This is a genomic window from Methylobacterium tardum (assembly GCF_023546765.1).
GTDB classification, from domain to species: Bacteria; Pseudomonadota; Alphaproteobacteria; order Rhizobiales; family Beijerinckiaceae; genus Methylobacterium; species Methylobacterium tardum.
The window spans coordinates 5,815,343-5,868,865 of sequence record NZ_CP097484.1 but is presented as its reverse complement, the minus strand read 5'-3'; the positions used below and the strand labels follow the sequence as shown (position 1 = coordinate 5,868,865).

Genomic DNA, 53,523 nt, shown 5'->3' with positions numbered 1-53,523 from the left:
GAGTCCCGCGCCGGGCTTCGCGCCGGTGGAGAGCATCGCCGACATCCAGCGCTGCTACGAGTTCCGCCTGACGATCGAGCCGGACGCCGCCGGCCACGCCGCGGCCCGGCGCGACGCGACCGCCCTGGCCCGGATCGAGGCCGCCCTCGACCTTCTCACCGTCGCCACCCGTCAGGAGCAGCATCGGGAGGACGCGGATTTCGCCTTCCACCACGCGGTCGCGACAGCCGCGAACAACCATTATTTCGCGGCCTCCCTGCAGGCGCTGCAATCGCACATCGCGGTCGGCATGAAGATCCACGGACTCGCCCTGCTCGGCCCGAATTCCGGTTTGCGCGGGGTGCTGGAGGAGCACCGCGGGATCTTCGCGGCGATCCGCGACGGCGATGCCGAGGCCGCCCGCGCCCGCATGGACGCCCATATCCGCCGCTCGCGCGACCGCCTGTTCGAGGGGCGGCTCCTCGACCTGTCGATGTCGCCGCCTTGAGTGTCCGGCGCGCCGGCGGCTTCCGACAGATCACCCCGTCATTCCGGAGCCGCGGAGCGGAGCCCGGAATCCAGACCCGCTGTCGGTGCCAGGATTGGCCGCGTCGGCGGGTCTGGATTCCGGGCCCTGCTTCGCAGTCCCGGAAAGACGGCGCGGGTTGATCGCCCCCATTCCAGTGGACACATCGGCACGCCGGGCCCTCCGCGCCCTTCCTTGACCGGCGGCGCGAGTCGGGCGTATCCGGCGGACAGCTTCACAACAAGTCAGGGCTGTGCCCACCGCGAGGATCCTCAGGATGCGTGCCGAAGCCGGCGCTGCTGTCATCGGACCGGCCGGCGATCCGGCCGCCGACTGCAAGGACCGGCACAGGTGCGGCTCCGGCCCCGCCGCCGTGAACGCCTCTCGCGCATCATGACCCGCCTTCGCCTCATCGCCGACGACCTGACCGGCACCCTCGACACGGCGGCCGGCTTCACCGGCCTGTGCGGGCCGATCCCGGTGGCGTGGCCGGAGATCCTGCCCGCCGAGGCGCCCGGCTGCCTGGCGATCGATTCCGGGACCCGCGAGCTGTCGGAGGAGGCTGCCGCCGGGATCGTCGGCGGCCTCGCGCCCCGGCTGCGCGACGCCGACATCGCCTTCAAGAAAGTCGACAGCCTGCTCCGCGGCCCCTGGGCGGCGGAACTCGCCGCCGTGATGCGCCTCGGGGCCTGGGATCGCTGCATCGTCGCGCCGGCCTTCCCCTATCAGGGCCGCCGCACGGAGAATGGGCGCCAGCTCGCCCGGCGGGACGGTGGCTGGGCGCCGGTCTCCGACGACATCGCCGAGGCGCTGCGGGCGGTCGGGCTGCCGGCGCGGCGGGCCTCCGTCGCCGACGGGTCGGTTCCGGGCGTCGCGGTCTACGACGCGGACAGCGACGCCGATCTGGCGCGGGTGGCGGAGCTCGGCCGGGACGGCGCGGTGCTGTGGTGCGGCAGCGGCGGCCTCGCGGCGGCCCTGGCGCGCGGCGTCGCAGCCCCGAGCGACGCGCGTCTCACCGGCCCGGTGCTCGGCCTGTTCGGCTCCGACCGGGCCGAGACCGCCGCGCAGCTCGCGGCCTGCGGCGGGCACCATCTCATCCTGTCACCGGACCACCCGGACCAAGCCGGCGCCGTGCGAACGCGCCTCGACCGGGACGGCGCCGTCCTGGCGAGCCTCGCCCTACCTGACGGCACTGCCCGGGAAGACGCGGCAGCGCGGATCGCCGCCGCCTTCGCGGGCGTGATCGACCGGATGCCGAAGCCCGGAACCCTGCTGGTCGCCGGCGGCGAGACCCTGAAGGCGCTGTGCCTCGCGCTCCGGGTCGAGCGCCTGGACGTCACCGGCCAGATCACCCCGGGGCTGCCGCGCTCGACCCTGCGGGGCGGCCGCTGGGACGGGCTCGCGGTGGTGTCGAAATCGGGCGCCTTCGGAACGGAGGGCGTCTGGCGCGATCTACTTCACGAGAACGGCCTCAGACCGGCCTGACGCCCGACTTGACGACCGACAGGAGCGACCCGTGACGCAACATCTGGCCATCACCATGGGCGACCCGGCCGGCATCGGCCCGGAGATCATCGTCAAGGCCGCGGCCCGCCTGAAGGACCGGATCGCGGCCGGCGACCTGAAGCTGATGGTCATCGGCAGCGCCCCGGCGCTGCGCCGGGCGGAGGCGGCGCTGAACCTCTTGCCGGAGCAGATCCCCGAGGTCGCCGAGGACGGCGACTGGCCGGCCCTGTGCTGCCTCCAGGCGGATGCCGAGGGCGCGCCGATCGAGCCGGGCCGGCTCTCGGCCGATGGCGGGCGCTTCGCCTACAAAGCGATCGAGGCCGGGGTGCGCCTCGCCATGGCCGGCAAGATCGGCGGCATCGTCACGGCGCCGCTGAACAAGGAGGCGCTCAACAAGGCCGGCTACCATTATGCTGGCCATACCGAGATGCTGGCGGAGCTGACCGGCGTGCGCGGCTCGGTAATGATGCTGGCCCACGGCAACATGCGGGTCTCCCACGTCACCACCCACGTGGCGCTGGAGGACGTGCCGAAGCGCCTGACCCCGGAGCGCCTGCGCCTCGTCATCGACCTCACCGACAAGGCCCTGAAGGGGCTCGGCCTCGCCAAGCCCAAGATCGCGGTGGCGGCGCTCAACCCCCATGCCGGCGAGGGCGGCCTGTTCGGGCGCCAGGACATCGATGTCAGCACCCCGGTGATCGAGACGGCCAACACCGACGGGCTCGACATCCACGGGCCGGTGCCGGGCGATACGGTGTTCGTGAAGCTGCGCGCCGGCCAGTACGACGCGGTGATCGCCATGTACCACGATCAGGGGCACATCCCGGTGAAGCTGCTCGGCTTCGAGATCGACCCGGCGACCGGCAAGTGGATGGACCTGTCGGGGGTGAACATCACCCTGGGCCTGCCGATCATCCGCACCTCGGTCGATCACGGCACCGCCTTCGACATCGCCGGCACGGGCGTCGCCAACGAGCGCAGCCTGATCGAGGCGATCGAGTTCGCGGAACGGCTCGCCGCCAACCGGGTGGCGTGAGGCGACGGGCCGTCATCCCGGGGCCGCGAAGCGGAGCCCGGGATCCAGACCCGCCGACGTGGCAAGGTGTGGCACCGGGGGAGGCTCTGGATTCCGGGCTCGCCTTCGGCGCCCCGGGATGACGGCGGGGATCAACGAACAGGCCGCCTGTTTCACGTGAAACAAAACAGGAACGGACCGGTCAGCGCGCTTCCGCCCGGCCATCCTCCTCCACCGCCTCGCACGCGAAGGGCGAGGGCGGCGCCTCGACGCCGCGCCAGCGGGCGTAGCGCCACGGGCGGTACCAGGCCGAACCGTCCGGCAGCCGCTCCGGCACGAGGTCGATGCCATGGGTACCGAGCGGGCCGCAGCGGCAGATCCGCGCGAAGCCCATCCAGCCGCCGGGCCAGAGCCCGTGCCGGATGATCGCCGTGTCGGTGTACTCGGAGCAGCTCGGCCAGTGCCGGCACTGGCGGCCGATCAGCCCGGACAGCGTGAGCTGGTAGCCGCGGATCAGCCCGTGCGCGGCGCGCCGGATCACGCGCTCACGCGGCTTGGCGCTTGGCGGCGATCTGGTCGAGGGCGTCGACCACGGCGTCGAAGGTCAGGAGCGTCGAGGCGTGGCGCGCCTTGAACTCCCGCACCGGCTCCAGCACCGCGAGATCCGCCCAGGCGCCGTCGGGGGCCGGGCCGTTCTCCTTGAGCATCGCCCGCATGGCCGCGCGCACGCCGCGCAGCTCGTCCGCGCTGGCGCCGACCACGTGCCGGCCCATCAGCGACGAGGAGGCCTGACCGAGGGCGCAGGCGCGGACCTCGTGGGCGAAATCCGCCACCCGTCCGTCCTCGCCCAGCACGAGATCGACCGTCACGGTCGAGCCGCACAGGCGGGAATGCGCCGTGGCGCTGGCATCGGGGCTCTCCAGCCGGCCGAGCCGGGGGATGTCGGCGGCGAGTTCCAGGATACGGCGGTTGTAGATGTCGCCGAGCATCGGATCCTCGGCCGGGTGCGCGGAGAGCGGCGCAGAGCCCTCGGGACTCTGCCGCGCGACTCGCGCATTGCCTGCGCATTGCGTGTTGCCCCGCGAACGATGATATAGGCCCCTCACGGCCGCTTCGCGAGGAGGCGCGTCGCCGACCAGGGTCGCGCCCACGGCCGGGGTGAGCCCAGGCTCTCTTCCAACCGGGGCGCCGGCTTGAAACCTTTTTCGAGCCCGGGATCTTCCCTCAAACGCCCGACGCGATCCGACGATGTACGCCAAGCCCGACAGCACCCCGATGAAGTCCCGCATCGCGCGGGCCGGAGATGCCATGGATGCCGCGCTCAAATCCTTGTCCTATCAGGGCGACGGCCAGGGTTTCGACGGGAACGGGATCAACGGGCAAGGTCTGAACGGCATGCGCAATGACAATCGGCCGGCCGATGACGGCCGCTCCGTGGAGATCGCCCCGGAGCCGGCCTCCGCGACCCGCGTGCCCGACGGGATCGAGACCGGCCGCCCGAGCCGTGCCGAGGCCGAGGCCGCCGTGCGCACGCTCCTGCGCTGGGCCGGCGACGACCCGACCCGGGAAGGCCTGCGCGACACGCCGGCCCGGGTGACCAAGGCTTATGAGCAGCTGTTCGGCGGCTACGGCGTCAATGCCGAGGCGCTGCTCGAACGCGTCTTCGAGGAGGTCGAGGGCTACTCGGACATCGTGCTGGTGCGCGACATCCCGTTCCACTCCCACTGCGAGCACCACATGGTGCCGTTCATGGGCCTCGCCCACATTGCCTACTACCCGACCAAGGGCGTGGTCGGCCTGTCGAAGCTCGCCCGGGTGGTCGACACCTTCGCCCGCCGCCTGCAGACGCAGGAGACCATGACGGCGCAGATCGCCGACGTGATCGAGAGCATCCTCAAGCCCCGCGGCGTCGCCGTGATGGTGGAGGCCGAGCATCTCTGCATGGCGATGCGCGGCGTCCAGAAGGCCGGCGTCTCGACGATCACCAGCCAGTTCCGCGGCGTGTTCAAGGACGACGCCAACGAGCAGGTCCGCTTCCTGACCCTGGTGCGCGGAGGCGCCAAGTAACCTCCCGGACGATCCTCGGCGCCATGACCGGCAGCGACAGCGCGTTCGATCCCCCCGGCACCCGCGCCGAGATCGAGGAGGGCACGGCCCTCACCCCCCGCTTCGACCGGGACGGGCTCGTCGCCTGCATCGCGGTCGACGCCGAGGATGGCCGCGTCCTGATGCTCGCCCATATGAACGCCGAGTCGCTGGCGCGCACGCTCGAGACCGGCGAAGCCTGGTACTGGTCGCGCTCCCGGCAGGAACTCTGGCACAAGGGCGCCACCAGCGGGCAGATCCAGCGTGTCGCCGAGATGCGGGTCGATTGCGACCAGGATGCCCTGCTGATCCGCGTCGCGGTCGGCGGCGACGGCGGCTGCTGCCACACCGGCCGGCGGGACTGCTTCTACCGCAGCGTCGAGCGCGCGCCGGACGGCCGCGTCGTCCTGAAGGACGACCGGCGATGAGCCGGCCCCTTGCCACCCGGTGGCAAGGCGAATCGGCCGAGTCGCTGTTCCTCCCCGGCACCGTCGAGCCGGTCCGGCCGCCGCCGAGCGCCGGTCCGCGGATCGGGCTCGCCCTGGGTGGCGGCTCGGCCCGGGGCTGGGCCCATATCGGGGTGATCCGGGCGCTCGAGGAGGCCGGCCTGACGCCGACCGTGGTGGCGGGCTGCTCCATCGGCGCGGTGGTCGGCGCCTGCTACGCGGCCGGGCGGCTCGACCGGCTCGAGGCCTTCGCGCGGGCGCTGACCCGACGCCGGGTGGTCGGGCTGATCGACCCGCGGCTGCCGGGCTCCGGCCTGATCGCCGGCAACCGCCTGCGCCAGCGCCTCGCCGCCGATCTCGGCGAGCGCCGGATCGAGAGCCTGCCGGTCCGCTTCGGCTGCGTCGCCACCGAGTACGGCACCGGCCACGAGGTCAGCCTGACCGAGGGGCCGGCGGTGGATGCGGTGCGCGCCTCCTACGCGATCCCCGGCCTGTTCCCCCCGGTCGCCCATGACGGACGGGTGCTGATGGACGGGACGCTGGTCAACCCGGTGCCGGTGGCTCTGGCCCGGTCGCTCGGGGCGGATCTGGTGATCTGCGTGAACCTCAACGGCGACACCGGCGGCCCGGTCGTGCGCGAGGCACCGGAGCCGGCCCCGCGCCGGGGCTTCCTGCGGGTGGTGCGCGGGCGCCTGCCGGGCTTCGACCGGGCCGAGCCCGAGATCGCCGTGCCGGGCATCGCCCGGGTGGTGCTCGACGCGTTCAACATCACCCAGGACCGGATCTCCCGGGCGCGGCTGGAGCGCGACCCGCCGGACGTGGCCATTGGTCCGGACGTGGCCGGCTTCGGCCTGTTCGACTTCCATCGCGCTGCCGAGGGGATCGCGCTGGGTCACCGGGCCGCCCGGGCGGCGCTGCCGCGGATCCGGGCCGTGCTGGAGGGGGCGGCGGCACGGGCGTGAGCGGCGGACGCTCCATCGTGATCAGGGTCGCAGAGACCGCCTTCTCGACGCGGCACTTCTCCCTTCGCTTCGGGCAATCCATCCTCCGCCAGCGGACAGAGATTTATCTTCGAATACGATCTTTCATCGACTTTTTTGACAATTTATACTGTATTAAAAATAACCGACGACCTCATGATTGCGCATGATTTTGCGACATGCAACCATCGCGCACTGCGTCAGCAAAATGTCCGTAGCTGACGCAGGAAAGTCACCCTCGCGACGCGCCAAGAACCCTTTCGCAACCTGCTTCATGAGTGCCTCGCGGGCCTACGCGGCGGGAGGTATCGGCATGGATCATGATACGATGCGCCGGGCGACGGCCGAGTTCTTCGGCACGTTCTGGCTCACCTTTGGCGGCTGCGGCGCCGCCGTCTTGTCGGCCGCGTTCCCCGAACTCGGGATCGGTTTCCTGGGTGTCGCGCTCGCCTTCGGTCTCACGGTGCTCACGATGGCGTACGCCGTGGGCCACATCTCAGGCGGCCACTTCAATCCTGCCGTGACGCTTGGGCTCTGGTCGGGCCATCGGTGCGCGACGCGGCACGTTCTGCCCTATATCGGCGCCCAGGTGATCGGTGCCATTCTCGCCGCAGGAGTCCTTTACAGTATCGCCTCCGGCAAGGCGGGCTGGATTCCGAACGGCTTCGCGTCCAACGGCTATGGCGAGCTCAGCCCCGGCAAGTACGGACTTGCAGCCTGCCTGATCACTGAGTTTCTGACGACATTCTTCTTCCTGTTCATCATCATCGGCACGACGTCGAAGGGCGCCGCGGTGGGATTTGCCGGGATCCCGATCGGCTTCGCCCTGGTGCTGATCCATCTCGTCTCGATCCCGGTGACCAACACCTCGGTCAATCCGGCGCGCAGCACCGGACCGGCCCTGATCGCGGGCGGCGATTACCTTGGTCAGCTCTGGCTGTTCTGGCTGGCACCGGTCGTGGGCGCGATGGCGGCGGGGGCCTTGGCCCGGTGGCTGTATGAACCCGCGGATATCGCCGAGACGACCGTGGTCGAGAAGCAGGCCGCCGTCTGAGCGCAGCTCTCCTCCGGACGAGGGCGACCCGGATCGGCGCCGTGCATCCCAGCGGCCTCACAACGGCTGCAACAGGTGGTCCCGCGGCCGGCCAGCGGACCTTCGAAGACCCGCCTCGGGCCGTGAGCAGCCCGGGCCGCGAGACGCCGCGCCGGAATTTCAGGGCGCGGCGACCGCGACCGCGCTCACATTCCGCCAGCCCGCCCTCCCTCGGCGACGATGCGGCGCGCGACGCCGCAGACCTCTTCGTGCCCATCCGTCACGAAGCGGACGGTCTATTATTTTGCCGAATACCGTAGCCAAAATTGATCAAAGCCACCCTGGAACAGATTTTTCCACCTACTGATCACAAATCACTCGCGTGCTTCTCTGAAGTTTCGCTGACAAGAGTGGCCCACATTCAGGCGGCCTTCCGCTCGACCGCCTGAAGCATGCGACCCGGCTTCGCGGCACACCCCTCGCGCAAGCCGACGACCGCGACTGGCCGAACGACCCGGCGTCGTGAAGAGTAGAGATGGGGCCGTCCGTGACTGTGAACCGGACCTGATCCCTGCGACGTGACACAGTCGCGTACCCTAATCACTTTCAAATCAACTGATTTCGTCACCGATTTCCGCGATCAAACCCACGAGTCTAACCGATATTAATTGACGCTGACGGATCAGCACTGTACTCGACGCCATACATAACGGAGTAGCGCCCGATAAGGAGTGCATCCGATGGAAACGTTTTGCCGAAATAGGGCGGGATACGCGCCGACTCTGGCAGCACTCGCGTCGATCGCCTGCTTCGCGCCGCCGGCCTCTGCACAGAACTCGGGCGGCAAGCCTCCTGCCGACGCCGCCGCGCCGGGCAGCGCAAGCGATGCGGATCCCGCGCGGGGCAAGACGGCGGATCTGTTCGTGGCCACGCACGATGTATCCGGAAAGCTCGGTACTCCGCTTCCGCTGGATGTCAGGCTTGTCCGCGTGGGTGCGATCTCCATCGAGGCCATCCACCTGCTCGGCCTGCCCCGAGGCGTGACGATCAGCGACTCCACCAACACCTTCTCGCCATCCGACGACAAGCGGGAGGTGGACATCAGCGCGTGGGATCTTCCGAATATTCAGATCACCCAGACCGACGGGCGTGAGAGCAGCTTTCCGCTCGCCGTCGCGGCGATCTGGACGCCGGAGCCCGGTGGGCAGGTCGATGTTGCGACGAGCCTCCTCAACGTCAATTTCCTCCCCAACGATCCTGACCGGCCCGTGACCGCCGGTGACGGGCCGCGCGGCCCTGATTCGCCACCGGCACCCACGCGCGGCGCGCCGTCGGCCACCCCGGTGATTGCCAAGGCCGCGGTGCCCGATGCAGCGGTCGCGACCGCAGGCGTCGGCGTACCGCCGGCCAGCGGCACGCCGGCCGAGACCATTGCGGCGATCGATCGCCCGGCGCCGCCGGCCGTCGCCGAGAGGCGGCCGGCCGCCGAGGGCGCGTCCGGGCGGCTCGCGCATCCCCCGGGAACCACCCAGCCGACGCCGCAGGTCGACCCGCTGGTGGAGCGCGCCAGGGGCCTGATCCGGCGCGGCGACATCAGCGGCGCCCGACTGCTGCTGGAGCGTGCACAGGCGCGCAACGCCGCGGACGCGACCTTCCTCCTGGCCCAGACCTGGGACCCGGCCATGCTGCGGCGCTGGAACGTGCGCGGCCTGCGGGCCGATCCGGATCTCGCCCGAAGCCTGTACGCGAAGGCCGCGGGTCAGACCCCGACGGACGAGCGGCTGCTCGCCGCGACGGGCCGCTGACCCCGCGCCCTGACCACAATCCGACGATCACCGAGGGACACGCACATGCCGAGGCTTGCCCGATACGCTGCCCTTCTCGGGCTCGCCCTGATGGCGTCCGGCCCCGCCGCGGCCGCCCCCGACACCACGCCTCCCGATAGCGGCCCGGCAACGGAGGCCGCCCTCGGCGACCGCATGAACGCCAACACCGTGACGGTGGTGACCGGCACGCCCGGCGGAACCTATTTCCGCGTCGGTGCCGATCTCGCCTTCGTGCTGGACGACGGCGACAAGCTGCGGGTCCTGCCGATCCTCGGCAAGGGGGCGGGTGAGAACGCCTACGACATCCGCTTCCTGAAAGGCGTGGATCTCGGCTTCGTCCGCACCGACACGCTGGAGCAGCTTCGGCAGGACAAGCGGCTCAAGAACATCGAGCGGCACATCCAGTTCATCGCCAAGCTGTTCGATGACGAACTCCACGTCATCGCGCCCAAAGAGGTCCGGACAGTCAGCGATCTGGCCGGCAAGCGGGTCAGCTTCGACGTCAAGGGTAGCGGCACCGATTACAGCGGCAGGGCCATGTTCCGCGAACTCGGTGTGACCGTGGAGGCGATCAACGTCGACCAGCCGACCGCCCTCGAGATGCTGCGCAAGGGCGAGATCGCGGCCGTCGTGTCGGTGGCGGCGAAGCCCGTGGCCTTCATCGCGGGCTTCGATCCGGGGGACCGCTTCCACTTCGTGAAGGCGCCCTACCCGGACACGATGAACGAGGCCTACATCCCCGCGGCCCTGACCCGGGCCGATTACCCGAAGCTCGTGGCCGACGAAGCGGTGGAGACCGTCGCGGTGGGCACGGTCCTCGGCGTCTACAACAGTCCGCGGGGCTCGGCGCGCTACGACAAGCTCGTCCGCTTCGTCGACGCCTTCTTCGGCCAGTTCGACAAGTTCCTGGCCCCGCAGCGGCATCCCAAATGGCGCGAGGTCAACCTCGCGGCCTCGGTGAACGGCTGGACGCGCTTCCGGCCCGCGCAGGACTGGCTCGATCGCCACCGGGAGCAGGAGGCCGCCGACCAGCCGGATCTCGACCGGTTCTTCCAGTCACAGCCCAACCGGAAGGCCGGGAAGGAAGAGATCTACCAAGCCTATCTGAAATGGCGGCAGGGCCAGTGATCGCCGCTCAACAGCCGCGCAGGTGCGCCACCAGGCGCGCCGCGCCCTCCTCCGGCGCCCCTGTGTTGAGGATCCGCATATCCGGCTCGACCTGCCCCTCCCGCGCCAGGCGCGCGGCGAGGTCGCCGTCCTCCGCCCGGCCGCGGGCCGCGAGGCGCTGCGCCAGAATCTTGGGAGGCGCGGTGATCTCGACCACGCTCACAGGCGGGCCAGCCGCCCGGGCCTCGGCCACGATGCGGCGCGAGACGTTGCAGACCACCACGTGCCCGTCCGCCGCGAGCCGGCCCGCCGCCTCCGGCAGGGCGTAGCCGAGGCCGTGGGCGCGCCAGCTCAGGGTGAACCGGCCCGCCGCGCAGCCCTCCGCGAAGGCGGCCTCGTCGATCTGGTCGTTGTCCTCGTCGGCCGAGGGCGGCCGCGTCACGAGGCGGCGCGGGAAGACGTAGCGCGGATCGTCGGCCAGAGCCTCGCGGGCCAGCCGGATCAGCGTGTCCTTGCCGGCCCCGCTCGGGCCGACCACGAGAACGAGGCAGCCCGGCATCAGGCGACCCGCGCCCCGGCGCGCCAGACCGCGCGGACCACCGGCACGCCCTCGGCCCGCTGCACCCGCACGAGATCGGCCCGGAGGCCGGCCTGCAGGGCGCCGCGGTCGGTCAGGCCGGTGGCCCGGGCCGGGTTCGCCGTGACGGTGGCGAGCGCCTCCGGCAGGGTGATGGCGGGGACCTGCTCGGGCAGCAGGAAGGCCGCCATCAGCAGGCTGGCCGGCACGTAATCCGACGACAGGATGTCGAGACGCCCGGCCTCGGCCAGGGCGGCGGCGGCGACGTTGCCCGAATGCGAGCCGCCGCGGATCAGGTTCGGCGCACCCATCATCACGGTGATCCCGTGCCGGTGGGCGGACTCGGCCGCCTCCAGGGTGGTGGGGAACTCGGCGAGCTGCACCCCCTCGCCGACCGCGAGATCGACATCCGCCAGGGTGGTGTCGTCGTGGCTCGCCAGCGGGATCCCCATCTCGCGGGCGAACTGGACGAGCGCCGGGCGGTTCTTGGCGTTCAGCGCCCGGCCGTCGCGGATCTTGCGCTCGGTGTTGGCGCGGATCTCCTCCATGGGCCGCCCGCCGCGAGTGGCGTAGGTGTAGTACTTCTCCATGTCGCGGAACTGCCGCTGGCCCGGGGTGTGATCCATCAGCGAGATCAGGCCCACGGGATAGCGGGCCGTGAAGGTCGCCACCGTGTCGAGCACGTCGGTGGAGGGCAGCTCGCAGCGCAGATGCGTGAAGTGCTCGGCCCGGAACAGGTCGCCGGCCCGGGCGGTGGCGATGGCGCCGGCGAGCTGCTCCAGCTCGGAGCCGAGGCCGCTGCCGTCCGGATCGCTGCCGGCGCGCAGCGAATCGAACACCGTGGTGATGCCCGAGGCGGTGATCTGCGCGTCGTAGGCGAGCACCGCGCCGAGCGGGTGCCAGCGGACCTTGGGGCGCGGCGCGTAGTGGCTCTCCAGATGGTCGGTGTGCAGCTCGATCAGCCCGGGGATCAGGTAATCGCCGGCGCAATCGAGGCCGCGCGCGGGCGCCCGGCCCTCGCCGATCTCGGCGATCGCCCCGTCGGAGACGGCGAGCCAGCCGCGCTGCACCCGGTCGGGCAGGACCAGGGTGGCGTTCTCGAGGATCAGGTCGTCCATCTTTGTTCCTCAGGCTGCCCGGGCTTGCGGCGCGAAGCGGGTGACATCGACCACCCGGGTCGCCACAGCGTCGCGCATCTCGCTGTCGTGGAAGATGCCGAGCACGCCGGCCCCGGCCTGGAGCTTCTCGCGAACGAGGTCGGCGACCACGGCGCGGTTCTGGGCGTCCAGGGAGGCGGTCGGCTCGTCGAGCAGCAGCAGCGGCCGGTCGGCGATCAGGCCCCGGGCGATGTTGACCCGCTGCTGCTCGCCCCCGAGAAGGTCGCGGGCGGCAGGCCCCAGAGCCGCTCGGGCAGGTTCAGCCGGGCGAGCAGGTCCTTGGCGCGGGCCTGCGCCGTCTCGGCGTCGAGCCCGCCCTCGCGGCCGGCGGCCTCGACCACGTCGAGGGCCGAGACCCGCGGGATCACCCGCAGGAACTGCGACACGTAGGCGATCACCCGCGCCCGCAGCGCCAGCACCACCCGCGGATCGGCCCGGACCACGTCGACGCTCGTGTCGCCGTCGCGGACCCGAATGGCACCCGCGTCGCAGCGGTAATTGCCGTAGGCCATCTTGAGGAGCGAGGACTTGCCCGCCCCCGATGGGCCGCCGAGCACCACGCACTCGCCGGGCTCCACGGTGAAGCTGACGTCGCCCACCACCGGCAGCACGATGCCGCCGCGCAGGTGCAGGGTGAAGCTCTTGGCGACGTCCTCGAAGGTCAGAAGCGCGGTCATGCGGCGAGCACCGAAGAGACGAGGAGCTGGGTGTAGGCGTGCTCGGGATCGTCGAGCACCCGGTCGGTCAGGCCGGTCTCGATGACCCGGCCGGCCCGCATCACGGCGATCCGGTGCGAGAGCAGCCGCGCCACCGCGAGGTCGTGGGTCACGATGATCACCGCGAGCCCGAGCTCCGCCGAGAGGCGCCGGATCAGGTCGAGGAGCCGGGCCTGGACCGAGACGTCGAGGCCGGAGGTCGGCTCGTCCATCAGCACGAGGCGCGGCCCCGTGACGAGGTTGCGGGCGATCTGGAGCCGCTGGCGCATGCCGCCGGAGAACTGGCTCGGCGGGTCGTCGACGCGACCGGCCTCGATCTCGACCCGGCCGAGCCAGTCCAGCGCCTGGCCGCGGATCCGGCCGTAATGGCGCTCGCCCATCCCCATCAGCCGCTCGCCGACATTGCCGCCGGCCGAGACCGCCATGCGCAGGCCCTGGCGCGCGTCCTGGCGGACGAAGCCCCAGTCGGTGCGCATCAGCCGGCGCAGCTCGGCGGGCCCGAGATCGGCGAGGCTGCGGGTCCGCCCGTCACGCATCCGGTAGCGGACCTCGCCGGAATCGGGCGCCAGCTCGCCGGCGAGCAGCGACAGGAGCGTCGACTTGCCGGAGCCCGACTCGCCCACGATGGCGAGCACCTCGCCCTCGGTGACGTCGAGATCGATCCCCGCGCAGGCGAGGCGGTTGCCATAGGCCTTGGTCAGGCCGTGGGCGGAGAGGAGTGGCGCGCTCATCGGGCCGCCTCCGCCACGCGGGTCTCGCAGATGTCGGTGTCGGAGCAGATGAACATCCGGCCTCCGGAATCGTCGGTGACCACCTCGTCGAGGTAGTGGCCGCTTGCCCCGCACAGGGCACAGGATTGGGTGAATTCCTGCACGCGGAACGGGTGATCCTCGAAATCGAGGCTGCGCACCCGCGTGTAGGGCGGCACCGCGTAGATCCGCCGCTCGCGGCCCGCGCCGAAGAGCTGGAGCGCCGGGCAATCGTCCATCTTCGGGTTGTCGAATTTCGGCGTCGGCGACGGGTCCATCACGTAGCGGCCGGCGACCTCCACCGGATACGCGTAGGTGGTGGCGATGTGGCCGTGCCGGCTGATGTCCTCGTAGAGCTTCACGTGCATGGCGCCGTACTCGGCCAGCGCGTGGAGCTGGCGCGTCTCGGTCTCGCGCGGTTCGAGGAAGCGCAGGGGCTCGGGGATCGGCACCTGATAGACCAGGGTCTGGCCCTCGGCGAGCGGCGTCTCGGGGATGCGGTGGCGAGTCTGGATGATGGTCGCCTCGGTGGTGCGGGTGGTGGTCGCCACCCCGGAGGTCCGGGCGAAGAAGCGGCGGATCGAGACCGCGTTGGTGGTGTCGTCGGCCCCCTGGTCGATCACCTTGAGCACGTCCGATTGCCCGAGGATCGCGGCCGTGACCTGCACGCCGCCGGTGCCCCAACCGTAGGGCATCGGCATCTCGCGGGAGGCGAAGGGCACCTGGTAGCCCGGCACCGCGATCGCCTTGAGGATGGCCCGGCGGATCATCCGCTTCGTGCCCTCGTCGAGATAGGCGAAGTTGTAGCCCGGTTCGCTCTCCGGGCGCTGTGCGATCGCGGCGCTCATTCCGCGGCCTCCTGCATCTCGACGGACTCGGATGTCTGCTCGAACTCGGCACGCAGGCGCCGGACCAGCTCCAGCTCGGCCTGGAAGTCGACGTAGTGGGGCAGCTTCAGGTGCTCGGCGAAGCCGGTCGCCTGGAGGCTGTCGCAATGCGCCAGGACGAACTCCTGGTCCTGGGCCGGGCTCGCCACCGGCTCGCCGAGCTCCTCGGCGCGGAGCGCCCGGTCGACCAGGGCCATCGCCATGGCCTTGCGCTCGCTCTGCCCGAAGCTCAGCCCGTAGCCGCGGGTGAACTGGGGCGGCGCCGCGCGCGAGCCCTTGAACTGGTTGACCATCTGGCACTCGGTGAGCCGCACCCGGCCGAGCGGCACCGCGAAGCCCAGCTCCTCGGGCACGAACTCGACCGCGACCTCGCCGACCCGGATCTCGCCCACGAACGGGTGGGTGCGGCCGTAGCCGCGCTGGGTCGAGTAGCCGAGGCTCAGGATGAAGCCCTCGTCGCCCCGCGCCAGCGCCTGGAGCCGCAGCGCCCGGTCGGCCGGGTAATCCACCGGCTCGCGGGTGAGGTCACCCGCGGGCGCGCCGTCATCCGGGGGCGAGGGCTCGATCAGGCCGTCCTGCGCCAGCAGGTCGGTGACCCGCGGGCAGGTGCCGGCATCGGCCCGCGGCTCGGCCTCGGCCGCGGGCTCGACATCCGCCTCGGCGGCCAGGGCGAAGTCGATCAGCCGGTGGGTGTAGTCGAAGGTCGGCCCGAGCACCTGGCCGCCCGGAAGATCCTTGAAGGTGGCGGAGATCCGGCGCTCCACCGCCATCGCGCCGGTCTCCAGCGGCACGGAGGCGCCGAACCGGGGCAGCGTCGTCCGGTAGGCGCGGACCAGGAACACCGCCTCGACCACGTCGCCGCGGGCCTGCTTGAGGGCCAGAGCCGCGAGGTCGGGATCGTAGAGCGAGCCCTCGGTCATCACCCGGTCGACCAGCAGCGCCATCTGCGCGCGGATCTGCGCGACGGACAGTTCCGGCACGGCCGGGTCGCCGCGGCGCGCTTCGGCGAGGAGCCGGTGGGCATTGTCGATGGCGGCCTCGCCGCCCTTCACGGCCACGTACATGGCTCAAGCCTCCGTCACGACGGTGGAGCGCGGCAGGCCGGCGACCTGGCCCGGAGCGGTGAGGATCAGGTCGACGCCGAGGGGAAAGTCGGCGCGGTTCTCGGCGAGCTGGCCGACGAAGCCGGCCGGCAGGGGCGTCAGAGCCATGCGGGCGCTCCCCGCGATGCCGGGACCGGTCAGGTGCAGCCCCGCCCCCGACGTGATGGCGTCGAGGGCGAGAATCAGGGTGGTCGAGGTGTCGGGATAGGCCGGCGTACCCGGCGCGAAGCGGCCGAGCGGCGGGCAACGCGCGGGCTCGCGGACCAGCGCGAAGGCGGCCCGGGCCGGGTCGTCGGTGAGCGGCGCTCCGGTGTGGAAGCGCAGATACGCGGCGACCTCCGGCGCGTCGGCGAGGGCGGCGTCGAGCCAGACCGGCGTGTCGGCGTCGGTCAGCGCCAGGGCGACGGCGGCGAGTTCCGGCGTCAGCGGCGCGGGCGGCGTGAGGCCGGCGTCGAGCGGCCGGATTCGGCCGGGCCGGGCGAGCGCGTCCATCACTGCGCGGAACGCCGCCTGCGCATCGTGGACGGGATCGGCGAAGCCGGGTGCGAGCATGCTCAATCCTCCCCGCGGGCGAGGGTCAGGAAGTCGACCCGGGTCGCGGCCGTGCGCCGGGCCGCCTGCGCGCGGGACGCCTCGACCCGCCGGGCGGCAGGCTCCAGGGCCGCCTCGACCCGGGCGCGCCGGGCCGGGTCCTGCCAGAGGGCATCGAGGATCGCGGCGAGCCGCGCCTTCGTGCGGTCGCGACCGAGATGGTAGGCAAAGCCGGCCGGGCCGTCCGCGAGGCGGATCGCGGCCCGGGTCACGCTGACCTCGCCGAGATTGAACGGGCGCCCGTCGCCGCCGATCCGGCCGGTCGCCATCACCAGGCCGGTCTCGGGCGGCCGCAGATCCGCGCTGGCCGGGCTGTCGAGCGCCGACAGGGCCGCCTCCAGATCGGCGCGGCTCGCCTCGGCGCAGAGCGCCATCACGGCCCGGCGCGCCGCGCCATCGCCGCCGGATTCCGGATCCCTCGGGTTCGTCGTCACCGCGACTCCCTCCATCGCTCGGTTGTATAGGTGTATAGACAACTGGCGTGCCGGCCACAAATGAAGTTTGGATGACAGGATGGATGCGCAGGCGCAGGCACCCGGCCTTGTCCGGGGCGAGGGACTGACGGCGTGGCGGCAGATCGCCGACGCCCTGACGGCCGAGATCGCGGCAGGCGGTTACGCGCCGGGCCAGAAGCTGCCCCCGGAGGCCGTCCTGGCGACGCGGTTCGCGGTGAACCGGCACACGGTGCGGCGGGCGCTGGCCGCCCTCGCCGAGGGCGGCCTCGTCCGCGCCAGCCAAGGCCGGGGCACCTTCGTGGAGGAGGCGCCCCTCGCCTACCCGATCGGGCCGCGCACCCGCTTCTCCGAGATCGTCGCCGGGGCGGGCCGCGAGGCCTGGGGTGACCTGATCGGCGCGACCACGCGGCCGGCCGGGCCCGAGCAGGCGGCGGCGCTCGCCCTCGCCCCCGGCGCGCCCATTCTGGAACTGCAGACCGTCCACCGGGCCGACGACGCGCCGCTCTCGACCGCGCTGACCTGGCTGCCGCTGCCGCGCTTCGCCGGCTTCGGCGAGGCCTATGCCGCGCGCGGCTCGATCACCCGGGCCTTCGCGGCCTGCGGCGTCCCCGACTACACCCGGCTCTCGACACGCGTCCGCGCCCGCCCGGCCGATGCCGAGGAGGCGCGGCGGCTCGACATCGCGCCGGGGCGGGTCGTCCTCGTGGTGTCGAGCGTCAATGTCGATCCCGCGGGCGTGCCGATCCAGGCGAACCGGACCCTGTTCGCCGCCGACCGGGTGGAGCTGGTAATCGGGGGGTGAACAGACTTGGACAAGGCCTGGATGCGGCGGCGGGTCAGAATTGCCCGCCTCCGGCGTGCCCCATCCGGGTCCGGGCTCGCCTGCGGCGCCCCGGAATGACGTCACCCGGCCAGACTTTCAGCGCGCCGCCGGCCCGATGATCGCCCGGCGCAGGCGGGTCGAGACCCAGTCGATCGCCGCCACGGTGACGAGGATCATCAGCACCAGGAAGGCGACCTGCTGCAGTTCCAGCACGCGGATCAGCTCGGTGAGGTACTGGCCGATGCCGCCGGCGCCGACGATGCCGATGATCGTGGCCGAGCGGGTGTTCGACTCGAAGAAGTACAGCACCTGGCTCGCCAGAACCGGCAGAACCCCGGGGATCAGCCCGAAGCGGATGCGGTGGAGGGCCGAGCCGCCCGAGGCGACGACGCCCTCGCCGGCGCGGCGGTCGCAGGTCTCGATCGCCTCGGAGAACAGCTTGCCCAGCGCGCCCACGTCCGAGCAGGCGATGGCCAGCAGGCCGGCGAAGGGGCCGAGCCCGACGACGTTGATCCAGATCAGCGCCCAGATCAGCACGTCCACGGAGCGCAGGATGTCGAGGCCGCGCCGGACCGCGAACCGGGCGAACGGGTTCGGCACGACGTTCCGGGCGGCCAGGAACGCCACCGGGAAGGCCAGCATCGCCGCCGTGAGCGTGCCGAGGAACGCGATGCCCAGCGTCTCGCCGAGCGCGTGCAGGAAGGTCCAGAGATGGCCCTCCGGGGATGGCGGCAGCATCAGCACCGCGAAGGTGCCGAGCCGCCCAAGCCCGTGGAGGATCCGCGCCACCGACATGTCGAGCCGCCAGCACGCCAGGGCGGTGAGACCCACCAGGACGCCGAGACCGACGACGAGGCGCGCCCGCGCCGCCCGGTCGGCGCGGAACTGCGCCGGGTAGCGGGCGCGCAGCCGGGCGAGGTCGGCCCGGGCCGCCGCCCGCAGGGCTCCGGTGCGGGGCGGGCTCATCGGACAGTCTCCGGGCCGATCAGCCGGTGGCGGACCCGCTCGGTGGCGAGGTCGATGCAGAACACCGTCAGGATGATCAGCACGAGGATCGCGCTCACGTCCGCGTAGTAGAAGTTGCGGATTGCGGCCAGGAACTCCTGGCCGATCCCCCCTGCCCCGACGAAGCCCAGCACCGCCGCCCCGCGCACGTTGATCTCGAAGCGCAGCAGCCCGTAGGAGGCGAAGTTCGACAGCACCTGCGGCAGCACCGCGAAGCGCACGGTCTCGACCCAGGAGGCGCCCGAGGCGGACAGGCCCTCGACGGGCCGCATGTCGATATTCTCGACCACCTCGGAGAACAGCTTGCCCAGCGCCCCCGTGGTGTGGATCGCGATGGCCAGCACGCCGACCATCGGTCCGAGGCCGAAGGCGATCACGAAGATCAGCGCGAACACCACGTCCGGGACGGTGCGGCAGACTTCCAGGAAGCGCTTGGCCAGGATCCGCAGCAGCCGCGACCGCACCAAGTTGGCGGCGGCGACGAAGCTGAGGGCGAAGCCCGCCAGCGCCCCCAGCAGCGTGCCGAGATAGGCCATCAGCAGGGTCTCGCCCAGCAGCGCGAGCCAGCCGGGCAGGCCCCAGTACCAGGCGCGCAGATCCTCGACCGGATGGTCGAGGCCGACCGGGGGCAGGATCTGCTGGATGTAGGCGGTGAACTTGCCGATGTTCCCGGCGAGCACCAGCGGCCGCACCTCGGCGGCGTACCCGGCGAGGAGGGCCAGGGCCGCGACCGCCGCGAACCCGGCCAGCGTCCGGCGCCGCGCGGCGCCGGTCGAGGCCGCGTAGAGGCCGGAGAGGGTGGCTTCCCGCTCCGGCGGCAGCTTCGTCAGGCCACGCAAGGCCGTCGTCTCCGGATCAGGACTTCTTGCGCTGCTCGTCGTTGAACCGCAGCATGTCGATGATCGGCTGGTAATCCTTGAGGGTCACCGGCTTGAGGCCCTGGTCCTTGCCGTCGGAGAGCCGGTCGAAGGCGGCCTTGTCGGCCTTCGGCAGGGCGACGAACGCCTCCCGGATCTTGGCCTTCAGGTCGTCCGGCAGGGTGGACAGCATGGCGTAGGGCCCTTCCGGCAGGAATTCGGACTTGAACACCACCCGGAAGTCCGAATTCTGCATCGGCGTGCCGTCCGGCTTCTTCAGCATGCCCTTGGCGATCATGCGGGTGACGATCGAGTCGGTCTCGGAATTCCACAGGTTGGCGGCGGCCTCGACCGTGCCCTGGGTCAGCGCCAGGACGGCGTTCTCGTGGCTGCCGGCGAAGACCGCCTTGCCGAAGAACTTGTCCACGTCGTAGCCGGCCCGCTTCAGGAAGAAGCGCGGCGCCTGGTTGCCGGAGGTGGAGTTCGGATCGACCAGGGCGAGGTTCTTGCCCTTCAGATCCTCGATGGTCTTGTACGGGCTGGAGGCCAGCGCGTAGATCACCGAGTAGTAGCCCGCGGCGCCGGTCTCGTGGATCGGGCTCACCACCGGCTCGACCTTCACGCCGGTCATCGCGGCGCGGGCGATGGAGGCCGGCCCGTAGAAGGCGAGCTGGATGTTGCCGGCGCGCTGGCCCTCGATCACCGCGGCGTAGTCGCTGGCAACCCGCAGCTTCACCGGCACGCCGACCGTCCTGGTCAGGTAGTCCGCCAGGGGCGCGTAGCGGTCGACGGTGCCGCTGGCATTCTCCATCGGAATCACCGCCAGGGTCAGCTCGGGATATTGCGCCTTCCAGTCCTGGGCGGCGGCCGGCAGGCCGAGGAGCGCGAGGGCCGTGGCGGCTGCGGCGAGGGTGCGTCGGGTGATCATCGTGTCGTCCTTCGTGTCGGCGTGTGTCGCGGGTTCGGCCGGGCGCGGGGCCGGCCGGGCGTTTCCCGATCCGTGGTTGGTGTTGGGGCCGGACGGCCCGGTTCAGGCGCCGAGGGCGGCCTCGCGCACGGGCCGCGCCGGCACGATGCCGGGCCGGCCCGGCATCGCCGCCCGCTGCTCGGCCTCGCGGCGCGCCGAATCGTCGAGCACCTCGCCGGCCTCCAGGCCGTAGAGCCGGCGGGCGACATCCTCGGTGAGGTCGAACGGCCCGCCCTCGAACACCACCCGGCCGGCGCTGAGCCCGACGAGGCGGTCGCAATAGGCGCGGGCGAGGTCGAGGGAGTGCAGGTTGCACAGGACCGTGATGCCGTAGCGGCGGTTCACCTCGGCCAGCGCGTCCATCACCAGGCGGGTGTTGCGCGGATCGAGGGAGGCGACCGGCTCGTCGGCGAGCAGGATCTCGGGCTCCTGCACCAGGGCGCGGGCGATGGCGACGCGCTGCTGCTGGCCGCCCGACAGGCCGTCCGCCCGCTGGCCGGCGAACTCGCCCATGTCGAAGCTCTCCAGGGCGGCGAGCGCCATCGCCCGGTCCTCCTCGGACCATTGGCGCAGCAGGGACCGGTAGCTCGGCACGTGGCTCAGCCGGCCCATCAGGACGTTGGTCATCACGTCGAGGCGGCCGACGAGGTTGAACTGCTGGAAGATCATGGCGCAGCGGGTGCGCCAATCCCGCAGGGCGCGGCCCCGCAGCCGCGTGACGTCGCGCCCGTCATGAAGGATGCGCCCGGAACTCGGGTCGGCCAACCGGTTGATGAGCCGCAGCAGCGTCGATTTGCCGGCACCGGACCGGCCGATCACGCCGACGAAGCTGCCGGGCTCTATCTGCAGCGAGACACCGTCGACGGCGCGCCGGCCGCCGTACTGGCGCGTAAGATCCTCGATGACCAGCATGCATCCATCCGCCGCGGAATGGCCGCACCTAAACGCCGGTTCCACGACGATTGGATGACGAATACGATCCAATGTTGTTTGCCGGCACAACGTTTACTGTCGATTGCCGCTCTAGGCTCCGTATCGATCGAGGAAGGCTTCGATCGGAAGTCCGCGGAAATCCGGGAGCGCCCGGCGCAGGCGCTCGTGGTCCCAATCCCACCAGGCGAGGCGCTCCAGGCGCGCGGCGACGGCGTCCGGGAACCGGCGCCGGACCGGACGGGCGGGATTGCCGACCACGATCGTATAGGGTTCGACGTCGCGCGTGACGATCGCGCCGGCCCCGACCACCGCGCCGGTGCCGATGGTGCGGCCGGGCAGGACCACCACGCCGTGGCCGATCCAGACATCGTGGCCGATGGCCACCGGGCTCGCCCGGCGCCGGTCGAAGAAGGCCGGCTCGTCGGCCTCCTCGGGCCAGTAGGACTGCGCCCGGTAGGTGAAATGCGCCTGGGAGGCGCGCTCCATCGGGTGGTTGCCGGGGTTGATCCGGACGCTGGCGGCGATCGAGCAGAACTTGCCGATCGTGGTGTAGATCACCTCGCCGTCCTGGCCGATGTAGGAATAGTCGCCGAGGATCGTCTCGGTGAGGCGGGTTCGGGCGCCGATCTCGGTGTAGCGGCCGAGGCGGCAATCCGCGACCCGGGCGCTCGGGTCGATCGCCGGCTCGCGGCCGAGGGAAAGGTCAGCCACGGGGTTCTCCGAAGGGCAGGCGTGCCAGGAGCCGGAACGGCCCGGCCCCGTCCTGGGCCAGGAGGCCGAGGGCGTCGATCACCAGGGGCTCGGGCCCGGAGGCGGCGTAGGCCTCCGACAGGCGCCGGTGCCAGGCGTCGCGTTCGGCCTCCGGCAGGGCGTCGGTCAGGGTCATGTGGAAGCGGAAGGCCTCGAACACGTACGGGTAGCCCCAGCGATCGAGCAGCGCGCGGCCGCGCGGATCGAGGCGCTCCGGGCGGCGCTTCGCGCGCTCGGCCTCAGTGAGCGGCGCGCGGAACGGGTCGAGCGCCGCGACGCACTCGGCGGCCAGCAGCCCCAGGCCCGGCGGCGGGTCTTCCGGCACCAGGGCGAGGAACGCCCCGAGCGCGGCGACCGTCAGGGGCCCGACCGCCACCGGCGGGTGCGCGGCCGCGAGGTCGCGGGCGGCGGCGATGAGCCCGGCCTCGGTGGCACCCGCCGCGAGGCGCAGGGGCGCCTTGAGGGTGGCGTGGAATCCGTAAGTCCGGGCCCCTGCGGTGACGGTGGCGAGGACATTGAGGCCTTCTGGATGGGGAACCGGCTCTCCGGAAACGTTGTCGTAGCCGAGCACGCCCCGTCCGAAGGCTTCGAGGCGCGAGCCCGGGGCGGGCAGGCAGTACAGGGCGTAGCGGCGCGACACGTCTCGGCCTCCGGATTGTCGGGCGCCGTCAGGCCGTCGGCGCGTAGCTGCGCGCCTCGGCGGCCCGCCGCGGGCGCACGTCCATGGCGTTGCCGCGCCACACGATGGCGCTCTGGACCCAGGCGCCGAGCCAGATCGCCGGGATCAGGGCGTCGCGCACCGGGAAGGCCGCCAGCATGCGGGGCGAACGGTGCCAGCCCGCGCGGAGCGCAAGCCGGTGCTCGGCGCCATAGCACAGGGCGGCGAGGCCGGCAGCGCCGGCGAGGCCCGCGAGGCTGCCGGCCCAGAGCGCGACGAGGAGCGCCGGCAGCAGGACGCCGCTGCCGATCTCGGGCGCGAAGAACAGCGGGAAGGTCACGCGGCGCAGGCGCGCCCAGCGGAGCTGCCGGGACCAGACCTCCCGGAAGCCGCGCGGGCCCAACGGCTGCTCGAACGGGCTCGCCACGAGGTGGACGCGCTTGCCGGCCGCGCGCACCAGCTTGGTGGCGGCCGCGTCCTCGGCGATCTCGGCGGCGAGCGCCTGAAGGCCGCCCCGCTGGTCCAGGAACGGCTTGTGCCAGAGCATGCTCTTGCCCTGCGCGAAGCCAAGCCCGAAGGCCTCGGCGGCGTATTGCCAGCGCGCCTGCAGGGTGTTGAGGAAGGCGCATTCCACCTCGGCCATGAAGCTGCCCGGGCGCGCCCCGGCGGGGGTGGAGCAGACCAGGCCGGTCTCGGCGCGCCACGCCGCCTGGAGGCGCTGCAGGTAGTCCGGCGGCATGGCCACGTTGGAATCGGCCAGGACAACCCAGTCGTGGGCGGCGGCGCGCCAGCCGCGCAGGCAGTTGTTCAGCTTCGGGTTCTCGCTGATCCGCTCATCGCCGAGGATCAGGTGGGCGGGCACCTGTGGGTGGGCGGCGATCAGGCGCTCCACCATCGGCACGATCGGATCGCCCGGATCGGCCACGCAGAAGATCAGCTCGTAGGCCGGGTAATCGAGGCGGAAGCTCCGGATCAGCATCTCCTCGCTGTAGGACTCCAGCCCGTGAAGCGGGCGGATCACCGAGACGGGCGCGCCTGCCGGAAACCGCGACGGGCCGTGCACCTGCCCGAGGCGTCGACCCGCGATGGCGATGCTGCCGATCTGGACGAGGGCCAGGAGCGCGCCGAACGACAGGGCCGGCACCGTGGCGTCAATCATGCGGATCTCTCGTTCGCTCGTGCGCGGCCCGGTCGCTAGCGGCCCGATCGCGTCAGGCGTGTGACAGTCGCCTGACGGCGGGGCGACCGGTCGCCCGGCCCGGACGCGTCGTTCCTCGATCGGCGACCGGATCTTCGGCGGCGAAGACAGGCTAGGCGGAGACGCCCGCGTTCATCCGAATGTCCCGGCCGATCGGATACGGCCTCCACGACCGGTCACGGGCGCTGTGTCACCGGGCCGTCACGCGCGCATTTTAATCCCGGTTCACCACCAAAAATGATTTCGCGCGAGGCTGCATGTCCGATTCCGCCGTGATGCCGTCGGGCGCCGCGCGAGGCAGGCCCGAGGGCGGCCCGCGTCTCGATCACGGGATGCATCTGGGCGGCCTCGTCGCCTTCCTGCTCGTGCTGGTGGCGGGCCTCTCCTACGCCGTCGTGAGCCTGATCGCCGACATGAACGCGGTCGGCGAGGCGCCGCTGGCCTACGGCGCCTTCGCGCTGCTCGGGCTCGCGCTGCTGATCGCGCTCGGCTTCGAGTTCGTGAACGGCTTCCACGACACCGCCAACGCGGTCGCCACGGTGATCTACACGCACTCGCTGCCGCCGCTCGTGGCGGTGATCTGGTCGGGCTTCTTCAACTTCCTCGGGGTGATGCTCTCCTCCGGGGCGGTGGCCTACGCCATCGTCACCCTGCTGCCGGTGGAGCTGATCCTGAATGTCGGCTCCCATGCCGGATACGCGATGATCTTCGCGCTGCTGCTGGCCGCGATCATCTGGAATCTGGGGACCTGGGCCTTCGGCCTGCCGAACTCCTCGTCCCACGCGCTGATCGGCTCGGTGCTCGGCGTCGGCCTCGCCAACCAGCTGATGAACGGCGGCGACGGCACCTCCGGGGTCGACTGGACTCAGGCGCTCAACGTGTTCAAGGCGCTGCTGTTCTCGCCCGTCTGCGGCTTCGTGCTGGCGGCCCTGCTGCTGCTCGCGCTCAAGTTCGCCGTGCGCCGCAAGGACCTCTACGAGGCGCCGAAGGGCGATACGCCCCCGCCCCTGTGGATCCGCGGCCTGCTGATCCTGACCTGCACGCTGGTCTCCTTCTTCCACGGCGGCAATGACGGACAGAAGGGCATGGGCCTGATCATGCTGATCCTGATCGGCGCCGCCCCGACCGCCTACGCGCTGAACCGCACCATGGCGGACGACACGACCCCGGCCTTCGTGCAGAGCTCGACGGCGGCGAGCGAGGTCTTCTCCGCCCGCGCCCCCGGCGCACCGGTGCCGGATGCCGCCGCGGCGCGCCGGACGGTGACGGAGGCGTTGAAGACGAAGGCGCTCGACCGGCCGCCGGTCTATGCCGCGCTCGCGGCGCTCTCGAACGACATCGCCGCAAGCGTGAAGAATTACGGCGCGATCCGCACCGTGCCGGCCGCCCAGACGCAGAACCTGCGCAGCGACATGTACCTCGCCGCCGACGCGGTGCGGCTGCTGCCGGGCACCGGAGCCGACCTCTCCGAGGCCGACAAGGCGACGCTGAAACGCTATTCCGGCCTGCTCAACGACGGCACCCGCTACATCCCGGGCTGGGTGAAGGTCTGCGTCGCCCTCGCCCTCGGGCTCGGCACCATGGTCGGCTGGAAGCGCATCGTCGTGACGGTGGGCGAGAAGATCGGCAAGACCCATCTCACCTACGCCCAGGGCGCCTCGGCCGAGATCGTGGCCGCCGGCACGATCGGGCTCGCCGAGCTCTACGGCCTGCCGGTCTCGACCACGCATATCCTGTCGTCGGGCGTGGCCGGCACGATGGCCGCCAACGGCTCCGGGCTCCAGACGTCCACGGTGCGCAACATGGCGCTGGCCTGGATCCTGACCCTGCCGGCGGCGATCACGCTCGCGGCGCTCTTGTTCTTCCTCCTGCGCCACCTGTTCTGACGCGTGGCCGGGCCGGTGACCGCAGCCGCCCCGCGCAACGGAACGAACAGTCTCCGACCCAGCCTCCTGAGGTGCCCCCCGACTCCTCAGGAACTCGACATCGCCCGTACGAAGGCCAGGCAGGTCCGGCGCGCGGCCGGGTTCTCGATCGCCACGAAGGCGGAGACGAGGTCGGCCGCCTGCGCGATCGCCGCGTCCGGACGGTCCTCGTCCGGGAAGAAGGTCGTGACCGGGACGCCGAGCGTCCGGGCGACGCGCTCCAGGGCGTCCCGAGACCGCGCCGTGTCCGGACGCGGCTCCGGCGACCGGTCCGGAGCCTGCGAGAGGCCGGACGCCACGGCTCAGCCGGCCTTCTGTCCGAGCTGGATCGCCCGGGCAATCTCGGACCGCCTGGCGGCGTAGCCCGGGGCGACCATCGGGTAATCGGCCGGCAGGCCGTACTTGGCCCGGTAGCGCTCGGGCGTCAGGCCGTTCGCCGTCAGGTGGCGCTTCATCGTCTTGTACGAGCGGCCGTCGATGAAGCTGATCAGGCCATCGCGCTGGATCGAGGCCTCGACCTGCGCGGGCGTCAGCCCGGTCGAGTTTGCGCCCGAGCCGCTGCCCCGAAGGACCGAGATCGCTGAGTGGACTTGGTCGATGAGGCCGGGCAGGTCGGCCATTCCGACGGCATTGCGGGACACGTAGGCGGCAACGATCGTGCCGACCTTTTCCAGCATGAAGGAGGCGTGTGTTTCGTTCAGGTTGTTCATCTGCGTCATCGCTACTGTGGGCTGTGTCGGCTGCTCTCTGGAAGGTCAGATCGTAAGCGTCTGCACCGCATGAGTTCTGGCGGATGGGTGAGGCCGCGCCGGGTCTGAATTCCGTATGACCTCAAGTTATCAAACCACCATTTCTTGAGGATGCAGATAATATACAATATGAAACGGGAGCATCTTGTCCGGGAGCGCGATGTTTTTTGCCCGATCGCGCGAACGGGGGGCCAGACAAGGTAAACGATTGATGCAGCCACTGTTTTCGACCGTGGGGCTCCATCCGAGGAACAGTTTTCAGCGCTGGCAGGAGATCCTGCTCGAGCGCCAGATCCCCCTCAAGCAGACGCGCCTCAACCCCGGGTCGTTCGAGGGCCGGCTCGACGTCGCCGGGATCGGCCCGCTGCTGATGACCCGCATCACGCAAGGACCGATGCGCAGCGAGATCACGCCCGCGATCATCCGGCGCTTCGACAAGGGGGACACGCTCGTCGTGGTCTTCAAGCTCGCAGGTGTGGCGACCACGTCGCAGGACGACCGGTCCTGCCCACAACGGACGGGCGATCTGTTCGTGCTCGATCACCGCCCGGCCGTGCTGACGTCCGGCGCGGGCAGCCAATCCATGTTCCTGGAGCTGCCGCGCGCGCGCCTCGAAAGGCTCCTGGGACCGGCCCGGCTCTACACGGCCCTGACGATCGGCGGGCGCCTCGCCTCCACGATTCTTACCACGACCTTCTTCCACGAATTGATTCGCATCCGTGACCAGCTCGGTCCGGAGACTGTCGCGCGCATGACCGGGATCGGCGTGGACCTGATCGTGGCCAGCATCGCCGAGCGGATGGCCCAGGAGGTCCCTCGGCCCGTCCAGGGCTCGGTCGTAGTCCAGCGCGCCAAGGCCTATGTCGAGGTGCATCTCGGCGACCCCGCCCTCGACCCGCCGCAGCTCGCGGCCGCGGTCGGCGTGTCGCTGCGGCGGCTGCAGGAGCTGTTCCACGAGCGCGGCCGGCACGTCTCCGACTGGATCTGGGAACGCCGGCTGGCCGCCGCCGCCGAGCGGCTGACCGATCCGGCCTGTGCCCATCTGCCGATCGGCCTGCTGGCCTACGGCTGCGGTTTCGCCAGCCAGGCCCACTTCACCCGTCGCTTCAAGGAGCGCCACGGAACGACGCCGCGGGCCTACCGGCACGCAGCCCTCGTGGGCGCCCCGTGATCCACCGACCCGGGACGCCCGACGCGTTCCAGGTCAGGCCGAGCGGTCGCTCCGGCGCAGGCTCGCCGGCATGGCGAAGAGGGCGAGCCCGGCCGCGACGAGGCAGAGCATCCCGATGCCGTAGAGGGCCGGGGTCGTCGAGCCGGTGAGGTCTTTGACCCAGCCGACCATCACCGGGCTGACGATGCCGCCGAACTGGCCGAGCGTGTTGATTAGCGCGATCCCGCCCGCCGCGCCGACGCCGGTGACGAGCTTGGCCGGCAGAGTCCAGAAGGTCGGGATCGAGGCGACGATGCCGGCGCCGAGCAGGGCCAGGGCGCACATCAGCGGCACGATGTGCTTATCGAACAGGCCGGCGCCGAAGAAGCCGAGCGCCGCCGCGATCGCCAGCCCGGCGACGAATTTCGGTCGCTCGCCCGAGGCGTCGGACAGGCGCCCGATCACCACCATGCTGATCGCCCCGCAGATGTAGGGGATCGCCGTGAGGAAGCCCACCGAGGCCGCCTGCCCGCCGCTCGCGGTCTTGATCAGGTCCGGGCCCCAGAAATTCAGCCCGTAGGAGCCGATCTGCAGGAGGAAGTAGATCAGCCCGATCATCAGGAAGCCCGGCTGCCGGATCGCCCCGAGCAGCGAGTGATCGCCGATCTCGCGGTTGTGGTGGGCGATGCGGCCGGACAGGAGCGCCTTCTCGGGCTCGGTGAGCCAGCGCGCGTCGGAGATCCGGTCGTCGAGGCGCGTCAGCACGAGCAGGCCGAGCACGAGGCAGGGCAGGCCGCCGGCCAGGAACAGCCACTGCCAGCCGGCGAGGCCGCCGACGCCGTTGAGCCCGCCCAGGATCAGGCCCGCTACCGGCGCGCCGAAGATGCCCGAGAAGGCCGAGGCGACGAACATAAACGAGGTGATCCGGCCGCGATGCGAGGCCGGGAACCAGATGGTCAGGTAGTAGAGGATGCCCGGCGCGAAGCCCGCCTCCATGGCGCCGATCAGGAAGCGCAGGGCGTAGAAGTGCCACTCGCTGCGGATGAAGATCATCAGCGCGGTGGCGACGCCCCAGGAGATCATGATCCGGGCGATCCAGCGCCGCGCCCCGACCCGGTAGAGGAACAGGTTCGAGGGCACCTCGAAGATCACGTAGCCGACGACGAACATGCTCGCGCCGAGCCCGTAGGCGACGTTGCTGAAGCCGAGGTCGCTCTGGAGCTGGAACTTGGCGAAGCTGATGTTGATGCGGTCGAAGAACGCGAACATGTAGCAGATCATGATCAGCGGCATGAGCCGCCACGCGACCTTGCGGACGACGCCGTTCTCGGTCACCGCGCCGGCCTCGGCGGCGGCCGGCGACCCGGACAGGGCTGCGGTCATGGTTTCCTCCGTTGTGTTTTTGGGGCGTGTGGTGCGCGGTGCCGCCTTCGGGCGGGCGGCTTGTCCGCGTGAACTCAGAGCCTGTTCGATTGAGCCTCTCCAGCCCGCGCCCTCATCCTGAGGTGCGGCGAAGCCGCCTCGAAGGAGCCCTCCTTCGAGGCCTCCGCTACGCTCCGGCACCTCAGGATGAGGGCGCGAGTGGGATCTCCATCATGTCGCGCGGGCTCAAGGATGCAGGAGCTGACAGAGTCTCAAGCCGCCCTGGCGGGCGCCGGGTGGAGGTCGCAGGGCCGTCCGGCCTTGGCGACCTGCCCGGGCACGTCGTGGCCGACGAGGCGGGGCAGGTCCCGCGACAGGCCGATCAGCGCCGCGAGGTCGAGGCCCGTCGGCACGCCCATCTCGTGGGCCATGCTGACGAGGTCCTCGGTGCAGATGTTGCCGGTCGCGCCCGGCGCGAACGGGCAGCCGCCGAGGCCGCCGAGCGCCGCGTCGAACCGCCGTGCGCCCGCATCGTAGGCCGCCAGCACGTTGGCGAGGCCGAGGCCGCGGGTGTTGTGGAAGTGGAGCGTCAGGCGCTCCGGTCCGACCAGCGGCAGGACCCGCGCGACGAGGCGCGCGACCTGCCGGGGATTGGCCATGCCGGTGGTGTCGGCGAGCGTCACGCCGTCGACGCCGAGCGACAGGTAGCGCTCGACCTGGGCGAGGACCTTGTCGGCCGGCTGGTCGCCCTCGAACGGGCAGCCGAAGGCGGTGGCCACCGTGCCGTTGGTGCTCACCGGCGCGCCGCGGACCGAATCCATGATCCGGGCGAATCCGGCGATCGAGTCGGCCGGGCTCATGCCCATGTTGGCGCGGTTGTGGGTCTCGCTCACCGAGGCCACGAGGTTGATCTCGTCGACCTTGGCGGCCAGCGCCCGCTCGGCGCCCTTCGGGTTCGGCACCAGGGCGACGTAGACCGTGCCGGGCCGCCGCCGGATCCCGGCGAAGACCGCGGCCGCGTCGGCGAGCGCCGGCACCGCCTTCGGCGACACGAAGGACGAGACCTCGATCCGGCTGAAGCCGGCCTCCGCCAGGGCGTCGATCAGCCGGATTTTCTCCGCCGTCTCCACGAAGACGGGCTCGATCTGGAAGCCGTCCCGGGTGGCGACCTCCTGGACGATCAAGGCGTCGCTCGACAAGGCGCTCATGCCACGGCTCCCTTCGCGCGCAAGGCGGCGATGCGCGCCACGTCGAGACCGAGTTCGGCGAGCACGGAATCCGTGTGGGCGCCGAGTGCCGGCCCCTGCCAGCGGACTTCACCGGGGGTCTCCGACAGCTTCGGCACGATGCCGGGCATCTTCACCGCGGTCCCGCCGGGGAGTTCCGCCTGCAGGATCATGTCGCGCGCCTGGTAGTGCGGATCGGCCACGATGTCGGCCACCGAGTAGATCCGGCCGGCCGGCACGTCGGCGGCGGCGAGGGCGGCGAGCGCCTCCTCGACCGTCTGGGTCTTCGACCAGTCGGCGATGGTGCCGTCGAGCATCGCCGATTGCTGCGAGCGGCCCTCGTTGTTGCGGAGCGCCGGGTCGTCCGCGAGGTCGGGTCGGCCGATCGCCGTCATCAGGCGGCGGAAGATCGGGTCGCTGTTGCCGGCGATGACCACGTAGCCGCCGTCGCGTGTCGGGTAGGTGTTCGACGGCGTGATGCCCGGCAGCGCGCCGCCGGTGCGGGTGCGGACCTCGCCCAGCAGGTCGTATTCGGGGACGAGGCTCTCCATGACGTTGAACACGCTCTCGGCGAGCGAGACGTCGATGACCTGACCGGCGCCCTGCCCGGTCTTCACCCGCAGCAGCGCCATCAGCGCGCCGATCACGCCGTGGAGCGAGGCCAGGGTGTCGCCGATGCTGACGCCGACGCGGGCGGGCGGCGAATCCGGGCTGCCGGTGGTGAAGCGGATGCCGCCCATCGACTCGCCGATGGCGCCGAAGCCGGGGCGGTCGCGGTACGGGCCGGTCTGGCCGTAGCCGGAGATGCGGACCATCACGAGGTTGGGGTTGAGCGCCGAGAGCACGTCCCAGCCGAGCCCCAGCTTCTCCAGGCCGCCGGGGCGGAAGTTCTCGACCACCACGTCCGCGCTCGTGGCGAGCTGCTTGACGATGTCGAGGCCTTCCGGGGATTTCAGATTGACGGCGATCGACTTCTTGTTGCGCGACTGCAGGTACCACCAGAGCGAGGTGCCCTCGTGCATCTTGCGCCACTTCCGGAGCGGGTCACCCTCGCCCGGCGGCTCGACCTTGATGACCTCGGCGCCGAACTCGGCCATCAGCCGCGTCGCGAAGGGCGCGGCGATCAGCTGACCAAGCTCGAGAACGCGGATACCGCTGAGCGGACCGGACACGGCTTTCCTCCATCGTTTGTTGTCCCGGCCATACTGCCGTTCCCGCCGCGAAGTCCAAACGTCATGCGCCAGCGTGCGTTCTCGTGCGGAGAACGCAAGATCTCGGAACACAGGGGCGACAAAGATCGGTATTTCCGGAAGCGGGCCGCGTCTCAGATGACCAGCCCGTCATCCCGGGGCCGCGCAGCGGAGCCCGGGATCCAGAGCCGCCGAGGCGCCAAGACATGGCACCAACAGCGGCTCTGGGTTGCCCGCCTCCGGGTCCGGGCTCGCCTGCGGTGCCCCGGAACGACGGTGCGGGCGTTCTAGGCCGGATTCCGCCTCGCGCCGGCCGCGGCGCCGCGCAGATGCTCCAGCAGGAGCGTCGCCGCCGGAGTCAGGGGACCCGGGCGGACCACGAGTGAGAGCGTGCGCTGCGCCCAGGGGTCGGTGAGCGGCACCGCCGCGAGGCGCATCGGCGGCCCGAGCAGGGCGTAGACATGCTCGGGCACGGTGCCGAGACCCATGCCGACCTGCGCCATCCGGCAGATCGCGTCGAAGCTCGGCACGTGCATCCGCAGCCGCAGCGGACGGCCGAGGCGCCGGGCCTCGTCGCGCAGGGCGGCGTAGATCGAGCTCTCCGCGTGCAGCCCGACATGGTCGTAGTCGAGGGTGTCGGCGAGCGCGACGGCGCCGCGCCCGCTCAAGGGATGGCCGGCCGGCATCACCAGGACGAGGCGGTCGCTCCGGTACGGATAGGCGGTGAGGCTGCGGGTGTCGGAGGTGTCAGCGCAGAGGCCCAGATCGGCGAGTCCCTCCTCCACGCCGGCCACGACGCCGCCGCTCGGGCGCTCCTCCAGGTCGAGCCGGATCCCGGGCTGCGCCGCCAGGAAGGCCTGCAGGTCCTCGGGCAGGAATTCCACGATCGCAGAGAGGTTGGCGAGCACGCGCACGAAGCCGCGCACCCCGCGGGCGTGCTCGGCGAGTTCCAGGGCGATCTGCTCGGCGCTCGCCAGCATGCGGCGGGTGTGGTGCAGGAGGGTCTCGCCGGCGGGCGTGAGCCGCATGCCGCGCGGCTCGCGGGTCAGCAGGGTGCAGCCCAGCGCGTGCTCCAGCTCGGCGAGGCGCTTACTCACCGCCGAGGGGGCGATCGCCGCCCGCCGGGCCGCGCCGTTCAGCGTCCCCTCCTGGCAGATCGCCGCGAACAGGCGGAGCGTCTTCAGGTCGAGGCGGCTCAGGGTCGCGGCCGCGGGCAGGTCTGCGGACATCCGGCGGCGATCCCGGTCGGCGGCCGGCCCTAGTCCCGGGACCCGACCGGCTGGCCGTAGGTGCCGTAGCCGCGCTTGGCCCCCTCCCGGTTGACGAGGCCGAAGCGCAGCACCGCCTGCTCCAGATAGGCAATCGCGTCGACCAGATGGGCACGGGCCTCGGCGATGCTGTCCTCGCCCTCCTCGACCGGCGTCTCGGCGAGCTTCACGGCGGCGATCAGGACGCGGTCGCGCTCGTCCTCGATCCGCGGGTCGCGGGCGACGTGGCCGCGGATCTTGGCGTCGAACGCCTCGATGACGGACCAGGGCAGCGCGTCCTTGCCGGACGGCGCCTTGAAGGCCAGGGCGTGGCGCCGCGCGGCCGCGCTGGCGGCCCTGACATGGTCGGCGAGTGCTGCATCCATTCCCGGTCTCCGCGGCTCCGACTCGATCTCCCGAACGCCCCGCGGCGCGGTCCGTTGCCCGTGAGGCCTTACCGGGCGCAGCAACAATCCTTCAAGGCCGCGCCGGCCGGGGGTTACCTTGGCGGTTCGCGCCCTTATCTCTCGGTTCTGTGATCAACGGGCCGGACCGGCCCGGCGAACGGGGGACGATATGGGAACGACGCTGAGCGCCGGCGGATGGCGCCCGACATCCGCGGCGGCGCGCCTCCTCGGCGTGCTCTCGGTGATCCTGGTGGCCGCGGGCCTGTCCGGCTGCGGGGCGATCAACCAGGTGCCGACCCTGCAGGAGCAGGCCAAATCCGCCTGGAGCGAGGTGCAGAACCAGTATCAGCGCCGCGCCGACCTGATCCCCAACCTCGCCGAGACCGTGAAGGGCTACGCCCAGCAGGAGAAGGACGTGCTGATTGGCGTCACCGAGGCGCGCGCCAAAGCGTCGAGCGTGAAGGTCGACGCGTCCACGGTCAGCGACCCGCAGAAGTTCAAGGAATATCAGGATGCCCAGAACCAGCTGTCGGGCGCGCTCGGCCGGCTGCTGGTGACGGTGGAGAAGTATCCCGACCTCAAGTCGAACCAGAACTTTCTCGCCCTGCAATCGCAGCTGGAGGGCACCGAGAACCGCATCGCGGTGGCGCGACGCGACTACATCACCGCCGTCCAGGCCTACAACACCGAGGTGCGCACCATCCCGGGCCGATGGATCGCGGCGTTCCTGTATCCCGACGCCAAGCCGATGGAGACCTTCACGGCGACGCCCAACGCCGACCGGCCGCCGAACGTGAAGTTCTAGGATGCCGCCCATGGGCCGGAGCATCCCCAACCGGGTGCGGCTCGCCCTGGCGCTCGCCGTCCTCAGCGCCTGCCTGACGATCTACGCGGTCGGGGCGTTCGCCGCCGAGCTGACCTTCCCGACGCTGACCGGCCGCGTGGTCGACGTGGCCGGCATCCTCACGCCGGAGCAGCGCGGCCAGCTCGAAGGCAAGCTGAAGGCGCACGAGGACAAGACCTCAGACCAGGTGGTCGTCGCCACCGTGCCCAATCTCCAGGGCACGACCATCGAGGATTACGCCAACCGCCTGTTCCGGGCCTGGAAGCTCGGGCAGGCCAAGACCAATAACGGCGTCCTGCTGCTGGTCGCGCCGAGCGAGCGCAAGGTCCGGATCGAGGTCGGCTACGGGCTGGAGGGCGCGCTCACCGACGCGCTCTCCCGGGTGATCATCGCCAGCGCGATCACGCCCCGCTTCAAGACCGGCGATTATTACGGGGGCCTCGACGCGGGCGTCGACGGGATCCTGTCGATCCTGGCCGGTGACGCGCAGGAGTGGCAGCGCAAGCCGCAGGTGCGCGCCGACGAGGTCGATAGCGGCCAGGTCGCAATCTTCATCATCCTGTTCCTGATCGTGCTGTTCGTCGCTTGGCGCATGAGCCGCGGCGGCGGCCGGGTCGGCAGCCGGGGCGGACGCGGCGGCATCGTCATCCTGCCGGGCCCGGGCTCGGGCGGATGGGGCGGCGGCTTCTCGGATGGCGGCTCGTCCGGGGGCTTCGGCGGCGGATTCTCCGGTGGGGGCGGCTCGTCGGGCGGTGGAGGAGCCTCCGGTGACTGGTAAGGGCGCGGACGTGCTGACGCCGGAGGCGCGGGAGCGGCTCGCCCGGGCGGTGTCGCGGGCCGAGGCCGGCACGTCCGGCGAGATCGTCGTGATGGTGAGCCGCCGCGCGGGCGCCTACCGGTCGATCACCCTGCTCGCGGCCCTGATCGCCGCGCTGGTCCTGCCCTGGCCGCTGATCGCGCTGACGAGCTGGAGCGCGGCGTCGATCGTCCTGACCCAGGCCGCCCTCGTGGCCGCGATCCTGGCGGCGAGCGAGAACGAGCGCCTGCGCCTCGCCCTGGTGCCGCGGCGGCTGCGCAGCGCCCGGGCCCGCGAGGCGGCGCAGCGGGCCTTCTGGTCCCGGGGCCTGAGCCTCACGCGCGGGCGCACCGGCATCCTGCTCTACCTCTCGCTCGCCGAGCGCCACGCGGAGATCGTCACGGATCTCGGCGTGCTCCGGCACATCGCGCCCGCCGCCTGGGACGGGATCCTGGCCGACCTCGTCACCGCCCTGGGGCGCGGCGCGGTCGAGGCCGGGCTGACCGTGGCGGTGGAGCAGGTCGGCCGGTGCCTCGCGGAGCACCTTCCGGCGGGGATCGGTGATCCGGACGAGCTGCCCAACCGCGTGATCGTCGCCGATTGAACCGCGTCCGCCGTCCGGTTCGATGCCGGCGTGGAACCACAGGCTATCGGCGATAGGCCGGTGATGCAGCTTCTGATTTGGGATATGTCTTGCGGCACAGCTTGTGCGCCGCCACACGAAGGTTTCTGGCGGACCGTAACCAACCGGCGGCGCGCGCGATTTTGCTGTTGAGACCCGCGCGCCGCTGCGGCGGCCGCCGTCTTCGTGACGGCGCCGGGTGACACGGGATGCCGGCCGACCGGCCCTGTCCGAGGAGGCCGTGATGAAGATCCTGATCGCCGCATCGCCGCTGACCGGCCACGTGAACCCGCTGCTCGCCGTCGGCCGTGCCGCCGCCGCGCGCGGGGACGCGGTTCTGGTCCTGACGGATCCGGCCTTCCGGCCGAAGGTCGAGGCGGCCGGCCTGCGCTTCACGGGCTATCCCGACAACGATTCGGCGACGTTCCGCGAGACCGACCTGCCCGCCGGACCGGAGCGCTACCGGCGCGAGTTCGAGCGGCGGTTCATCGATCCCATGCCGGTCCAGGCCGAGACTCTGCGCCGGTTGATCGCCGAGGAGGCGCCGGACGTCATCGTCGCCGGCAGCATGTTCCTGGGCGTGCTGCCCCTTCTGCTCGACACGGCGCCGCGGCCGCCGATCGTGACGGTCAATGTCAGCTTCCTGTTCCTGGACCGGCCCGACCACGCGCCCGTCGGTCTCGGCCTGCCGCCCGCCCGGGACCAGGCCGAGCAGGTCCGCTACGCGGCCCTGAAGGCCGGGATGGATGCGGCCTTTGTCAACCCGGTGCGCGCCTACACGGACGCCCAGCTGGCCCGGCTCGGCCTGCCGCCGATCCCGGCCTCGCTGACGCACTCCATCGTGCTGCTGCCGGACCTGTTCCTCCAGCCCACCGTGCCGGGCTTCGAATACGATTACGGCACTTTGCCGCCGGGCGTGCGCTTCATCGGTCTGCTGCAGCCGCCCACGCCCCCGGCGCCGCTGCCGGATTGGTGGCCGGAGCTGGAGCGGGCGAACGCGGCGGGCACGCCGGTCGTGCTGGTGACGCAGGGAACGCTCGCCAACGCGGATTTCGGCGAGCTGGTCGAGCCGACCCTCGCGGCCCTGGCCCATCGGGACGACCTGCTCGTCCTGGCCACCACGGGCGGCCGTCCGGTCGACGTGCTGCGCGGGCCGATCCCGGCCAACACGCGCGTCTCCTGCTTCCTGCCGTTCCGCGAGCTGCTGCCCCGGGTGAGCGTGCTCGTCACGAATGGCGGCTACGGCAGCGTCTCGCAGGCGCTCTCCGCCGGGGTGCCGATCGTCTCGGCCGGGCTGACCGAGGACAAGGCCGAGGTGAACGCGCGGATTGGCTGGTCGGGCGTCGGCGTCAATCTCGGGACCAACGCACCGACATCCGAGGCCGTGGGCGAGGCGGTGTCGCGGGTGCTCGACGATCCCGGGTTCCGGCAGCGCGCCGGGCGCATCGGCGAGGCGTTCGCGGCCCGGGACGCGATGGCCGCCATCCTGATGGCGGTGGACGACCTCGGCCGGTCCAGGGCGAGAGCCGGCCGCGACGCGGTCCCGATGGCGAGGTCGGCGTGACAATGGCCGCGGATGCAAAGGCGCTGCGCGTCGTCGCCGATCTCAACCGATGCCAGGGCTACGCGCAGTGCTGCTACGCGGCGCCCGATGCCTTCACCTTACGCGGCCACGAGATCCTGTTCTACGATCCTGCCCCGCCGGCCGCGCGACGCGGCGCGATCGAGCGGGCGGTCCAGGCCTGCCCGGTCCGCGCCATCAGCCTTCAGGCCGGCGCGGATGATGGAGAGACGTCGTGACGCCTGAGCCGGCCGGCATCGTGGTGGTCGGGGCCTCGCTGGCCGGCCTGCGCGGTGCCGAGGCGCTGCGCCGCCGGGGCTATGCCGGTCCCCTGACCCTGGTCGGCGCGGAGCCGCATCGCCCCTACGATCGCCCGCCCCTGTCGAAGCACGTGCTGGTCGGAGAGCTGGAGGCGGACGCGACCCGGCTGCCGGAGCTGGCGCCCTTGCACGCCCGGTGGCGTCTCGGCAGCCCGGCCATCGCCCTTGACCGCTCCGCCCGGGCGCTCCGGCTCGCGGACGGAACCGCGCTGGCCTACGACAAGCTCCTCATCGCCACCGGGGCGGAGGCCCGCGCCGGCCGGCCGAGACCGGTGGGCGCCTGAGCGGCGTCTTCACCCTCCGCGGACGCGACGACGCGGCCGCCCTGCGCGCGGCCGTTCAGGCCCGCCCGCGCCGGGTGCTCGTCGTCGGCGGTGGCCTGATCGGCTGCGAGACGGCCTCGTGCCTGCGCGACCTCGGCCTGGCCGTGACCTTGGTCGACCCCCATTCCACACCCCTGGCCGCCGCCCTCGGGACCTTCGTCGGCGGGGTGGTCGCCGAATGCCTGCGCGACGTCGGCGCGGAATTTCGCCCCGGCACGATGGTGCGCGCCTTCGAGGGTGACGCGGCGGGCCGGGTCGCCCGCGCGCGCCTATCGGATGGCGGGACCATCGAGACCGACCTCGTCATCGCCGCCCTCGGCGCGACCCGGGCGACCGGCTGGCTCCAGGGCGCCGGCCTGCGGGCGGATCCGGGCGGCGTCACCTGCGACGCGGCCTGCCGGGTCCTCGACGCCGATGGGGCGCCCTGCCCCGACATCTACGCCGCCGGCGACGTGGCGCGCTGGCCGATCCCGCTCTACGGCAACCGCCTGGTCTCGGTGGAGCATTGGGGCAATGCCGTCGAGCAGGCGGGCCATGCCGCCCGCAACATGGTGGCGCCACCGGACGATCAGCGCCCCTACCAGCACATGCCGGCCTTCTGGTCGAGCCAGTTCGGCATCAACATCAAGCTGGCCGGCCTGACCGCGGGTGCCGACGCCCTGGCCGTGGTCCAGGGTACGCGGGCGTCGCGGCGCTTCCTGGCGGTCTATGGCCGGAACGGGCGCAGCATCGCCGCGCTCTCCTTCGACCAGGCGCGCTGGCTGCCGGCCTACGCGCAGGCGATCACGGCCGGCAGCGCCTTCCCGCCGATCGCCGATGCCACCGACCAGCCGCGGATCGAGACGGCCGCGCCGGGTTTCCCGCCGCCGCGCGCGGCCGCCCCGGCGCCCAGCCGCTCCGAGACCGTGCATGCCTGACGACGCGCTGTTCGCCGCCGTAATGGACCCGGCCAACCGGGCCGATCCGTATCCGCTCTACGCCCGGTTGCGCGAGCGCCCGGTCGCGCGCCAGCGCGACGGGAGCTACGTGGTCAGCACCCACGCGGCGATCCGGACGCTGATCTTCGACCCGCGCCTCAGCTCGGAGGATCTGCCGCCGTTCAAGCGGCCGCCCACCGGAAACCCGATCCGCGACTGGATCATCAACCCGATCCGGAGCCGGATCGCCACGGCACACCGCCCGCTGATCTTCCGCGACCCGCCCGACCACGACACCCTGCGCGCCGCGGTGATGCGCGAATTCACCATCCCGCGGGTCCAGGGCCTGCGCCCCCGCGTGGTCCGCGAGGTCGACGCACTCCTGGACAAGTGCCACGGGCGCGACCGCCTCTGCCTCGTGGAGGACCTGTCCTATCCGCTGCCGGTCTCGGTGATCTGCGAGCTGCTCGGCGTGCCGGTGACCGACGAGCCGCGCTTCCAATCCTGGGCGACGCAGCTCGCCACCGCGCTGGAGCCGGATGCGCGCGGCGACGTGGAGAGCCGGCGGCGCACGGTGGCGGCCTTCGACGCGATCTCGGACTACATGCGCAACCTCATCCGCGAGAAGCGCACGCGGCCGGCCGACGACATGCTGAGCGGCCTCGCCGCGCCCGGGCCGGGCGGCGCGAAACGCATGAGCGATTTCGACCTGATCTCGACGGCGATCCTGCTGCTGGTCGCGGGCCACGAGACGACGGTGAACCTGATCACCAACGCGATGCTGACCCTGCTCCGGCATCCGCAGGAGCTGGAGCGCCTGCGCGCCGATCCCGAGCGCGCTCCACGAGTGATCGAGGAGGTGCTGCGCTACGAGCCGCCGGTGCATTTCCGGACCCGCAAGGCGCTCGGCGCGATCACCCTCGCCGGCGAGACGATCCCGAAGGGGGCACCGGTGATCCTGCTCTTCGCGGCAGCCAATCGCGATCCGGCCCGCTTCGAAACCCCCGACCGGTTCGATCCGGACCGTCCGGACATCGAGCATTTCGGCTTCGGCGGCGGGCTGCATTTCTGCGTGGGCGCGCCCCTGGCGCGGCTCGAGGCCGAGATCGCCCTCGTCGCGTTGAGCCGCCGCCTCGTCGCGCCGCGCCTGGTTCGGGATCCGCCGCCCTATCGGACCGGCGCCTCGCTCCGCGGCCCCGAGCAGCTGGCGATCGACATCGGCGGAATCGACCCCGTGCAAGCGTCCTAGGTCGACACGCGTTCGGGGAACCAAACCCGCACGGATGTACCAGGGAACGATCGATCGTCATTCCGGGGCGCTGCAGGCGAGCCCGGAATGACGGGGTTCATGCGTAAAGAGCGAGTGAAGACGAACGTTTCACGTGAAACATTTGTAAACCACCCGGCCGGTCAAAGCTGGCGACCACAGAAACGTCACCGGCGCACCGGGACCGGTCCGTTCATGCCGGGCCAGTCGGAATAGCCGTTGGCACCACCCCCATACCAGTAGGCTTTCGGCGCCTCCGCGAGTGGCGCGCCGCTGGCAAAACGGCCGACGAGGTCGGGATTGGCGAGATAGGGGCGGCCGAAGCTGAACAGGTCGGCGCGCCCCTCGGCCAATTCCTTCTCGGCGAGGTCGAGGGTCAGATCGTTGTTGCCGATATAGGCGCCCTTGAACCGGCGGCGCAGGTCGAGGAAATCGATCCCGTCCGGCACGTCCCGGGATTGCTGGGTCACGCCCTCGATCGCGTGGACGTAGAGCAGATCGAACCCGCTGAGCGCGTCGAGATAGGCGCCGTAGGTGACGTGCGGATCGGAATCGAGCGGCGTCTCGCCGGGCTGCGTCGTAGCGGGCGAGATCCGGATGCCGACGCGCCGGCCGCCGCCCCACACCTCGGTGACGGCCTGGACCACCTCCAGGGGAAAGCGCAGGCGGTTCTCGACCGTGCCGCCGTACCGATCGGCGCGCCGGTTGGTCGAGTCGCGCACGAACTGCTCCAGCAGGTAATTGTTGGCCGAGTGGATCTCGACGCCGTCGAACCCGGCACGCTTGGCGTTCTCGGCCGCCCGCCGGTAATCCGCGACGATCCCGGCGATCTCGTCGGTCTCCAGCGCCCGCGGCGTCACGTGAGGCTTCATGCCGTCCTGCGTGAAAGCCGTGCCCTCCGGCTTGATCGCCGAGGCCGAGACCGGAAGCGCCCCGCCCGGCTGAAGCTCGGGATGCGAGATCCGGCCGGTGTGCCAGAGCTGGAGGAAGATCAGGCCGTCATTGGCATGGACCGTCCGGACGATCCGCGACCAGCTCTCCACCTGCGCATCGGACCAGATGCCCGGCGTGTAGGCGTAGCCCACGCCCTGCGGCGAGATGTTGGTCGCCTCGGCGATGATCAGGCCGGCACTGGCCCGCTGCCCGTAGTAATCGGCCGCGAAGTCCGGCGGCACGCCCTCGTTGTTGGAGCGGCTGCGGGTCAGCGGCGCCATCACGACGCGGTTCTTGAGCTCCAAGTCGCCGATAGTGACGGGCTGGAGGATCGGGCTACTCGGCATGATGTCTCGCTGGGACTGGTAAGAGGCGGGCCGGCGTGGCGCCACGATCGGACGGCACCACGAGTCGGCGAGAGGTCCATGAACCCTGCCGCCGGCCTGACAACAGGTGGAAGCGGGCGTCGGGTTCCGGAGATGGACGAAGTGTCAGCGATCCTGCGCGCCGCATCCGCAGCTGCGACGTCGCGGTGCCGGAACTTGGCCGTTCGGCCGCGAGCTGTACCTCGGACGTGGCCGACTTGGTCACACCCCCATCGACCTCTGGAGACCCTTGCGATGAAGGCACTGTGCTGGCACGGCCGCAACGACATCCGCTGCGATACGGTCCCGGATCCGGTCATCGAGGATTCCCGCGACGTCATCATCAAGGTGACGAGCTGCGCGATCTGCGGCTCGGACCTGCACCTCATGGACGGGCTGATGCCGACCATGGAGAGCGGCGACGTCCTCGGCCACGAATTCATGGGCGAGGTCGCCGAGGTCGGTCAGGGCTTCACCAAGTACAAGAAGGGCGACCGGATCATCGTCCCCTTCAACATCAATTGCGGCGAATGCCGTCAGTGCAAGCTCGGCAACTTCTCAGTGTGCGAGCGCTCGAACCGCAACGCCGCGATGGCGGCCGCCCAGTTCGGCTACACGACGGCCGGCCTGTTCGGCTACTCGCACCTCACCGGCGGCTATGCGGGCGGTCAGGCCGAGTATGTGCGCGTGCCGATGGCCGACGTCGCCCCCATGAAGGTTCCGGACGGCATGGACGACGAGTCGGTCCTGTTTCTCACCGACATCCTGCCCACCGGCTGGCAGGGCGCCGAGCATTGCGAGATCCAGGGCGGCGAGACCATCGCGATCTGGGGTGCAGGCCCTGTCGGCCTGTTCGCCATCCAGTCGGCCAAGATCATGGGCGCCGAGCGGATCATCGTCATCGAGACGGTGCCCGAGCGGATCGCCCTGGCCAAGAAGGTCGGCGCCACCGACGTGATCGACTTCATGAACGAGGACGTGTTCGAGCGGATCAAGGAGATCACCAAGGGCCAGGGCGCCGACGGCGTGATCGACTGCGTCGGCATGGAGGCGAGCGCCGGCCACGGCGGCATCACCGGCGTGCTCTCCACGGTGCAGGAGAAGCTCACCGCCACGGAGCGTCCCTACGCTCTGGCCGAGGCGATCAAGGCGGTCCGGCCCTGCGGCATCGTCTCGGTGCCGGGCGTCTATGGCGGGCCGATCCCGGTCAACATGGGCTCGATCGTCCAGAAGGGCCTGACCCTCAAGAGCGGCCAGACCCACGTGAAGCGCTACCTCGAGACGCTGACCAAGCTGATCCAGGAGGGCAAGTTCGACATGACCGGCCTGATCACGCACCGCTCGCAGGACCTCGCGGACGGGCCCGACCTCTACAAGACCTTCCGCGACAAGAAGGACGGCTGCGTGAAGGTGGTGTTCCACCTGTAAGCCGCACGAGGCGCGCCGCGATCGGAGCCGTCCGCGGCGCGCCCGCCCCAGTTTTCATGATTTTCTAGAAGCCAGTTTGCTTACGATACCTATTTCCGAGAAAAATCTTAAATAATAAGAAAGCAAAATTGATCTTCTTCAAAATAGCAACAGCATCTTTTGACCGAGCCGCGGCCAGGCATGTTAATGATGATTGCCCATGCACGCTTACTGCTTGACTAGAACATCGACAGCGAAGAATTTTGCGCCCACATTGGCTACCCGAGATCAGACGCGGCAGCGGGTCAAGCACAAAAACTTCATCCGGCCGGGATGAAGCAAGGAGGGGGACGACCAGTGGGTTTCGTGCGCGACAAGGATCTGCACGCCAGGATCAAGGCCCTGGACAGATCTCAAGCCGTCATCGAATTCGCGACCGACGGCACGATCCTGGCCGCCAACAAGAACTTCCTCGACACGCTGGGCTACGCGCTGGACGAGATCCGGGGCCGACCGCATGCGGAACTCGCCGATCCGGCATACCGGGAGAGCGACGCGTATCGCGACTTCTGGGCGTCGCTTCGTCGTGGGGATTACCAGGCCGGCGAATTCAAGCGGATCGGCAAGGACGGTCGCGCGGTCTGGCTTCAGGCGACCTACAATCCCATCCTGGACCGACGCGGCAGACCGCTCAAGATCGTCAAGTTCGCCAGCGACGTCACCGAGCAGGTGACGCGCGCCATCGCCTACGAGGGTCAGATCCGGGCGATCAACCGCTCCCAGGCGGTGATCGAGTTCGCGCTCGACGGGACGATCCTGACCGCCAACGACAACTTCCTCGCCGCCATGGGGTACCGCCTGGAGGAGGTCACGGGGCGTCATCACAGCCTGTTCATCGAGCCGGAGGTCCGCGACAGCGCCGCGTACCGGGCGTTCTGGGACCGTCTGGGCCGCGGTGAGTACGATGTCGCCGAGTTCAAGCGCCGCGCCAAGGGCGGCCGCGAAGTCTTCATCCAGGGCAGCTACAACCCGATCTTCGATCGGGACGGACGCCCCCTGAAAATCGTCAAGTTCGCCACCGACGTCACCGCGCAGGTGCTCGATCGCCAACGCCGGACGGAGTTGCAGACGGCGCTGGCCCGGGACCTGGATGCCATCGCGGAGGCGTCTTCGAAGGTCTCGCGACAGGCGGGAGAGGGCGCGCAATCGTCGGCCCACGTCTCCGGCGACATCCAGTCGATCGCGTCGGGAGCGGAGCAGATCGCCACCTCGGTGGCGGAGATCAGCGCTCAGGTCGTGCAGGCGTCCGAGATGTCCGGACGGGCCGTGGAGCAGGCCCAGGCGACGCAGGCGATCATCTCGGGTCTGAATGACTCGGCCGAGCAGATCGGCGCGGTTGTGGCGCTGATCCAGACCATCGCGGCCCAGACGAATCTGCTGGCGCTCAACGCGGCCATCGAGGCGGCCCGCGCCGGCACGGCGGGCCGGGGCTTCGCGGTCGTCGCCTCCGAGGTGAAGGCGCTCGCCGATCAGACCGCGAAGGCGACCGAGCAGATTGCCGTCCAGATCACCGGAACCCAGACCGCGACCGAGAAGGCGGTGGCGGCGGTCGGCTCGATCCAGGCCACGATCGTGGGTCTCAACACGGTGGCGGCCACCATCGCCACGGCCGTCGAGGAGCAATCCGCGGTGACCCGCGCGATGTCGGCGACTATGCAGACCGCAGCACAAGGGGTTGGGGCGATCACCTCGGGACTCGGTCTCATCGCCGAGTCCGCCGGCCAAGCCGACGAGGCCACGCAGACGCTGCGCGCTGCGGCTCAGAGTCTCGCCTAGCGCCCGTCCCGATCGGGTTTGGACGGGATCGAGGGAGCACATTGCGGCCGCCTCGGCCGATGACGCCCGTCTTGCGAGCCGGTGCAGCGCCCGGCGGGACAGGCTCACGCGCGCCGCAGAACCGATGATGCTGAGCCGGCTCAGCATCGAACCGGCCCGCTGGTGGCAGCCAGGGCCGGTTCGCGGCGGACGCGTTCGGACACACCGCTTCGCCTTCGCTGAGGCCGAGTCGTTCAGAGGGCGAGGATCGATCCCGCCCCGGAGCTGCTAGCGCAGGGTCGGCGACTCGCCCGGCTTCAGGTGCCGGTCCTCGCCGTCGGGACCACCGAGCGAGACGTGATTGTTGAGCCGGCTCAGATGTTCGAAGACGTGCGCGAACGCATCGGTCACGGCCTGCTCGAAGCTGCCGTCGCCCTTGCCCTGGGCCGCTCTCAGCGCGCTGAGAAGGGCGTGGTGCTTTTCGGTGTCGCTCGACATGACGGACCTCGCCGCCGGGCGGGGTGCCCGCGCGTCGAGCAAAGCACCGCCGACGTTCGAAGTTCCTGCGGGCGGCCTCGCGGTGCCGTACCAGCTGCGTCAGGCCATCCGGGCCAGCACGTCCTCCTGCCGCACCCGGCGATGGATCAGCGCCATGGCGGCATGCCCGAGCACGACGACCAGCAGGGTGAAGCCGAGCCAGTGATGGAGGAGATCGCCCGGAGCCACCATCCAGGCGATCTTCGTGTCCCGCCCCGGCATCAGCGGAAGGCCGTAGGGCGTGAACGGCTTACCGGAGCCATACTGGCGGAGCAGGGCGAGACCCGGCGTGAGGACCATCAGCAGATAGATGAACGCGTGACCGGTCACCGCGGCACGCCCCAGGCGTCCGGGATGCGGCGGTCTGCGCGCCACGTTCGCCAGCCCCCAGAGGCCGCGCAGGAGCACGAGGACGAAGAGGGTGAAGCCGAGGGTGAAGTGGCTGCCGCCGACGAAGCGTGTCAGGGCGGTGTCGCCGATCGCGACGTAGAGGAGCGCGCCGGCGAATTGCCAGGCGAAGAGCGCGGCCATGAGCCAGTGGAATGCCCGGCTGATCCGGCCGTAGCGCTGCGGCGTGTCGAGCCAGCCGTTCATCCGCATGATGGGCCTTCCTGGCCGACGCGCCCGTCGCGCCGCGTGTGGTCCGTCGTGGCTCGTCCGTAGGCGGGCAGCATCGCATGCGCGCCGCGCACGACTCGGCGCCTGACGCTCTCGCCCGGCGGCGGCGCGGCGGCCCGGCTCATTCCGCGCGTCCGGCCCACAGGTGCTCCGCCGCGCCGCGCACCCGCAGGATCTCTTCGGCCGCGCTGGTGAGCGCACCGTCCGGCGCAGGCTGGCGCAGGTAGGTCGCGAGGTCGCGGGACAGGCGCTCCAGGGGATGGGGCCGCAGGAAACCCTGCAGGCCGACGGAGCGCTGGGCGAGTTGCAGCACGTCGAGCCCGGCCTTTTCCACGGCGAGCCGGGTCAGGTTGACGAAGGCGACGACGCGCTCGGGCGGAAGGTCGTTCTCCGCGACGATCCGGGCGGCGCGCTCGATCCAGTGCCGGGCGCCCTCGACCGCGATGGCACCCTCGCCGAGCCGCGCGCGCTGATGGGGATCGCCGCCACGACCGGTTGCCCCGAGATGGGCGCGCCACGCATCGAACACGGCCTCGATGCCGCCGAGCTGCACGGCCGCGAACCGCCAGGCCCCGCTCGAGAAGGTCGGTTGGCGCTGGTAATCGTCCCGCCCGCCGAGAATCGCGTCCGCGCCGACGGCGATGTCCTCGAAGTCGACGGTGCCGGTGGCGGAGGCGCGCATGCCGTGGGCGCGCCAGCCGGTCAGATCGGCGCGGCTGCCGGGCTCCAGCGGCACGACCAGCATCAGCGACGCCGCATCCGGCTCCCGCGTGACCGTCACCAGGGCGCGGGTGACATAGCCGGCCCCCGACGCGAAGGTCTTCACGCCCCGGAGCCGGCCATCCTCTCCCAGGCACAGGCTGTCGCCGGGCCGGTTGGTGTTCCAGACTCCGAACAGGTGCCCCGCACGCGCGTCGGCGAATAGGCGCGCCTGCTGCGCCGGCGCGCCGTAGCGCGCGACGAGCTGGAGCGCGTTGACGTGGCCCTCGTAGAGGCGCCCCAGCGCCAGGCTGCCGTACCCGACGAGCCGCAGCACCGCCGCAAGCTTGCGCGCGCCCGGCTCCTCGCCGAGCCCGACTCCACCGTCGCTGGACGGAACCGGCGCGGCGAGCAGGCCGCATTGGGCGAGGTCGGCGACATCCTCGGCCGGAAAGCCGTCGTCGCGATCCTGGGCGTCGGCGCGCTCGGCCGCAGCGATCGCCGCCTGTCGCGCGGCCGCGACGGCGTCGAAGGCCAAATTGATCGGAGTCCTCTGGTCCATGCGCCTTCCCCCCATTAGGCCACCGCAGCGGCGATATCCTCGACCGTGCGTCCGGTCAGGACCGATCGCGGCGCTTCCTCCAAGATGTCGGGCTCGCCGGCCGCGCGGGCCGCCCCGTCGTGGGACTTCACCAGCAGCCACGAGACCTGGCGCTCCCGCGGCTTCGGCCGCATCCGCATGAGACGCCAGCGACCGGTCAGCTTCTGCCCATGCAGGGTGAAGGCGAGCGACCCCGAGGCCAGCGCCGCGTCCGGATCACCCTCCGGCTCCCAGGTCCCCCGGTCCCAGAGCAGCACGGTGCCGGCGCCATACTGGCCCGGCGCGATCACGCCCTCGTAGTCCGCGTAGTCCAGGCCGTGATCTTCGACGGCGACGGCGAGGCGGCGTTCGCCCGCGACGAGGCTCGGCCCGCGCGCGACCGCCCAGCTCTTGAGGACCCCGCCGACCTGCAGCCGGAAGTCGTAGTGCAGCCGGCGGGCCGCGTGCTTCTGCACGCGGTAGGCCAGGATCCCTGGGTCAGACATGGTCGGCCCGCCCGACCCGATCCCGAACCGAGACGGCGGTCTCCCCCGTTGGCGACGGTTCCTGGTCCCGGCCTCGGCAGGCGTTCTCGGTTTCCATGTCGCGACAGCCTCCGACAGCCGCACCAGACTGCCTGGCGACCCCGAAAACCAACTTAGAGCAAGCCCGAATTTTCCTGGGCCACGCTGCGACCAAAACGACCGGGCCTCAGGACAGCCGTGGCATTCGCGAGCCTTCCAGAGATCCATTTGAATGAACGACAGGCCCGAGGAAATCTTCGTGGTGGCGAACACGCCCTGAAACAAACGCGCCAAGCAGAACCGTCATCCCGCGCCGACGGGCGGCGTTTACGTCGCAGCCTTCGACTGGAAACGGGGCCCGCCATCGACGTTTGCCGACGAACCCGAAACGAACCTGGAGCTTCGAAAGCATGGCCAGCACAGAGATCGGCACGATCTACGCCGGAGCGCTGCGGAACACGCGCGCCTTGGAGAAGCAGGGCCTGGAACAGATCGAGCGGCAGCTCTCCGGCTTGGAGCGGTACCCGGATTACGCCGCCGTGCTGCGCCGGCATGCCGAGACCACGAAGGGACAGCTGGCCCGTCTGGACCGGGCGCTGGAGGGCATCGGCGCGAGCCCATCCACGCTGAAGGAGACGGTCACGAGCGTCGCCGGCTCGATCGGAGCCGCGGTCCACGCGACGGCGCAGGACGAGACGCTGAAGAACCTCTACGCCGGATACGCCTACCAGTACGACCAGATCGCCGCCTATCGCTCGCTGGCGGTCATCGCGGAGCGGGCCGGCAAGTCGGACCAGGCCTCATCCTTCCGCGCGGCGGTCGAGGAGGAGACGAAGGCGGCCGAGGAGATCGCCGCGCTCATCGAGCCGGTGACCCAGACCTACCTCGACCTGACGCTCGCCGGCGGCAAGGCCGACAGCTGATCTTCAACGGATCCCGTTGTCAGGGCGGCCGCGCCTGCGAGGCCGCCCATCCCACGATTGGAGGGTGAGCCATGGCCGAGACGGACGACCACGCGACGACCTACAAGGAGTTCAAGGAGGTCGTGAACATGACGGCCTCCGCCCTGGAGAAGCATCTCGCGAGCGAGGCCAGCCAATCGGTCGGCCAGAAGAAGGATGGGGGCGAGGCGACGGGCCACGTGGAGGGCCGCCACATCGTCGCGATGCTGCACAAGAAGAAATCCGAGCTGTCGGACGAGGATTACCGGCACATGCGCAAGGTGATCGGCTACGTGCACCGGCACCTGAAGCAGGGCGGCCCGAAGGACAAGGATGAGGTGAAGGATTCGCCCTGGCGACTGTCGCTGATGAACTGGGGCCACGACCCCCTGAAGGCGGCCTGAGCCATGGACGATCCGACGCCCATCGCCGTCACTGTCGAATCCTGCGGCGACGGCGGCGCGCGGTTCCGCTGGCACCTGACGGACGCCGACGGCGTGTCGATCCGGGTCTCGCCGGAGGCGTACGCCTCGCCCGAGGACGCGCAGGACGCGGGTCAGGCCGCCCTTCAGGCGTTCGGCGCGGCGGCGAGCGCATGACACGGGCCGACAGCCCGCCGCTGGTTGCGGCCGGCCGGCCCGCGCTGGCGAGGTGGCCGTCGTGACCGCCCTCGCGGCACACGGAGCCGCCTTCGCCGGCCTCGCCGCACGCTTCGGACCGGGCACGCCGGTGGTCCTCTGCCACGATGACGCGGACGGCCTGTCGGCGGGGGCCCTCCTGGCCCGAGCCCTCACGCGCGCCGGGCACAGCGAGACCCGGGTCCGCGTCATCGGCCGCGGCGAGTCGCCGTGGTCGGCCGCCCTCCGCGACGAGCTCGCGGCCCAGACGCCCGGCGGCCTCGTGGTCGCCGATCTCGGCGTTGAGGCCGAACCGATCCTGCCGGGCGTGCCGACAGTGCTGGTGGATCATCACGTGCCGCGCTCCTGGCCCGAAGCCGACGCGGCCACGGTGATCAGCGGTCACGCGGACGCGCCGATCCCCACCACCAGTCTCCTCGCGCTGGCCTGCGCGACGGCCCTGGGCCGTGCGGACGATCTCGCGTGGCTCGCCGGGATCGGGCTCGTCGGCGATCTCGGCGAGCGCGGCGCGAGCAGCGACTTCCCCGAGATCATGGGTCCGCTGCGAAAATCCTACACCGCCAAGGCGCTGCGCGAGGCCGTGAGCCTCGTCAACGCGCCGCGGCGCACGGCCTCGGGCGACGCGAGGGCCGCCCTGGCGCTGCTCCTTCGTGCCTCGGGCCCGGCGGAGATCGTCACCGGGACCGCTCCAGAGGCCGAAGCCCTGCGCGAGGCGCGTTCCGAGGTGAAGGCCGCGCTCGATGCCGCGCGCCGGATCCCGCCGCTCTTCGCCGGTCCGGTCGCCCTGATCCGCTGCGACTCCCCGTGCCAGATCCATCCGCTCGTCGCGCAATCGTGGACCGGCCGCCTGCGCCGGCAGGTGGTGATCGGCGCGAACGCGTCGTTCCGCGCCGGTTTCGTGCATTTCGCCGCGCGCAGCGCATCCGAGCCGGACCTGATCACGTTCCTCCGGGACCGCGCACCGCCGCTCGGACCGGACGACCAGTTCGCCCAGGGGCACCGACGCGCCACCGGCGGCCAAGTCCGCGTCGAGACCTGGAACCGCTTCGTGACCGATCTCGGCTTCGGCCCGGAAGCCCGGGCCCCGTGAGCGGGGCTGCGGCCGGGCGTCCCGATGTGGCCGAACGCCGCTGGTCCGCTCCGGAGAGCTGTGAACGGACATGCGGGCCCACGTCGATCATTGCCGATGAATAGCCGCCTCCCAGAGCGACGTCTGGCGCAGCCCGACAGCATGCCTCAGCCGCTTCGCCGCGCCCGCGCAGCTTCGCCCGCCCCTCCCCTTCGTTGAGATCGCGGTTCCGACGGCCTATGCATGGGCGCCATGGACCTCCAAGCTTCCGCCACACCCGCCGTAGCGTCGTTCGCCTGCAAGCCCTCGACCGGAAAGGCGGCACCGTTCCTGCCGATGAGCCGCGCCGAGATGACGGCGCTCGGGTGGGAGTCCTGCGACATCGTCCTGGTGACCGGCGACGCCTACGTGGACCACCCGAGCTTCGGCATGGCCATCATCGGCCGGCTGCTCGAGGCGCAGGGCTTCCGGGTCGGCATCATCGCCCAGCCGGACTGGCACTCGGCGGAGCCGTTCAAGGCGCTCGGCAAGCCGAACCTGTTCTTCGGCGTCACCGGCGGCAACCTCGATTCGATGGTGAACCGCTACACGGCGGACCGCCGGCTGCGCCACGACGACGCCTACACGGCCGGTGGCGAGGGCGGCCGGCGCCCGGACCGCTGCACCATCGTGTACACGCAGCGCTGCCGCGAGGCCTTCAAGGACGTGCCGATCGTGCTCGGCGGCATTGAGGCGTCGCTGCGCCGGATCGCCCACTACGATTACTGGTCCGACAAGGTGCGCCGCTCGATCCTGGCGGACGCGAAGGCCGATCTGCTGATCTACGGCAACGCCGAGCGCGCCGTGGTCGAGGTGGCGAACCGCCTCGCGGCCGGCGAGGCGCCGAACCAGCTCGACGCGATCCGGGGCGTCGCCCTGTTCCGCCGCGTCCCCGCCCACTACACCGAGCTGCCCGCCGACGACCTCGACTCGACGGACGAGGCCGCGACCCGCCGGCCCGGCGAGACCGTGATCCGGCTCCCCGCCTACGACGAGGTCAAGGAGGACAAGGAGGCCTATGCCCGCGCCTCGCGCGTGCTGCACCGGGAGGCCAATCCCGGCAACGCGCGCCCGCTCGTCCAGCGCCACGGCGACCGCGACCTGTGGCTCAACCCGCCGCCGATCCCGCTGACCAGCGACGAGATGGACGCGGTCTACGACCTGCCCTACGCCCGCGCCCCGCACCCGTCCTACGGCGACGCGAAGATCCCCGCCTGGGACATGATCAAGTTCTCGGTGACGATCATGCGCGGCTGCTTCGGCGGCTGCACCTTCTGCTCGATCACGGAGCACGAGGGCCGCGTCATCCAGAACCGCTCGGAGGGCTCAATCCTGCGCGAGATCGAGCGGATCCGCGACAAGACGCCGGGCTTCACGGGCGTGATCTCCGATGTCGGCGGGCCGACGGCGAACATGTACCGGATGGCCTGCAAGGACCCGAAGATCGAGGCGGCGTGCCGGTTGCCGTCCTGCGTGTTCCCGGACGTCTGCCCGAACCTGAACACGTCGCACGACGACCTGATCCGGCTCTACCGCAAGGTCCGCGAGGTGAAGGGCGTCAAGAAGGTGATGGTCGCCTCGGGCGTGCGCTACGACCTCGCGGTGAAGAGCCCCGAATACATCAAGGAGCTCGTCACTCACCACGTCGGCGGCCGCCTGAAGATCGCGCCCGAGCACACCGAGCGCGGCCCCCTCGACAAGATGATGAAGCCGGGGATCGGCACCTACGACCGCTTCAAGGAGATGTTCGACGCCGCCGCCAAGGAGGCGGGCAAGAAGTACTACCTGATCCCGTACTTCATCGCGGCGCATCCCGGCACGACCGACGAGGACATGATGCACCTCGCGCTCTGGCTCAAGAAAAACAATTATCGCGCCGATCAGGTCCAGACGTTCCTGCCCTCGCCGATGGCGACCGCCACGGCCATGTATCACACCGAGATCAACACCCTGCGGGGCGTGAAACGCGGTGGCAGCGAGCCGGTCGAGGCGATCAAGGGGCTGCGGCAGCGCCGGCTGCACAAGGCGTTCCTGCGCTACCACGACCCGGAGAACTGGCCCCTGCTGCGCGAGGCGCTGCGGGAGATGGGCCGCGCCGATCTGATCGGGCCGCGGCCGGACCAGCTCGTGCCGTTCTCGCAGCCGCCGGGAACCGGCGCCGGGGCGGGCCGGACGGGCGGCCAGCCGCGACCCGTGTACCGTCCGGGCGGCGGTCAGCGCTTCACCACGAAGGGCGTTCCGCTGCGCAAGTGACGCTCTCGCGCGTCCGATGAACAGGCGATCCGAGGTCGGCTTCCGACCTGGGTCGCTCCTCTACGGCCACGCGCCTCCGGCCGCCTGGACCGGTCACGGCGTCTCGGCGTCGGCGGTCAGGTCCGACGCTTCGGCCGCCGCGAATGCCCGACGGGCCCGCTCGATCTCGGCGTGGTGCGTCTCGGCCCAGATCCACACGCCGCAGAAGGCGGCCCCCAGGCTCCGGCCCAGCGGCGTCAGCGTGTAATCCACGCGCGGCGGGATCACTGGGTGGACCCTGCGCCGCACGAGACCGTCCCGTTCCATCTGCCGGACCGTCTGCGTCAGCATCTTCTGGCTGATCCGGCCCACGGCCTTGCCGAGCTGCGTGAACCGAAGGGTCCCGTGCGCGTCCAGGGCTTCGAGGACCAGCATGGTCCACTTGTCGGCCACCTTGCCGATGATGTCGTTCACCAGCGCCTCGATCGCGGGATCGACGTCGTCCGGGATCGGCCCGCGCCGCTGTGCCTCGATCACGGGATCCGGGGCGGCCCTGCGCATCCGACACTCTCCTTTCGGTAAGTACAAATCTTTTCGGTGCCTACTTCAGTCTGGAGAGTGTGCTTCATACCCCCTGCGGCGACAACAACGGAGGTCGCCGTCATGAAAACTTCAGGCAACACCATCCTCATCACCGGAGGCGGGTCGGGGATCGGAGCCGCGCTCGCGCACCGCTTCCACGATCTGGGCAACATCGTCATCGTCGCCGGCCGCCGGCTGGAGGCCTTGGAACGGGTCACTGCTGGCCGGCCGGGCCTGCACGCGATGCCGCTCGACATCGCGGATGCCGGCGACATCGCGGCGTTCGCCCAGCGGGTCATTGCCGAGCACCCGGCCCTGAACGTGGTGATCAACAACGCCGGGATCATGCGCTTCGAGGCGCTGGATCGGGCCCGAGATCTCGCGGACGCCGAGGCGACGATCACCACCAACCTGCTCGGCCCGATCCGGCTGACCGACGCCCTGATCGGGCATCTGGTCGGGCGCCCCGATGCGGCGCTGATCAACGTATCCTCGGGCTTGGCCTTCGTGCCGCTGACGGCGACCCCGACCTACTCGGCGACGAAGGCGGCCATCCACAGCTACACGGTCTCTCTGCGCGAGGTTCTGAAGGACCGAGTCGAGGTGATCGAACTCGTGCCCCCCGCCGTGCAGACCGACCTGACGCCGGGCCAGTCCACCCGCGAGGGCTACCTGCCGCTGACCGACTTCATCGACGAGGTCATGACCC

General features: G+C 71.0%; 55 protein-coding genes and 2 pseudogenes (2 of these 57 only partly in view). 27 read left to right on the top strand and 30 right to left on the bottom strand.

Features of this window, described 5'->3' with window-relative positions; all coding sequences use genetic code 11:
• The 3 genes from M6G65_RS28050 to pdxA form a co-directional block, all read left to right on the top strand.
• Nucleotides 1–487 carry the 3' portion of a FadR/GntR family transcriptional regulator gene (locus M6G65_RS28050; protein WP_250103150.1) on the top strand. It extends 287 nt beyond the left edge of the window, so the window shows 487 of its 774 coding nt (coding positions 288–774); its start codon lies beyond the left edge, outside the window; the stop codon is at nt 485–487.
• Between the two features lie 411 nt (nt 488–898).
• On the top strand, nt 899–1,990 hold the full coding sequence (locus tag M6G65_RS28045; protein ID WP_238194559.1) for a four-carbon acid sugar kinase family protein: 1,092 nt from the start codon (nt 899–901) through the stop codon (nt 1,988–1,990).
• 31 nt (nt 1,991–2,021) lie between these two features.
• Entirely contained in the window at nt 2,022–3,047 is a 1,026-nt protein-coding gene (gene pdxA, locus M6G65_RS28040; protein WP_238194558.1) for a 4-hydroxythreonine-4-phosphate dehydrogenase PdxA, read from the top strand.
• 181 nt (nt 3,048–3,228) lie between these two features.
• Here the strand turns inward: pdxA and yidD are convergent, their stop codons facing one another.
• Nucleotides 3,229–3,567: a membrane protein insertion efficiency factor YidD gene (gene yidD, locus M6G65_RS28035; protein WP_238194557.1), complete on the bottom strand. Its 339-nt coding sequence runs from the start codon at nt 3,565–3,567 to the stop codon at nt 3,229–3,231.
• Between the two features lie 4 nt (nt 3,568–3,571).
• Nucleotides 3,572–4,015: an iron-sulfur cluster assembly scaffold protein gene (locus tag M6G65_RS28030; RefSeq protein ID WP_250103149.1), complete on the bottom strand. Its 444-nt coding sequence runs from the start codon at nt 4,013–4,015 to the stop codon at nt 3,572–3,574.
• Nucleotides 4,016–4,421: 406 nt separating this feature from the next.
• On the opposite strand from M6G65_RS28030, the gene folE reads away from it, so the two are divergent.
• The 6 genes from folE (at nt 4,422) to M6G65_RS28000 (ending at nt 10,524) form a co-directional block, all read left to right on the top strand.
• Nucleotides 4,422–5,093 carry a GTP cyclohydrolase I FolE gene (gene folE / locus M6G65_RS28025; RefSeq protein WP_373323664.1) on the top strand — a complete coding sequence of 224 codons (672 nt, stop codon included), beginning with the start codon at nt 4,422–4,424 and terminating at the stop codon, nt 5,091–5,093.
• 23 nt (nt 5,094–5,116) lie between these two features.
• Nucleotides 5,117–5,539, top strand: a complete 423-nt coding sequence (gene hisI, locus M6G65_RS28020) for a phosphoribosyl-AMP cyclohydrolase (protein WP_250103148.1) — start codon at nt 5,117–5,119, stop codon at nt 5,537–5,539.
• Complete coding sequence (locus M6G65_RS28015) at nt 5,536–6,519, top strand: patatin-like phospholipase family protein (protein ID WP_238194553.1); 984 nt, start codon at nt 5,536–5,538, stop codon at nt 6,517–6,519. The genes hisI and M6G65_RS28015 overlap by 4 nt, the downstream gene beginning before the upstream one ends.
• Before the next feature lie 331 nt (nt 6,520–6,850).
• Nucleotides 6,851–7,591, top strand: a complete 741-nt coding sequence (aqpZ, locus tag M6G65_RS28010) for an aquaporin Z (RefSeq protein WP_250104300.1) — start codon at nt 6,851–6,853, stop codon at nt 7,589–7,591.
• 719 nt (nt 7,592–8,310) lie between these two features.
• The gene (locus M6G65_RS28005) at nt 8,311–9,375 is read left to right on the top strand and encodes a hypothetical protein (RefSeq protein ID WP_250103147.1); all 1,065 of its coding nucleotides are present in this window, start codon (nt 8,311–8,313) and stop codon (nt 9,373–9,375) included.
• 45 nt (nt 9,376–9,420) lie between these two features.
• Nucleotides 9,421–10,524, top strand: a complete 1,104-nt coding sequence (locus M6G65_RS28000) for a TAXI family TRAP transporter solute-binding subunit (RefSeq protein ID WP_238194551.1) — start codon at nt 9,421–9,423, stop codon at nt 10,522–10,524.
• 7 nt (nt 10,525–10,531) lie between these two features.
• Here the strand turns inward: M6G65_RS28000 and phnN are convergent, their stop codons facing one another.
• The 8 genes and pseudogenes from phnN to phnG all read right to left on the bottom strand — a co-directional run bounded on the left by phnN (nt 10,532) and on the right by phnG (nt 16,657).
• Nucleotides 10,532–11,062, bottom strand: a complete 531-nt coding sequence (phnN, locus tag M6G65_RS27995; RefSeq protein WP_238194550.1) for a phosphonate metabolism protein/1,5-bisphosphokinase (PRPP-forming) PhnN — start codon at nt 11,060–11,062, stop codon at nt 10,532–10,534.
• Nucleotides 11,062–12,198, bottom strand: coding sequence for an alpha-D-ribose 1-methylphosphonate 5-triphosphate diphosphatase (locus M6G65_RS27990; protein WP_238194549.1), 1,137 nt, complete (start codon nt 12,196–12,198; stop codon nt 11,062–11,064). Before M6G65_RS27990 ends, phnN begins: the two co-directional genes overlap by 1 nt.
• A gap of 9 nt (nt 12,199–12,207) precedes the next feature.
• A pseudogene (gene phnL / locus M6G65_RS27985) lies at nt 12,208–12,914 on the bottom strand (phosphonate C-P lyase system protein PhnL).
• Complete coding sequence (phnK, locus tag M6G65_RS27980; protein WP_192706080.1) at nt 12,911–13,684, bottom strand: phosphonate C-P lyase system protein PhnK; 774 nt, start codon at nt 13,682–13,684, stop codon at nt 12,911–12,913. The pseudogene phnL and the gene phnK overlap by 4 nt, the downstream one beginning before the upstream one ends.
• Nucleotides 13,681–14,550, bottom strand: a complete 870-nt coding sequence (locus tag M6G65_RS27975) for an alpha-D-ribose 1-methylphosphonate 5-phosphate C-P-lyase PhnJ (RefSeq protein WP_238194547.1) — start codon at nt 14,548–14,550, stop codon at nt 13,681–13,683. The genes phnK and M6G65_RS27975 overlap by 4 nt, the downstream gene beginning before the upstream one ends.
• Entirely contained in the window at nt 14,547–15,653 is a 1,107-nt protein-coding gene (locus M6G65_RS27970) for a carbon-phosphorus lyase complex subunit (protein WP_250103146.1), read from the bottom strand. Before M6G65_RS27970 ends, M6G65_RS27975 begins: the two co-directional genes overlap by 4 nt.
• Before the next feature lie 3 nt (nt 15,654–15,656).
• On the bottom strand, nt 15,657–16,244 hold the full coding sequence (gene phnH / locus M6G65_RS27965; RefSeq protein WP_238194545.1) for a phosphonate C-P lyase system protein PhnH: 588 nt from the start codon (nt 16,242–16,244) through the stop codon (nt 15,657–15,659).
• 2 nt (nt 16,245–16,246) lie between these two features.
• A complete protein-coding gene (gene phnG / locus M6G65_RS27960) occupies nt 16,247–16,657 on the bottom strand; it encodes a phosphonate C-P lyase system protein PhnG (protein ID WP_238194924.1) in 411 nt (136 codons plus the stop codon).
• A 139-nt stretch (nt 16,658–16,796) separates the two neighbouring features.
• On the opposite strand from phnG, the gene phnF reads away from it, so the two are divergent.
• Nucleotides 16,797–17,540 carry a phosphonate metabolism transcriptional regulator PhnF gene (gene phnF, locus M6G65_RS27955; protein ID WP_238194544.1) on the top strand — a complete coding sequence of 248 codons (744 nt, stop codon included), beginning with the start codon at nt 16,797–16,799 and terminating at the stop codon, nt 17,538–17,540.
• A gap of 117 nt (nt 17,541–17,657) precedes the next feature.
• Here phnF and phnE (M6G65_RS27950) read toward each other — a convergent pair whose 3' ends face one another.
• From phnE (M6G65_RS27950) to M6G65_RS27920, 7 genes are all read right to left on the bottom strand, one after another.
• Entirely contained in the window at nt 17,658–18,527 is an 870-nt protein-coding gene (gene phnE / locus M6G65_RS27950) for a phosphonate ABC transporter, permease protein PhnE (RefSeq protein WP_238194543.1), read from the bottom strand.
• On the bottom strand, nt 18,524–19,405 hold the full coding sequence (gene phnE, locus M6G65_RS27945) for a phosphonate ABC transporter, permease protein PhnE (protein WP_238194542.1): 882 nt from the start codon (nt 19,403–19,405) through the stop codon (nt 18,524–18,526). The genes phnE (M6G65_RS27950) and phnE (M6G65_RS27945) overlap by 4 nt, the downstream gene beginning before the upstream one ends.
• 16 nt (nt 19,406–19,421) lie before the next feature.
• Entirely contained in the window at nt 19,422–20,351 is a 930-nt protein-coding gene (phnD, locus tag M6G65_RS27940; protein ID WP_238194541.1) for a phosphonate ABC transporter substrate-binding protein, read from the bottom strand.
• A gap of 102 nt (nt 20,352–20,453) precedes the next feature.
• Complete coding sequence (gene phnC, locus M6G65_RS27935) at nt 20,454–21,302, bottom strand: phosphonate ABC transporter ATP-binding protein (protein WP_238194540.1); 849 nt, start codon at nt 21,300–21,302, stop codon at nt 20,454–20,456.
• Nucleotides 21,303–21,413: 111 nt separating this feature from the next.
• Complete coding sequence (locus tag M6G65_RS27930; protein WP_250103145.1) at nt 21,414–22,034, bottom strand: LbetaH domain-containing protein; 621 nt, start codon at nt 22,032–22,034, stop codon at nt 21,414–21,416.
• Nucleotides 22,027–22,713, bottom strand: a complete 687-nt coding sequence (locus M6G65_RS27925) for a DUF1045 domain-containing protein (protein WP_238194538.1) — start codon at nt 22,711–22,713, stop codon at nt 22,027–22,029. The genes M6G65_RS27930 and M6G65_RS27925 overlap by 8 nt, the downstream gene beginning before the upstream one ends.
• Before the next feature lie 28 nt (nt 22,714–22,741).
• On the bottom strand, nt 22,742–23,890 hold the full coding sequence (locus M6G65_RS27920) for a ceramide glucosyltransferase (RefSeq protein ID WP_238194537.1): 1,149 nt from the start codon (nt 23,888–23,890) through the stop codon (nt 22,742–22,744).
• A 296-nt stretch (nt 23,891–24,186) separates the two neighbouring features.
• Between M6G65_RS27920 and M6G65_RS27915 the strand changes: the two genes are divergently transcribed.
• Nucleotides 24,187–25,815: an inorganic phosphate transporter gene (locus M6G65_RS27915; RefSeq protein WP_250103144.1), complete on the top strand. Its 1,629-nt coding sequence runs from the start codon at nt 24,187–24,189 to the stop codon at nt 25,813–25,815.
• An 86-nt stretch (nt 25,816–25,901) separates the two neighbouring features.
• On the opposite strand, the gene M6G65_RS27910 is transcribed toward M6G65_RS27915, so the two are convergent.
• Together M6G65_RS27910 and M6G65_RS27905 are read right to left on the bottom strand one after the other, a co-directional pair.
• The gene (locus M6G65_RS27910; protein ID WP_192706066.1) at nt 25,902–26,153 is read right to left on the bottom strand and encodes a hypothetical protein; all 252 of its coding nucleotides are present in this window, start codon (nt 26,151–26,153) and stop codon (nt 25,902–25,904) included.
• A gap of 3 nt (nt 26,154–26,156) precedes the next feature.
• A complete protein-coding gene (locus M6G65_RS27905) occupies nt 26,157–26,564 on the bottom strand; it encodes a Ros/MucR family transcriptional regulator (protein ID WP_238194535.1) in 408 nt (135 codons plus the stop codon).
• Between the two features lie 250 nt (nt 26,565–26,814).
• On the opposite strand from M6G65_RS27905, the gene M6G65_RS27900 reads away from it, so the two are divergent.
• Nucleotides 26,815–27,774 (top strand): helix-turn-helix domain-containing protein, encoded by a 960-nt coding sequence (locus M6G65_RS27900; RefSeq protein WP_238194534.1) that lies wholly within the window; start codon nt 26,815–26,817, stop codon nt 27,772–27,774.
• A gap of 33 nt (nt 27,775–27,807) precedes the next feature.
• Here the strand turns inward: M6G65_RS27900 and M6G65_RS27895 are convergent, their stop codons facing one another.
• The 5 genes from M6G65_RS27895 to M6G65_RS27875 all read right to left on the bottom strand — a co-directional run bounded on the left by M6G65_RS27895 (nt 27,808) and on the right by M6G65_RS27875 (nt 33,164).
• A complete protein-coding gene (locus M6G65_RS27895; RefSeq protein WP_238194533.1) occupies nt 27,808–29,136 on the bottom strand; it encodes an MFS transporter in 1,329 nt (442 codons plus the stop codon).
• Between the two features lie 251 nt (nt 29,137–29,387).
• Nucleotides 29,388–30,323 (bottom strand): hydroxymethylglutaryl-CoA lyase, encoded by a 936-nt coding sequence (locus M6G65_RS27890; protein ID WP_238194532.1) that lies wholly within the window; start codon nt 30,321–30,323, stop codon nt 29,388–29,390.
• Complete coding sequence (locus M6G65_RS27885; protein ID WP_250103143.1) at nt 30,320–31,513, bottom strand: CaiB/BaiF CoA transferase family protein; 1,194 nt, start codon at nt 31,511–31,513, stop codon at nt 30,320–30,322. Before M6G65_RS27885 ends, M6G65_RS27890 begins: the two co-directional genes overlap by 4 nt.
• 305 nt (nt 31,514–31,818) lie before the next feature.
• The gene (locus M6G65_RS27880) at nt 31,819–32,760 is read right to left on the bottom strand and encodes a LysR substrate-binding domain-containing protein (protein WP_238194530.1); all 942 of its coding nucleotides are present in this window, start codon (nt 32,758–32,760) and stop codon (nt 31,819–31,821) included.
• A 29-nt stretch (nt 32,761–32,789) separates the two neighbouring features.
• Complete coding sequence (locus tag M6G65_RS27875; protein ID WP_238194529.1) at nt 32,790–33,164, bottom strand: hypothetical protein; 375 nt, start codon at nt 33,162–33,164, stop codon at nt 32,790–32,792.
• A gap of 190 nt (nt 33,165–33,354) precedes the next feature.
• Here M6G65_RS27875 and M6G65_RS27870 point away from each other — a divergent pair, with 190 nt between their 5' ends.
• From M6G65_RS27870 to M6G65_RS27840, 7 genes and pseudogenes are all read left to right on the top strand, one after another.
• Nucleotides 33,355–33,990: a LemA family protein gene (locus tag M6G65_RS27870; protein ID WP_250103142.1), complete on the top strand. Its 636-nt coding sequence runs from the start codon at nt 33,355–33,357 to the stop codon at nt 33,988–33,990.
• A 1-nt stretch (nt 33,991) separates the two neighbouring features.
• Nucleotides 33,992–34,807, top strand: a complete 816-nt coding sequence (locus M6G65_RS27865; RefSeq protein ID WP_373323656.1) for a TPM domain-containing protein — start codon at nt 33,992–33,994, stop codon at nt 34,805–34,807.
• Complete coding sequence (locus M6G65_RS27860) at nt 34,797–35,429, top strand: TPM domain-containing protein (protein WP_250103141.1); 633 nt, start codon at nt 34,797–34,799, stop codon at nt 35,427–35,429. The genes M6G65_RS27865 and M6G65_RS27860 overlap by 11 nt, the downstream gene beginning before the upstream one ends.
• A gap of 262 nt (nt 35,430–35,691) precedes the next feature.
• Nucleotides 35,692–37,011, top strand: a complete 1,320-nt coding sequence (locus tag M6G65_RS27855; protein ID WP_238194526.1) for a nucleotide disphospho-sugar-binding domain-containing protein — start codon at nt 35,692–35,694, stop codon at nt 37,009–37,011.
• A gap of 2 nt (nt 37,012–37,013) precedes the next feature.
• Complete coding sequence (locus M6G65_RS27850; protein ID WP_250103140.1) at nt 37,014–37,247, top strand: ferredoxin; 234 nt, start codon at nt 37,014–37,016, stop codon at nt 37,245–37,247.
• Nucleotides 37,244–38,568: pseudogene (locus M6G65_RS27845) on the top strand (NAD(P)/FAD-dependent oxidoreductase). The gene M6G65_RS27850 and the pseudogene M6G65_RS27845 overlap by 4 nt, the downstream one beginning before the upstream one ends.
• On the top strand, nt 38,561–39,817 hold the full coding sequence (locus M6G65_RS27840) for a cytochrome P450 (protein ID WP_238194523.1): 1,257 nt from the start codon (nt 38,561–38,563) through the stop codon (nt 39,815–39,817). Before M6G65_RS27845 ends, M6G65_RS27840 begins: the two are co-directional and overlap by 8 nt.
• Nucleotides 39,818–40,002: 185 nt before the next feature.
• On the opposite strand, the gene M6G65_RS27835 is transcribed toward M6G65_RS27840, so the two are convergent.
• Nucleotides 40,003–41,115 carry an alkene reductase gene (locus M6G65_RS27835; protein ID WP_238194522.1) on the bottom strand — a complete coding sequence of 371 codons (1,113 nt, stop codon included), beginning with the start codon at nt 41,113–41,115 and terminating at the stop codon, nt 40,003–40,005.
• Nucleotides 41,116–41,388: 273 nt separating this feature from the next.
• Between M6G65_RS27835 and M6G65_RS27830 the strand changes: the two genes are divergently transcribed.
• Both M6G65_RS27830 and M6G65_RS27825 read left to right on the top strand, forming a co-directional pair.
• On the top strand, nt 41,389–42,561 hold the full coding sequence (locus M6G65_RS27830) for a zinc-dependent alcohol dehydrogenase (protein ID WP_250103139.1): 1,173 nt from the start codon (nt 41,389–41,391) through the stop codon (nt 42,559–42,561).
• Between the two features lie 336 nt (nt 42,562–42,897).
• The gene (locus M6G65_RS27825) at nt 42,898–44,376 is read left to right on the top strand and encodes a methyl-accepting chemotaxis protein (RefSeq protein WP_250103138.1); all 1,479 of its coding nucleotides are present in this window, start codon (nt 42,898–42,900) and stop codon (nt 44,374–44,376) included.
• A gap of 267 nt (nt 44,377–44,643) precedes the next feature.
• Here the strand turns inward: M6G65_RS27825 and M6G65_RS27820 are convergent, their stop codons facing one another.
• From M6G65_RS27820 to M6G65_RS27805, 4 genes are all read right to left on the bottom strand, one after another.
• Nucleotides 44,644–44,853: a hypothetical protein gene (locus M6G65_RS27820; RefSeq protein WP_192706049.1), complete on the bottom strand. Its 210-nt coding sequence runs from the start codon at nt 44,851–44,853 to the stop codon at nt 44,644–44,646.
• A gap of 99 nt (nt 44,854–44,952) precedes the next feature.
• Nucleotides 44,953–45,492, bottom strand: a complete 540-nt coding sequence (locus M6G65_RS27815; protein WP_238194519.1) for a cytochrome b — start codon at nt 45,490–45,492, stop codon at nt 44,953–44,955.
• A 139-nt stretch (nt 45,493–45,631) separates the two neighbouring features.
• Nucleotides 45,632–46,771: an acyl-CoA dehydrogenase family protein gene (locus M6G65_RS27810; RefSeq protein ID WP_238194518.1), complete on the bottom strand. Its 1,140-nt coding sequence runs from the start codon at nt 46,769–46,771 to the stop codon at nt 45,632–45,634.
• A 14-nt stretch (nt 46,772–46,785) separates the two neighbouring features.
• On the bottom strand, nt 46,786–47,295 hold the full coding sequence (locus M6G65_RS27805; RefSeq protein ID WP_308445180.1) for a DNA polymerase ligase N-terminal domain-containing protein: 510 nt from the start codon (nt 47,293–47,295) through the stop codon (nt 46,786–46,788).
• Nucleotides 47,296–47,723: 428 nt separating this feature from the next.
• On the opposite strand from M6G65_RS27805, the gene M6G65_RS27800 reads away from it, so the two are divergent.
• The 5 genes from M6G65_RS27800 (at nt 47,724) to M6G65_RS27780 (ending at nt 52,253) form a co-directional block, all read left to right on the top strand.
• Nucleotides 47,724–48,236 carry a DUF892 family protein gene (locus M6G65_RS27800; RefSeq protein WP_238194517.1) on the top strand — a complete coding sequence of 171 codons (513 nt, stop codon included), beginning with the start codon at nt 47,724–47,726 and terminating at the stop codon, nt 48,234–48,236.
• 71 nt (nt 48,237–48,307) lie between these two features.
• Nucleotides 48,308–48,658 (top strand): DUF3140 domain-containing protein, encoded by a 351-nt coding sequence (locus M6G65_RS27795; RefSeq protein WP_192706044.1) that lies wholly within the window; start codon nt 48,308–48,310, stop codon nt 48,656–48,658.
• A gap of 3 nt (nt 48,659–48,661) precedes the next feature.
• A complete protein-coding gene (locus M6G65_RS27790; protein WP_238194516.1) occupies nt 48,662–48,853 on the top strand; it encodes a hypothetical protein in 192 nt (63 codons plus the stop codon).
• A 61-nt stretch (nt 48,854–48,914) separates the two neighbouring features.
• Nucleotides 48,915–49,982, top strand: coding sequence for a phosphoesterase (locus M6G65_RS27785; RefSeq protein ID WP_238194515.1), 1,068 nt, complete (start codon nt 48,915–48,917; stop codon nt 49,980–49,982).
• 315 nt (nt 49,983–50,297) lie between these two features.
• The gene (locus tag M6G65_RS27780) at nt 50,298–52,253 is read left to right on the top strand and encodes a YgiQ family radical SAM protein (protein WP_373323663.1); all 1,956 of its coding nucleotides are present in this window, start codon (nt 50,298–50,300) and stop codon (nt 52,251–52,253) included.
• Nucleotides 52,254–52,346: 93 nt separating this feature from the next.
• On the opposite strand, the gene M6G65_RS27775 is transcribed toward M6G65_RS27780, so the two are convergent.
• Complete coding sequence (locus M6G65_RS27775; protein WP_238194514.1) at nt 52,347–52,793, bottom strand: winged helix-turn-helix transcriptional regulator; 447 nt, start codon at nt 52,791–52,793, stop codon at nt 52,347–52,349.
• A 102-nt stretch (nt 52,794–52,895) separates the two neighbouring features.
• Between M6G65_RS27775 and M6G65_RS27770 the strand changes: the two genes are divergently transcribed.
• Nucleotides 52,896–53,523: the 5' portion of an SDR family oxidoreductase gene (locus M6G65_RS27770; RefSeq protein ID WP_238194513.1), read on the top strand. 143 nt of this gene lie beyond the right edge of the window; the window shows 628 of its 771 coding nt (coding positions 1–628); its start codon is at nt 52,896–52,898; its stop codon lies off the right edge, out of view.

What these genes read in the sequence shown, in the direction of transcription:
- M6G65_RS28045 (WP_238194559.1), top strand. Translation starts at nt 899, where the DNA reads ATGACCCGCCTTCGCCTCATCGCCGACGACCTGACCGGCACCCTCGAC.
- M6G65_RS28030 (WP_250103149.1), bottom strand. Translation starts at nt 4,015, where the DNA reads ATGCTCGGCGACATCTACAACCGCCGTATCCTGGAACTCGCCGCCGAC.
- folE (WP_373323664.1), top strand. Translation starts at nt 4,422, where the DNA reads ATGCGCAATGACAATCGGCCGGCCGATGACGGCCGCTCCGTGGAGATC.
- hisI (WP_250103148.1), top strand. Translation starts at nt 5,117, where the DNA reads ATGACCGGCAGCGACAGCGCGTTCGATCCCCCCGGCACCCGCGCCGAG.
- M6G65_RS28015 (WP_238194553.1), top strand. Translation starts at nt 5,536, where the DNA reads ATGAGCCGGCCCCTTGCCACCCGGTGGCAAGGCGAATCGGCCGAGTCG.
- aqpZ (WP_250104300.1), top strand. Translation starts at nt 6,851, where the DNA reads ATGGATCATGATACGATGCGCCGGGCGACGGCCGAGTTCTTCGGCACG.
- M6G65_RS28005 (WP_250103147.1), top strand. Translation starts at nt 8,311, where the DNA reads ATGGAAACGTTTTGCCGAAATAGGGCGGGATACGCGCCGACTCTGGCA.
- M6G65_RS28000 (WP_238194551.1), top strand. Translation starts at nt 9,421, where the DNA reads ATGCCGAGGCTTGCCCGATACGCTGCCCTTCTCGGGCTCGCCCTGATG.
- phnN (WP_238194550.1), bottom strand. Translation starts at nt 11,062, where the DNA reads ATGCCGGGCTGCCTCGTTCTCGTGGTCGGCCCGAGCGGGGCCGGCAAG.
- M6G65_RS27990 (WP_238194549.1), bottom strand. Translation starts at nt 12,198, where the DNA reads ATGGACGACCTGATCCTCGAGAACGCCACCCTGGTCCTGCCCGACCGG.
- phnK (WP_192706080.1), bottom strand. Translation starts at nt 13,684, where the DNA reads ATGAGCGCGCCACTCCTCTCCGCCCACGGCCTGACCAAGGCCTATGGC.
- M6G65_RS27975 (WP_238194547.1), bottom strand. Translation starts at nt 14,550, where the DNA reads ATGAGCGCCGCGATCGCACAGCGCCCGGAGAGCGAACCGGGCTACAAC.
- M6G65_RS27970 (WP_250103146.1), bottom strand. Translation starts at nt 15,653, where the DNA reads ATGTACGTGGCCGTGAAGGGCGGCGAGGCCGCCATCGACAATGCCCAC.
- phnH (WP_238194545.1), bottom strand. Translation starts at nt 16,244, where the DNA reads ATGCTCGCACCCGGCTTCGCCGATCCCGTCCACGATGCGCAGGCGGCG.
- phnG (WP_238194924.1), bottom strand. Translation starts at nt 16,657, where the DNA reads ATGGCGCTCTGCGCCGAGGCGAGCCGCGCCGATCTGGAGGCGGCCCTG.
- phnF (WP_238194544.1), top strand. Translation starts at nt 16,797, where the DNA reads ATGGATGCGCAGGCGCAGGCACCCGGCCTTGTCCGGGGCGAGGGACTG.
- phnE (WP_238194543.1), bottom strand. Translation starts at nt 18,527, where the DNA reads ATGAGCCCGCCCCGCACCGGAGCCCTGCGGGCGGCGGCCCGGGCCGAC.
- phnD (WP_238194541.1), bottom strand. Translation starts at nt 20,351, where the DNA reads ATGATCACCCGACGCACCCTCGCCGCAGCCGCCACGGCCCTCGCGCTC.
- phnC (WP_238194540.1), bottom strand. Translation starts at nt 21,302, where the DNA reads ATGCTGGTCATCGAGGATCTTACGCGCCAGTACGGCGGCCGGCGCGCC.
- M6G65_RS27920 (WP_238194537.1), bottom strand. Translation starts at nt 23,890, where the DNA reads ATGATTGACGCCACGGTGCCGGCCCTGTCGTTCGGCGCGCTCCTGGCC.
- M6G65_RS27915 (WP_250103144.1), top strand. Translation starts at nt 24,187, where the DNA reads ATGTCCGATTCCGCCGTGATGCCGTCGGGCGCCGCGCGAGGCAGGCCC.
- M6G65_RS27905 (WP_238194535.1), bottom strand. Translation starts at nt 26,564, where the DNA reads ATGAACAACCTGAACGAAACACACGCCTCCTTCATGCTGGAAAAGGTC.
- M6G65_RS27900 (WP_238194534.1), top strand. Translation starts at nt 26,815, where the DNA reads ATGCAGCCACTGTTTTCGACCGTGGGGCTCCATCCGAGGAACAGTTTT.
- M6G65_RS27895 (WP_238194533.1), bottom strand. Translation starts at nt 29,136, where the DNA reads ATGACCGCAGCCCTGTCCGGGTCGCCGGCCGCCGCCGAGGCCGGCGCG.
- M6G65_RS27890 (WP_238194532.1), bottom strand. Translation starts at nt 30,323, where the DNA reads ATGAGCGCCTTGTCGAGCGACGCCTTGATCGTCCAGGAGGTCGCCACC.
- M6G65_RS27880 (WP_238194530.1), bottom strand. Translation starts at nt 32,760, where the DNA reads ATGTCCGCAGACCTGCCCGCGGCCGCGACCCTGAGCCGCCTCGACCTG.
- M6G65_RS27875 (WP_238194529.1), bottom strand. Translation starts at nt 33,164, where the DNA reads ATGGATGCAGCACTCGCCGACCATGTCAGGGCCGCCAGCGCGGCCGCG.
- M6G65_RS27870 (WP_250103142.1), top strand. Translation starts at nt 33,355, where the DNA reads ATGGGAACGACGCTGAGCGCCGGCGGATGGCGCCCGACATCCGCGGCG.
- M6G65_RS27865 (WP_373323656.1), top strand. Translation starts at nt 33,992, where the DNA reads ATGCCGCCCATGGGCCGGAGCATCCCCAACCGGGTGCGGCTCGCCCTG.
- M6G65_RS27855 (WP_238194526.1), top strand. Translation starts at nt 35,692, where the DNA reads ATGAAGATCCTGATCGCCGCATCGCCGCTGACCGGCCACGTGAACCCG.
- M6G65_RS27850 (WP_250103140.1), top strand. Translation starts at nt 37,014, where the DNA reads ATGGCCGCGGATGCAAAGGCGCTGCGCGTCGTCGCCGATCTCAACCGA.
- M6G65_RS27840 (WP_238194523.1), top strand. Translation starts at nt 38,561, where the DNA reads ATGCCTGACGACGCGCTGTTCGCCGCCGTAATGGACCCGGCCAACCGG.
- M6G65_RS27835 (WP_238194522.1), bottom strand. Translation starts at nt 41,115, where the DNA reads ATGCCGAGTAGCCCGATCCTCCAGCCCGTCACTATCGGCGACTTGGAG.
- M6G65_RS27830 (WP_250103139.1), top strand. Translation starts at nt 41,389, where the DNA reads ATGAAGGCACTGTGCTGGCACGGCCGCAACGACATCCGCTGCGATACG.
- M6G65_RS27820 (WP_192706049.1), bottom strand. Translation starts at nt 44,853, where the DNA reads ATGTCGAGCGACACCGAAAAGCACCACGCCCTTCTCAGCGCGCTGAGA.
- M6G65_RS27815 (WP_238194519.1), bottom strand. Translation starts at nt 45,492, where the DNA reads ATGCGGATGAACGGCTGGCTCGACACGCCGCAGCGCTACGGCCGGATC.
- M6G65_RS27810 (WP_238194518.1), bottom strand. Translation starts at nt 46,771, where the DNA reads ATGGACCAGAGGACTCCGATCAATTTGGCCTTCGACGCCGTCGCGGCC.
- M6G65_RS27805 (WP_308445180.1), bottom strand. Translation starts at nt 47,295, where the DNA reads ATGTCTGACCCAGGGATCCTGGCCTACCGCGTGCAGAAGCACGCGGCC.
- M6G65_RS27800 (WP_238194517.1), top strand. Translation starts at nt 47,724, where the DNA reads ATGGCCAGCACAGAGATCGGCACGATCTACGCCGGAGCGCTGCGGAAC.
- M6G65_RS27795 (WP_192706044.1), top strand. Translation starts at nt 48,308, where the DNA reads ATGGCCGAGACGGACGACCACGCGACGACCTACAAGGAGTTCAAGGAG.
- M6G65_RS27790 (WP_238194516.1), top strand. Translation starts at nt 48,662, where the DNA reads ATGGACGATCCGACGCCCATCGCCGTCACTGTCGAATCCTGCGGCGAC.
- M6G65_RS27780 (WP_373323663.1), top strand. Translation starts at nt 50,298, where the DNA reads ATGAGCCGCGCCGAGATGACGGCGCTCGGGTGGGAGTCCTGCGACATC.
- M6G65_RS27775 (WP_238194514.1), bottom strand. Translation starts at nt 52,793, where the DNA reads ATGCGCAGGGCCGCCCCGGATCCCGTGATCGAGGCACAGCGGCGCGGG.